At 63.8% G+C, this 57,671-nt stretch carries 44 protein-coding genes and 3 pseudogenes (1 of these 47 cut by a window edge); 23 read left to right on the top strand and 24 right to left on the bottom strand.

What is annotated here, in order from left to right; translation table 11 throughout:
- The first annotated feature begins 594 nt into the window (after positions 1-594).
- A complete protein-coding gene (locus tag ASF14_RS12320; protein ID WP_082442216.1) occupies positions 595-3,468 on the top strand; it encodes a M16 family metallopeptidase in 2,874 nt (957 codons plus the stop codon).
- A gap of 96 nt (positions 3,469-3,564) precedes the next feature.
- Here the strand turns inward: ASF14_RS12320 and ASF14_RS12325 are convergent, their stop codons facing one another.
- The 4 genes from ASF14_RS12325 to ASF14_RS20855 are packed head-to-tail and all read right to left on the bottom strand — an operon-like array spanning position 3,565 to position 6,876.
- A complete protein-coding gene (locus ASF14_RS12325; protein ID WP_082442217.1) occupies positions 3,565-4,200 on the bottom strand; it encodes an SAM-dependent methyltransferase in 636 nt (211 codons plus the stop codon).
- Positions 4,197-4,850, bottom strand: coding sequence for a PIG-L deacetylase family protein (locus ASF14_RS12330; protein ID WP_056435121.1), 654 nt, complete (start codon positions 4,848-4,850; stop codon positions 4,197-4,199). The genes ASF14_RS12325 and ASF14_RS12330 overlap by 4 nt, the downstream gene beginning before the upstream one ends.
- Complete coding sequence (locus ASF14_RS12335; protein ID WP_056435459.1) at positions 4,847-5,845, bottom strand: hypothetical protein; 999 nt, start codon at positions 5,843-5,845, stop codon at positions 4,847-4,849. Before ASF14_RS12335 ends, ASF14_RS12330 begins: the two co-directional genes overlap by 4 nt.
- The gene (locus ASF14_RS20855) at positions 5,842-6,876 is read right to left on the bottom strand and encodes a glycosyltransferase (RefSeq protein ID WP_082442218.1); all 1,035 of its coding nucleotides are present in this window, start codon (positions 6,874-6,876) and stop codon (positions 5,842-5,844) included. Before ASF14_RS20855 ends, ASF14_RS12335 begins: the two co-directional genes overlap by 4 nt.
- A 166-nt stretch (positions 6,877-7,042) precedes the next feature.
- Here ASF14_RS20855 and ASF14_RS12345 point away from each other — a divergent pair, with 166 nt between their 5' ends.
- A complete protein-coding gene (locus tag ASF14_RS12345) occupies positions 7,043-9,217 on the top strand; it encodes a catalase (RefSeq protein ID WP_056435123.1) in 2,175 nt (724 codons plus the stop codon).
- Between the two features lie 209 nt (positions 9,218-9,426).
- On the opposite strand, the gene ASF14_RS22285 is transcribed toward ASF14_RS12345, so the two are convergent.
- Complete coding sequence (locus ASF14_RS22285) at positions 9,427-9,705, bottom strand: transposase (protein ID WP_082442219.1); 279 nt, start codon at positions 9,703-9,705, stop codon at positions 9,427-9,429.
- Here ASF14_RS22285 and ASF14_RS20860 point away from each other — a divergent pair.
- The 4 genes and pseudogenes from ASF14_RS20860 to ASF14_RS12365 all read left to right on the top strand — a co-directional run.
- A pseudogene (locus ASF14_RS20860) lies at positions 9,664-9,867 on the top strand (IS3 family transposase); the annotation flags it as partial. The gene ASF14_RS22285 and the pseudogene ASF14_RS20860 overlap by 42 nt on opposite strands.
- Before the next feature lie 258 nt (positions 9,868-10,125).
- Entirely contained in the window at positions 10,126-10,611 is a 486-nt protein-coding gene (locus tag ASF14_RS12355; RefSeq protein ID WP_056435125.1) for a hypothetical protein, read from the top strand.
- Complete coding sequence (locus tag ASF14_RS12360; RefSeq protein WP_056435127.1) at positions 10,608-11,555, top strand: SMP-30/gluconolactonase/LRE family protein; 948 nt, start codon at positions 10,608-10,610, stop codon at positions 11,553-11,555. Before ASF14_RS12355 ends, ASF14_RS12360 begins: the two co-directional genes overlap by 4 nt.
- A gap of 196 nt (positions 11,556-11,751) precedes the next feature.
- Complete coding sequence (locus tag ASF14_RS12365) at positions 11,752-11,937, top strand: helix-hairpin-helix domain-containing protein (RefSeq protein WP_056435132.1); 186 nt, start codon at positions 11,752-11,754, stop codon at positions 11,935-11,937.
- A 140-nt stretch (positions 11,938-12,077) separates the two neighbouring features.
- On the opposite strand, the gene ASF14_RS22550 is transcribed toward ASF14_RS12365, so the two are convergent.
- Together ASF14_RS22550 and ASF14_RS12370 are read right to left on the bottom strand one after the other, a co-directional pair.
- Positions 12,078-12,548, bottom strand: coding sequence for a DnaJ domain-containing protein (locus ASF14_RS22550; protein ID WP_082442220.1), 471 nt, complete (start codon positions 12,546-12,548; stop codon positions 12,078-12,080).
- 397 nt (positions 12,549-12,945) lie between these two features.
- Positions 12,946-13,671, bottom strand: a complete 726-nt coding sequence (locus tag ASF14_RS12370; protein ID WP_056435136.1) for an SDR family oxidoreductase — start codon at positions 13,669-13,671, stop codon at positions 12,946-12,948.
- Between the two features lie 148 nt (positions 13,672-13,819).
- Here ASF14_RS12370 and ASF14_RS12375 point away from each other — a divergent pair, with 148 nt between their 5' ends.
- Positions 13,820-14,716 carry an AraC family transcriptional regulator gene (locus ASF14_RS12375; protein WP_056435138.1) on the top strand — a complete coding sequence of 299 codons (897 nt, stop codon included), beginning with the start codon at positions 13,820-13,822 and terminating at the stop codon, positions 14,714-14,716.
- A gap of 223 nt (positions 14,717-14,939) precedes the next feature.
- Positions 14,940-17,825: a PAS domain S-box protein gene (locus ASF14_RS22045; RefSeq protein WP_082442221.1), complete on the top strand. Its 2,886-nt coding sequence runs from the start codon at positions 14,940-14,942 to the stop codon at positions 17,823-17,825.
- Between the two features lie 74 nt (positions 17,826-17,899).
- Here ASF14_RS22045 and ASF14_RS12385 read toward each other — a convergent pair whose 3' ends face one another.
- Both ASF14_RS12385 and glf read right to left on the bottom strand, forming a co-directional pair.
- Positions 17,900-18,262, bottom strand: a complete 363-nt coding sequence (locus ASF14_RS12385) for a hypothetical protein (protein ID WP_056435143.1) — start codon at positions 18,260-18,262, stop codon at positions 17,900-17,902.
- Complete coding sequence (gene glf / locus ASF14_RS12390; RefSeq protein WP_236697046.1) at positions 18,259-20,622, bottom strand: UDP-galactopyranose mutase; 2,364 nt, start codon at positions 20,620-20,622, stop codon at positions 18,259-18,261. Before glf ends, ASF14_RS12385 begins: the two co-directional genes overlap by 4 nt.
- A 145-nt stretch (positions 20,623-20,767) precedes the next feature.
- On the opposite strand from glf, the gene ASF14_RS12395 reads away from it, so the two are divergent.
- The 8 genes from ASF14_RS12395 to ASF14_RS12425 all read left to right on the top strand — a co-directional run bounded on the left by ASF14_RS12395 (position 20,768) and on the right by ASF14_RS12425 (position 31,483).
- On the top strand, positions 20,768-22,663 hold the full coding sequence (locus ASF14_RS12395; protein WP_082442222.1) for a family 1 glycosylhydrolase: 1,896 nt from the start codon (positions 20,768-20,770) through the stop codon (positions 22,661-22,663).
- A gap of 307 nt (positions 22,664-22,970) precedes the next feature.
- Positions 22,971-23,795: a chromate resistance protein ChrB domain-containing protein gene (locus ASF14_RS12400; RefSeq protein ID WP_056435149.1), complete on the top strand. Its 825-nt coding sequence runs from the start codon at positions 22,971-22,973 to the stop codon at positions 23,793-23,795.
- On the top strand, positions 23,792-25,189 hold the full coding sequence (gene chrA, locus ASF14_RS12405; protein WP_056435152.1) for a chromate efflux transporter: 1,398 nt from the start codon (positions 23,792-23,794) through the stop codon (positions 25,187-25,189). Before ASF14_RS12400 ends, chrA begins: the two co-directional genes overlap by 4 nt.
- A 598-nt stretch (positions 25,190-25,787) precedes the next feature.
- Positions 25,788-26,528, top strand: coding sequence for a phosphatase PAP2 family protein (locus tag ASF14_RS20880; protein WP_082442223.1), 741 nt, complete (start codon positions 25,788-25,790; stop codon positions 26,526-26,528).
- A gap of 93 nt (positions 26,529-26,621) precedes the next feature.
- Positions 26,622-27,149, top strand: a complete 528-nt coding sequence (locus ASF14_RS12410) for a hypothetical protein (RefSeq protein ID WP_056435155.1) — start codon at positions 26,622-26,624, stop codon at positions 27,147-27,149.
- Complete coding sequence (locus tag ASF14_RS12415; RefSeq protein WP_056435158.1) at positions 27,149-27,631, top strand: DUF421 domain-containing protein; 483 nt, start codon at positions 27,149-27,151, stop codon at positions 27,629-27,631. The genes ASF14_RS12410 and ASF14_RS12415 overlap by 1 nt, the downstream gene beginning before the upstream one ends.
- 898 nt (positions 27,632-28,529) lie before the next feature.
- Complete coding sequence (locus tag ASF14_RS12420) at positions 28,530-29,918, top strand: DUF4139 domain-containing protein (RefSeq protein ID WP_056435161.1); 1,389 nt, start codon at positions 28,530-28,532, stop codon at positions 29,916-29,918.
- Complete coding sequence (locus ASF14_RS12425) at positions 29,918-31,483, top strand: DUF4139 domain-containing protein (protein WP_236697047.1); 1,566 nt, start codon at positions 29,918-29,920, stop codon at positions 31,481-31,483. The genes ASF14_RS12420 and ASF14_RS12425 overlap by 1 nt, the downstream gene beginning before the upstream one ends.
- A 225-nt stretch (positions 31,484-31,708) precedes the next feature.
- Here ASF14_RS12425 and ASF14_RS12430 read toward each other — a convergent pair whose 3' ends face one another.
- From ASF14_RS12430 to ASF14_RS12470, 9 genes and pseudogenes are all read right to left on the bottom strand, one after another.
- Entirely contained in the window at positions 31,709-32,794 is a 1,086-nt protein-coding gene (locus ASF14_RS12430) for a YdcF family protein (RefSeq protein WP_236697048.1), read from the bottom strand.
- A gap of 5 nt (positions 32,795-32,799) precedes the next feature.
- Positions 32,800-35,316: a TonB-dependent receptor gene (locus ASF14_RS12435; RefSeq protein ID WP_056435164.1), complete on the bottom strand. Its 2,517-nt coding sequence runs from the start codon at positions 35,314-35,316 to the stop codon at positions 32,800-32,802.
- A gap of 89 nt (positions 35,317-35,405) precedes the next feature.
- On the bottom strand, positions 35,406-37,430 hold the full coding sequence (locus ASF14_RS12440) for a glycoside hydrolase domain-containing protein (RefSeq protein WP_156361163.1): 2,025 nt from the start codon (positions 37,428-37,430) through the stop codon (positions 35,406-35,408).
- A 190-nt stretch (positions 37,431-37,620) separates the two neighbouring features.
- Positions 37,621-39,285 (bottom strand): carboxylesterase/lipase family protein, encoded by a 1,665-nt coding sequence (locus ASF14_RS12445; protein WP_056435169.1) that lies wholly within the window; start codon positions 39,283-39,285, stop codon positions 37,621-37,623.
- A 187-nt stretch (positions 39,286-39,472) separates the two neighbouring features.
- Positions 39,473-39,998 (bottom strand): annotated as a pseudogene (locus ASF14_RS12450) (IS3 family transposase); the annotation flags it as partial.
- Position 39,999: 1 nt separating this feature from the next.
- A pseudogene (locus ASF14_RS20890) lies at positions 40,000-40,599 on the bottom strand (transposase); the annotation flags it as partial.
- A 94-nt stretch (positions 40,600-40,693) separates the two neighbouring features.
- Complete coding sequence (locus ASF14_RS12460) at positions 40,694-41,875, bottom strand: ROK family transcriptional regulator (protein WP_056435175.1); 1,182 nt, start codon at positions 41,873-41,875, stop codon at positions 40,694-40,696.
- A complete protein-coding gene (locus ASF14_RS12465) occupies positions 41,872-43,038 on the bottom strand; it encodes a hypothetical protein (RefSeq protein ID WP_056435178.1) in 1,167 nt (388 codons plus the stop codon). Before ASF14_RS12465 ends, ASF14_RS12460 begins: the two co-directional genes overlap by 4 nt.
- Entirely contained in the window at positions 43,035-43,916 is an 882-nt protein-coding gene (locus ASF14_RS12470) for a DUF6528 family protein (RefSeq protein WP_056435181.1), read from the bottom strand. Before ASF14_RS12470 ends, ASF14_RS12465 begins: the two co-directional genes overlap by 4 nt.
- A gap of 110 nt (positions 43,917-44,026) precedes the next feature.
- On the opposite strand from ASF14_RS12470, the gene ASF14_RS12475 reads away from it, so the two are divergent.
- Together ASF14_RS12475 and ASF14_RS12480 are read left to right on the top strand one after the other, a co-directional pair.
- Positions 44,027-46,708: a TonB-dependent receptor gene (locus ASF14_RS12475; RefSeq protein WP_056435184.1), complete on the top strand. Its 2,682-nt coding sequence runs from the start codon at positions 44,027-44,029 to the stop codon at positions 46,706-46,708.
- A gap of 214 nt (positions 46,709-46,922) precedes the next feature.
- A complete protein-coding gene (locus ASF14_RS12480) occupies positions 46,923-48,050 on the top strand; it encodes a glycerophosphodiester phosphodiesterase family protein (protein ID WP_056435187.1) in 1,128 nt (375 codons plus the stop codon).
- 60 nt (positions 48,051-48,110) lie between these two features.
- Here the strand turns inward: ASF14_RS12480 and ASF14_RS12485 are convergent, their stop codons facing one another.
- A complete protein-coding gene (locus tag ASF14_RS12485) occupies positions 48,111-48,626 on the bottom strand; it encodes a hypothetical protein (protein WP_156361164.1) in 516 nt (171 codons plus the stop codon).
- A gap of 111 nt (positions 48,627-48,737) precedes the next feature.
- Here ASF14_RS12485 and ASF14_RS12490 point away from each other — a divergent pair, with 111 nt between their 5' ends.
- Positions 48,738-49,613: a peptidylprolyl isomerase gene (locus ASF14_RS12490; RefSeq protein ID WP_082442226.1), complete on the top strand. Its 876-nt coding sequence runs from the start codon at positions 48,738-48,740 to the stop codon at positions 49,611-49,613.
- 135 nt (positions 49,614-49,748) lie between these two features.
- Here ASF14_RS12490 and ASF14_RS12495 read toward each other — a convergent pair whose 3' ends face one another.
- The 5 genes from ASF14_RS12495 to ASF14_RS22055 form a co-directional block, all read right to left on the bottom strand.
- The gene (locus ASF14_RS12495; protein WP_201780584.1) at positions 49,749-49,922 is read right to left on the bottom strand and encodes a hypothetical protein; all 174 of its coding nucleotides are present in this window, start codon (positions 49,920-49,922) and stop codon (positions 49,749-49,751) included.
- Positions 49,923-49,941: 19 nt separating this feature from the next.
- Positions 49,942-50,699 (bottom strand): IS5 family transposase gene (locus tag ASF14_RS20895; protein WP_156361165.1). Its coding sequence is split into 2 segments (ribosomal slippage): positions 49,942-50,366 and positions 50,366-50,699, totalling 759 coding nucleotides; the frame shifts between segments, so codons are not numbered across the junction.
- 44 nt (positions 50,700-50,743) lie between these two features.
- Entirely contained in the window at positions 50,744-50,974 is a 231-nt protein-coding gene (locus ASF14_RS21535) for a hypothetical protein (RefSeq protein ID WP_156361166.1), read from the bottom strand.
- A 45-nt stretch (positions 50,975-51,019) separates the two neighbouring features.
- Positions 51,020-51,799: a tyrosine-type recombinase/integrase gene (locus ASF14_RS22050; protein WP_201780585.1), complete on the bottom strand. Its 780-nt coding sequence runs from the start codon at positions 51,797-51,799 to the stop codon at positions 51,020-51,022.
- On the bottom strand, positions 51,765-52,220 hold the full coding sequence (locus ASF14_RS22055) for an Arm DNA-binding domain-containing protein (protein WP_201780586.1): 456 nt from the start codon (positions 52,218-52,220) through the stop codon (positions 51,765-51,767). Before ASF14_RS22055 ends, ASF14_RS22050 begins: the two co-directional genes overlap by 35 nt.
- A gap of 350 nt (positions 52,221-52,570) precedes the next feature.
- Here ASF14_RS22055 and ASF14_RS12515 point away from each other — a divergent pair, with 350 nt between their 5' ends.
- The 4 genes from ASF14_RS12515 to ASF14_RS12530 form a co-directional block, all read left to right on the top strand.
- Positions 52,571-53,005, top strand: coding sequence for a pyridoxamine 5'-phosphate oxidase family protein (locus tag ASF14_RS12515; RefSeq protein WP_056435202.1), 435 nt, complete (start codon positions 52,571-52,573; stop codon positions 53,003-53,005).
- A gap of 31 nt (positions 53,006-53,036) precedes the next feature.
- Positions 53,037-54,029, top strand: a complete 993-nt coding sequence (locus ASF14_RS12520) for an SDR family oxidoreductase (protein WP_056435480.1) — start codon at positions 53,037-53,039, stop codon at positions 54,027-54,029.
- A 95-nt stretch (positions 54,030-54,124) separates the two neighbouring features.
- Positions 54,125-56,170 carry a M13 family metallopeptidase gene (locus tag ASF14_RS12525; protein ID WP_156361167.1) on the top strand — a complete coding sequence of 682 codons (2,046 nt, stop codon included), beginning with the start codon at positions 54,125-54,127 and terminating at the stop codon, positions 56,168-56,170.
- A 227-nt stretch (positions 56,171-56,397) separates the two neighbouring features.
- Positions 56,398-57,671 carry the 5' portion of a TonB-dependent receptor plug domain-containing protein gene (locus ASF14_RS12530; protein ID WP_082442227.1) on the top strand. The gene runs 1,162 nt beyond the window's last position, so 1,274 of the gene's 2,436 nt are visible here — the first part of the coding sequence; its start codon is at positions 56,398-56,400; its stop codon lies off the right edge, out of view.

Below are 57,671 nucleotides of genomic sequence, written 5' to 3' on the forward strand. Positions count from 1 at the left end.
CATTGGCAGAAATTCGAGCCAGATAGCGATCGCGGTTACAATGGGCGCGCCTGGGAGGAAGTCGGCGGCGAGGCGGACGTAGCGGGTGGCGAACCGCATGGCCGGTTGGAACCGCCGCCTATGTCGGGAGGCAACGCATTCGACCAGCCCCCTCGACAGTCTCAGGACAGGCTTGCTCGCCCGCCCATCATGCGAGCGCCCCGTGGATCAGGCGGCCCATTTTCCGGCTAAGCGCCAAGCGTTGCGCTTTTATAAGCTTGATCGCGGTATTTTAAGTGGCCACGCCAGCCTTCGCCGGCACGTCGAGCAATTTGAGCCAGAAGCTACGGCACTACGAGCGAATTCTTTAACCGCCGCCCATGCCTCATTACAACCTGGAATGACGCCGCGCCTCACTCCTTCCAATTACTTGCTATAAATACAAAATTTCGTATTTCAACACACATATCAAACTTCCATCGTGTAATCTCACTACTCATGACACCATATTTAATAATCATATTTACAAATAGTTCTTGAGTTCCATCCAAAACGGCATCAACCATTTGAATAAGGATTTTAGGCGCAACAAATTCCAAGTCAGGCCACTAAGTCATGATGATTATTACGCGCGGCATGTACCTCACCCTATCGCTTATGGCCTCGACATCCGCTCTGGCCCAGGCGCCTGCCACGAAGCCGATCATCAGCCAGAGCCTGCCGACGTCGTGGCAGAACGCCGGGAGCGAAATTCCGCTGGATCCGGCGTGGCGTACCGGCACCCTTCCCAATGGCCTCCGCTTCGCCGTACGCCGCGGAACGCAGCCCCCCGGCACTATCTCGGTACGGATCAGGGTCGCTGACGGCGCGCTGATGGAAACCGACGAGCAGCAGGGCTGGACCCATATGCTCGAGCATATGGTATTCCGTGGCACCGACCATTTCGCGGATGGCGAAGGCATCAAGATATGGCAGCGTCTCGGCGCCAGCTTCGGTAGCGACACCAATGCCTTTACCACGCTGACCGCCACGACCTTCGTCCTCGACCTGCCGAAGAATGATGGCACGTCCTATGATCAGGCGATGGCCGTGCTGGCCAAGATGATGAGCCGTGCGACGATCGATCCGGTCGCGCTGGCGACCGAGCGCAAGGTCGTGCTGGCGGAACGCGCGTTGCGGATGCCGCCAATGGCCGAGAAGGTGAAGCAGATCGCCAATCCGCTGCTTTTGGCCGGGACCAAGGCTGCAGACCGCGACGTCATCGGGTCGGAGGCGACGCTGGATGCCGCCAGTGCCGAACGACTAAAGGCCTATTACAAACGCTGGTACCGGCCGTCGCGCACCGTGGTCGTCGTGGCCGGCGATGCCGATCCCGCCATGCTGGAGGCCGGTGTGCGCCGCGCCTTCGGCGACTGGTCTGCCTCGGGAAGCGAACCGAGCGAACCTGATTACGGCGCTCCTGTCCGCCCGGCAAAGCCTGCAGCGGTCGTCACCGATCCCTTGATCCCCAACAGCTTCCAGCTGGCCTATGTCACGCCGCATGACGATCGTCCCTGGACGGTGTCGCGTCAGCAGCGGCAATATCTCGACTGGATCGCGGTCGGCATTCTGAACGCCCGTCTGGGGACGGAGGCGCAAAAGGGCGAGGCGGTCGTCAATGCCGGGGTGGCCCTCAATGCCAGCCGTCATGTCCAGGATCAACTGACCGTAGGTGTCGTTCCCAAACCCGGCGCATGGAAGGCGGCGCTGAACACGGCCTATGGCGTGTTGAACGGTGCGATCGCGTCTCCCCCGACCCAGGCGGAGATCGACCAGCAGGTGACCTTCGTCACCAAGATGCTCGACCGCCGGATCGCGGAGCAGGATACCCGCACGTCAGCCGATTTGGCGAACAGCTTCATCGGCGACGTCGACCAGGGAGACGTGTCCGGGCCAAGCACATTCTACCGCGACCTCTTCGTCGCGCAGCAAAAGGCATTCACGCCGACGACCGTGCAAGCCGCCATCCGACGCCTTCTGTCCCCCGACCCCCGACTCATCGTGTACAGCTCGACGCCGGTTGCGGGCGGGGACGCGGCGGTACAGACGGCTCTTGCCGGTGCCAGACAGGTGGCCGCCAGTCGCGAGGCGGCCGTTCGCACCGTGTCGTTCGATGACCTGAAGCTATCCGGTCATCCGGCCACCGTCGCCTCGACATCGATCGTGCCGGGTTTGGACGTGGAGCGCGTCCTGTTCTCCAACGGCGTCGAACTGGACCTCAAGCCGACGGCTTTCGAAAAGGACAAGATCCGCGTCAGTGTGCTGATCGGGCATGGCGTGCTGGGCGAACGTCCCAACGATCCGGGCCTCATATGGACGAACGGCGCCTTGCTGGCGAGCGGCTATGGTGGCCTTTCCCCCGACGAACTGACCCGCCTTCTGTCGGGGCGAGCGGTCGGGTTCGGGATCGGGACCGCCCTGAACGGGGTGTTGCTGCGTGGCGATAGCGACCGAAACGATGTCGCCGACATGTTCCGGCTGATGACGGTCGCCATGACACAGATGAACTATCGACCCGCCCCGCTGGCGCGGCTGAAGGACGCGACGAACGCCGCCTATCAGGCTATCTACAATCAACCTGGGGCGGTGTTCTCCGCATTCGCCACTCCCTATCTGTTTGGCGGCGATACACGTTTCCGGGCGACACCGCCGATCACTGAGGTCGACGCGGTGACGCTGCCCGCATTCCAGTCCTATTGGCAGCAGCGGCTGAGCCAGGGACCGGTAAAGGTTGGCGTTGTCGGCGACTTTGATCGGGACGCGATCATCGCGGCGGTCGCCAAGAGCTTCGGCACCCTGCCCTCCCGTGAGAATGTGCCATTGGATGCGGCGCAGCGCGCGGTGTCCGCGTCCTTGCCTGCCGCCGATCCTGTCGTGTTTCAGCATCGCGGCGACCCCACACAGGCGATGGTGGCACGCATATGGCCGACGCAGGGATTGTTCGATGACGTCACGACCGGACGGGCGCTCGAACTTGCGGCAAGCCTGATCCAGACCCGCCTGACCGAAGATTTCCGCGAAACCCAGGGCGGCAGCTATGCACCGTTCGTGAGCTATAATTACGGCGGCGGCGACATTCCGCATTATGGCGCCCTCGTCGCCGGTGCCCAGCTTCGAACCGACCGGATGGCCGACTTTGAGGCAGCGCTGACGGCCGTCATCACGGATATAGCCGCGCACGGCCCGGATGCCGATGCCTTTGCCCGCGCCAAGGCAACGACGGTGGGCGCCATCGAGCGCGCGACAAAGGGCAACGACTTTTGGGCTGGCCTCATCATGGCGAACTTGGACAATCCGGCGGAAGTCGCCGCAATCCGGGACGGCGTGACCAGCAGGCAGGCAGTGACGCCCGACCAGGTCCGAGCCGCAGTCCGTCGCTTTGCCGCCCCATCCGCCCCGTCGTTTGAAATCAAGGTCCTGCCGGAGTTGAAAACTCAGCTAAAACGCTAGCGGCAAGCCCCAAATATGGGCATTTGATGCTGACAGTAGAGCTTCCCGGATCATAGCGCCTTTTCTTGAGAGCTATCGAACACTTCCCTTGAACTACTATCGCTGGAATGCGGAAGTATGAAGGTCGAAAGTGGCCTGGCCGCCGGGGCGGGCCTCGCAAATCGGGCGTGCGACGATGACATGCCATCGTCTTTGACGACGCACCGTATCCGTCCGCCAGGACGTGCCGGTCAGGTCGAGAAAGCGTTGCTGTATCCCGGCGGCGTGCTGCGCGAAGTCGTAATAGTCGATGCGGTGATGCGCGAGCACCAGTCGTCCGCCGGGGCGTAGCGCCTGGGCGACGCACTTGGCGACATGCCTCATCGATTGCGGGGGAAGATAATAGAGGAGTTCCGCGATCACGATCGCATCATAGTTCCTCTGCGGGAAGCGTGCAGGTAAGGCCAAGCGGATGGCGCGCGCGCGAGGGCGATCCGCGATGGCGCGGGCGGTCAGAGCCGTACCCTCGACGGTCCCCTCTGTCGCATGAAGACGCAAGGCGCGAGCGGCCATGGCCCGACTGTTCGATCCGTTGCCGCTTCCCAACTCCAGCACGCGGCCAAGGGGGCCTGGCCCCAGGGCATGCAGGATCGCCGCGCGCTTCACGGCTTCGTCGCGGTCGGAATATGTTCGCCACGGGTCGTCATGGGCTGCGAATTTCTCGGCGAAACCCGTAAGATCGATAGGCCTCATCGCCTGTCCTCGACGAACTGTTCGACCGGGTGCGCGAAAACCGCGAGTTCATGGCATGCGATGGCAAAGCCATGAGGATCGTCGGTGATCGCCCCCAATTGGGTGCGATGCATCCGGATCAGCGATCGCTTCGCCGCCGCCCCGCCCGCGAGCGTAACGGTCCGGCCTCGGGCGAACCTCGCGCGTTGCGGCGGCCAGACCTGATAGGTCATGCGTCGTCCGGCGAACCGCGTATCCCAAAGCGCCGCCGCCACGGCCCGGTGATCGGGATGCGCGTCGGTCATGGCGGGGCCGACGAGCATGTCCAAATCCCGGCAATGACATATTGCCCGGCTCAGCAGCTGACGACACAGCACCGGTCGCGTGGAAAGCCCGCCATCGGGCAGCCCCAAAAAGGTCACATGATCACGCGTCACCCCCAGACGGCGAAGCGCCAGCAGGCTTTCCCGGCGCCGCGCGTCAATCAGCCGTGCGGGGGGCCACGCGGCACTGTCGGGATGCGAGGCAGCGGCATTGCTGACCACGATAACCCGAATCATGCTGCGCTGCCGCCGCAAGGCCTGTATCAAGCCAGCAGCCCCGATGATCTCGTCATCGGGATGGGGCGCGACAACCACCGCGCGGCGAACGGCTTTGAGATCCAGCTTCAAAAGGTTGGCACCAACAGACCCTGTCGAACCGCGCGACCGATGCGGAGCCTTTGGGCGTCGGGGGCGGGTTGGCGAAGATAGACCGCCAGATCGCTGAGCATGGCCGACAGAGGATGGCCATGGAATTGGCCAGCCAGCCCCACCGCCTCGCGCGCGACGACCATCGCCCGCTCGGCCGCATCGGTCACCGCCAGTCGGGCCGCCGCCACACGCGCCAGGCGCGGTTCATCGCCCCGGTCCACATCCTCGAACCACAGCCGCGCCGTCCGCCGCACGGTGGCGGCCGCACCCTCGGCCAGTGCGAACAGCTCGGCCATCCGGGCGGCCTGGAAGGGGTCGTCGGAGCGCCCCGTCTTCACCAGATGATCGCGGCTAAGGTCGCAGATGCCCGCCACCCCGCCCGCATGAACCGCCACGAAACGCAGCGCGCCGCCGCTGAAAAAGGGCTCGCGCGCATAGCTGTCAGGCTGGCCGATCCGATCCGCATCGGTGATCGGCGCATGATGCCAGCGCACCTGATGGGTCTCGGATCGTTGCATGCCGATCACCCGCCACCAATCGGTATCGATCGCCGGAGGTACGTGCGAAAGGTTGAGGAGGAGCAGTTGCACGCCCGCGGACGTGTCCGCCGTGACCAGCGCATGGCTCAGCACACCCGCCCCCGAGGCATAGCTCTTGCCGCCGCTCAGCCGCCCGTCGTCCAGCCGCAACGCCTCGCCAGGCAGCCCGGCATTCCACATCCCCAGCGTCGCGCCGCGCACTAAGGCACGGCGCAGCATGTCGACCTGAGCGGCCGTGCCGTAGCGCCGGACGATCTGCACGGCATCGACATGCCCCTCGACCAGGCGGGCAAGCGGAAGGTCGCTGCGGCCGATTTCGTATAGCCTCGCCAGCAGCGCGATCAGCTCGTCCGCCGTTTGCGGATCGCCGGGCGGATCATCGGCCCAGCCCAGGCCAGCGATCGCAGCTTTCAGTTGATCGGCCATCATCGTCATGCCGCGACCTCGCACCACCGGCTTTCCAGTTCGCCCAGAATGTCTTCGGCCGCGGTCAGCGACACCATGGCGTCATGGACCGCGGGCGCCGGAACGATACGCATCGCGAATGCCTCGCCATTGGGACAGTCGCGCGCCACGCCCAAAACATGATCCGCCGTCAGGCCCAAAATCTGCCCCAGCGCTACGCGGACATCCATCTGGTTGATCGTCGCGAAACTCCGTCGCGCCGCCGCCTGTGCGTGCCATTGCCATGCCGATCCGCGTGGGTCGGCCATGGATGGCACTTCACCGTGGTCCAGCGCTCGCAACATGTCCGCAAGGCCCCCGGCGACCCGTCCATCGCGGCGGGAAGACGTGTCGACCGCCATGGCCCCGTCGCGGCGGACACGGAAACCGGCCCTCGCCGCATCATCGAGAAACCGGGCATCTTCGCCGGATGGCAGGGGCCGAAACCCGCCGATCGCGCGATAGGCGGACGCGCGGACCGCTATATTGGCGCCCCCGCCGAAATGATGGCTATCCCGCGCCTCCCATGGCACCGGGTCGACCAGGCGTCGATATTGGTGGAGCCGATCATAATAGCGTTCGATGCGGCACTGCCGGGGATCGCGCGTCGCGTCGAAGCGAAGGATACGCCCCGCCACCACGTCCGCCTCCTGAAGGGCCCGGCGCCCCGCCGCGATCCAGTCGCGATGCGGCATGCTGTCGGCATCGGTCGTGAACAACAGCCCCTCTGCGCCCGCCAGCCGTTCGAGGCCCATCGCCAGCGCCGCGTGGCGGGCCATGCCTGCATTGGGCTCCGTATCCCGAGGCCCCAGCTTAATGGTCGCCCCGAACGGCAAGACCGGCTGCATACGATCCAGCATATCCCGGCTGCCGTCCCGGCAATCGTCGAGATACAGGCAGAGGTGCACGCCATTCCCGCCCACCGACTGTCCGGCGATCGCCGACAGCAATTGGGGCAGCAGGACCGCCTCGTTGCGCGCCGGAACACAGATGACCAGGGGGAGGTCCTCGTTCAGAATCATTCTCCCATGCCCGGCAGACTGCGGCGACCCATCCAGATCAATGACGCATGTGTACGACAGGTGCCTCCGATAAGCCTTGATTAATATCAATCATTTAGTGAGAGGGCGATTGTTCGATCCGCGCGTTGGGAAGGCAGGCATTCCTCAACGACGCAAAGGCAGCATCATGGCGAACAAAACGAAGTCCCGCGCAGGCGCGACAAAGGGCGAGACGTCCACCACGCCCCCTGCCCTTCCTGCCGGATCGGATACGCCCACGCATTATGCCGAGCCACAGGGCCATGGGGGGGAGACGCACCAGAGCACCGACGACACGGCTCGGACGCTGACCACCCAACAGGGCGTTCCCGTCTCGGACAATCAGAACAGCCTGCGCGCGGGCGAGCGGGGACCGACATTGCTCGAAGACTTCATCCTGCGCGAAAAGATCTTCCACTTCGACCATGAGCGCATCCCCGAGCGCGTGGTCCATGCACGCGGCTATGGCGCACACGGCGTGTTCGAACTGACCGACAGCCTGGCCGATTACACCCAAGCCGATGTGCTGAGCACGGTCGGCCAGCAGACCGAGGTATTCGTCCGCTTCTCGACGGTCGCGGGCAACAAGGGGTCGATGGACCTCGCGCGCGACGTGCGCGGCTTCGCGGTCAAATTCTATACCAAACAAGGCAATTGGGACATTGTCGGCAACAACATCCCCGTCTTCTTCATCCAGGACCCGATCAAATTCCCCGATCTGGTCCACGCCGTGAAGCAGGAGCCCGACCGTGCTTTTCCCCAGGCCCAGTCGGCGCACGACAATTACTGGGACTTTGCGTCTTTAAGCCCCGAAGCGTGGCATATGGTCATGTGGCAGATGTCCGACCGGACGATCCCACGCTCCTTCCGCACCATGGAGGGTTTCGGCGTCCACAGCTTCCGGCTGGTCAATGCCGAGGGCAAGTCGACCTTCGTCAAATTCCATTGGAAACCACGCCAGGCCCTGCAATCGGTGCTGTGGAACGAGGCGGTCAAGATCAACGGAGCCGATCCCGATTTCCACCGCCGCGACCTGTGGACCGCGATCGAAGGCGGCGACTTTCCGCAATGGGATCTGGGTGTTCAGTTGTTCGATCAGGAAACGGCCGACCGCCTGCCCTTCGACCATCTCGATTCGACCAAGCTGATCCCCGAGGAGGAGGTGCCTGTCCGCATCATCGGCACGCTGACCCTGAACCGCAATGTCGACAATTTCTTCGCCAACACCGAACAAGTCGCCTTCTGCACCCAGAATGTCGTGCCGGGCATCGACTTCTCCGACGATCCGCTGCTGCACGGGCGCAACTTCTCCTATCTGGATACGCAGCTGAAGCGGCTGGGCGGGCCGAACTTCACCCATATCCCGGTCAACGCGCCGCGCTGCCCGGTGATGAACTTCCAGCAGGACGGCCATATGGCGATGCGCAACCCCAAGGGGCGCGCCAATTACGAACCCAATAGCTGGGGCCCCGATGGCGGGCCGCGTGAGAACCCGACCATCGGCTATCGCAGCTTCCCCGCCGAGGTACAGGGCACCAAGCAGCGTATCCGCGCTGAGACCTTTGCCGACCATTACAGCCAGGCGCGGCAGTTTTTTGTCAGCCAGCAGCCCATCGAGCAGAAGCATATCGGCGACGCGCTGGTGTTCGAACTGTCGAAGGTCGAGCGGGTCGATATCCGCGCGCGCGCCGTCTCGCATCTGCGCCTGATCGACGAAGGACTGGCTGCAACGGTCGCGGATGGATTGGGGCTCGATCTGCCCGAACCGGCAAAGGCCGCAAAACCGACGCTCGACCTACCGCCCTCGACCAAGCTGAGCATCCTGTCCAACGGTCCCAAGGACTTCAAGGGGCGCAAGATGGGCATCCTACTAACGGACGGCAGCAGCGCCGATCTGTTCGCCGCATTGACCAAGGCGCTGGAGGCTGAAGGCGGTTTGTGGGAGGTCGTCGCGCCCAAAATCGGCGGCGTGACGCTCGACGACGGCAAGAAGGTCGCCGCCAAGCAGAAGATCGATGGCGGCCCCTCGGTGCTGTACGATGCGGTGGCCGTCCTGCCATCCGAGACGGGCGTGGCCATGCTCGCCAAGGATGCGACAGCAAAGGACTTCGTCGCCGATGCCTTCGCCCATTGCAAATTCATCGGTCACAACGACGCCGCCAACGCCCTGTTCGACGCCGCCGGGGTGACGGAACGAGACGAAGGCTTTGTCGGCCTTGCCAAGGCCAAGGACGCCAAGACCTTCGTCGGCCAGTGCCGCGCACTGCGCCTCTGGTCGCGGGAGTTGAATGTGGATCTCGATGCGGCGTCGCTGCACTCGTAACTACAGCATCTAAGGGAGCGGGAAGGTTTACAGGACCTTCCCGTTCGCTACAGCATTCAAATAGGCGATTGTGCTCGATATTTATATCTTCGACAAATGAACTTTCCTTGAATCTGCGACGCTAATTGGTTCGCAGGTACAACTATTCATATACCTTTAATTTATTCGGAAGATGATGTATCCACCATCTTTTCAGGACCGAGACCCAATCAGAGGCGGAAGGCCAACGCGGTGGCGAGGGTTACGCCCGAGAGAAAGTTGGCGGCGAGCTTGTCATAGCGAGCGGCGACGCGACGGAATTCCTTGAGGCGGCAGAAGGCGTTCTGGATGAGGTGCCGACCGCGGTATCGATCTTTATCATAGCGGATGATGCGCTTACGGTTGCGCCGGCCGGGGATGACCGGAACGGCACCTGCATCGCGCGGCGAGCCGCGCAGTTGGTCGGCATCGCCGCATACCGCAAGCTGCACGACGACCTGCTGGATCACGGCGAAACCCGCTGCCCGGACCGGGTTGCCAGATTAACCAGATCGGCGGGCATCAAGGCGCAGATCGGCTATGAGCGCCGGCCCGGCAGCCATGGCGGCAAGCCGTCTCTGGCGGTCATGATCGACCTGTATTCCCGCCGCGTGGTGGGCGGAGCAGCCCAAGGTTCCGACGGGCCGAAGGACCGTTGGAAAGGCTGCGGAGGGTGCCATCCTCGAGCGGCGGCGGAAAGACATCGGGCACGACGCGATATTCGGCAGCGACGACGACGAATCCCGCCTGGGCGATCGCGCCAAATCGTGAAACCGCGCCGCCGGTTACGAAGCCCGCGACGTTCCGGATCGCACGAAACCTCCGCGCGCCCACGCCGTTAGGCCATCGCTGCGCGATCCTGCCGGGTCGTCAGGGTGGAGGAAACGAGGATGACCGATCTGCCGACCGGGGTGACGCTGGACAATGACGGCACCGATGCCGAGCAGCCGCCGGTGCTACCCTTCCTCCATATGTGGACCGGCGCGGATGGCGGCAGCCGGATCGACCTGTCGCACATGACCGGCTTTGGTCAGAAAAGTGTGGGCGGCGGAGCGGACCCGCAATGGATGCGGCCGTTCCCCGGCGAAGTGAGCGCGATCAACTTCGCGATTTTGCCGGTGGGCTGGGTCGGGGACTGGCACGAAAGTCCCAAGGCGCAATGGGTGATTCCATTGCGCGGTCGCTGGTTCATCGAGACGATGGACGGAAATCGCGTGGAAATGGGGCCGGGCGACATCCATTTCGGCCAGGACCAAGGCACGACCGATGGCAAGGGGCACCGATCGGGCCAGATCGGCGACGAGCCCTGTTTCCAGATCATGATCCAGTTCGCTACGTCACCCGCCGCGCAGACACGCGATCCGTTCGGGGCATGACGGACGCACAGGCGACGCCGCTCGCCCCGCTGCTGATCCCTGCCCGGTTGCGTCAGCCCGGACCGCCCGAGCCGACCGAGGTGGCACCCCCTGTGATCCACCATGCCGACGCGAACGCGGTGCTCGGTGACGCCCGGCTCGTCACGCTGTACGACCGGGCGAGCTGGAGCGAGGGGCCGACCTGGTGGCCGCGCGAACGAACGCTGGTATGGAGCGACATTGTCGGCCGCCGTGTGTTGGGCTGGCGCGAGAACGGTGCAGTCGACGTGTTGCTCGACGCGACGCCATTCATCAACGGCAATGCCGTGCTGCCGGATGGCGCACTGGTGCACTGCGAACATGGTCGTCGCGCGATCAGCCGGTCCGACGGTAAAGGCGTTGCAACGCCGATCGCATGGGCGGCAGAGGGCAGCCGTCTTAACGCGCCCAACGACCTGATCGTCGCCCCGGATGGGGCGATCTGGTTCAGCGACCCGACCTTCGGACTGGAAAATCCCAAACAAGGCGTGCCCGGCGGTTCGGAAAGCGGGCGCACCGCGATCTGCCGGATCGGCAATGACGGCGCGGTGCAGCGGATGGCCGACATGGCGCAGCCCAACGGCCTCGCCTTCTCGCCCGATCAGCGGACATTTTACGCCTCGCAGACACCCGAGCATGGCGAGGGCGAGGTCGCGATCTATGCCTTCGACTGGGACGGGGTCACGCTGTCGAACCGACGCCAGTTCGCGACGGTGGCCGAAGGAATACCCGATGGCTTCACCGTCGACCGACGCGGCTGGCTATGGAGCAGTTCGGCAAAGGGGGTCGAGCTGTTCGACGCCGCCGGCACGCATCTCGCGACCGTACCGACCCCTGACACATGCAGCAATTGCGCGTTCGACATCCGCGAAGAGCGCCTATTTGTGACTGGCGGCGTACACCTTTGGATGCTGAATCTGGCATAGCCACCGTCGGTTGCACCGATTGTCCGGCAGGGCGGCATTCCGAAGGGATACGCGGCCCGAGATTGTAATACCCGGATAGGGATAACATCACGTCGGCATAGCCTCGGACCCCCGATCCGACAAATAAACGCCCATCTGGCAATCGATGGCACACCATCCAGCACCGTTCGTTCATATCGATTAATAGGAGACGTTGATGATCGACCTGAACAGCGCGATCGCTGCGGAACTGGACGCGGTGCCCCAGTTGAGAGGGCATGGTTTCGAGATCGTGAGATATCGGGATGAGCGTGGCAGCTTTAGCAAGGTGCGCCAACTCGAGGAGGTGCCGGGCCTCGCGGGCAAGTGGAACGGGGCCGAGGCAGCCGTCTCGGTTGAATGACATTGTTCAATGCGATGAGGACTCAGGATCAAACATTCGTGATCCTTTTTCCGCTGCTCAACTTCGGCCACTTTTCAAGAGCCAGGCTGCCGACGTTCGCGCCCAGTGCCCGACAACGTGTAGACGGCTTTGGCGGCAAGCTAAGGAACGCGGTGAACGGTCACGCCATGTCGGACGGTAGAGGTTGATCCGGACTCCTCGTAACACAGAACCAGGATCGTCCCCAACGGTGCGGCGGTAAGGATCAGCAGTAGCAGGCCGATCAGCCAGTCGTTGGTATCTAGCGGCTGCGAGAAGCTACCGCTGGGCTGCATTGACGGGTTAGGTCGCATAGGCCGCCTGCCCGCTTTCCTTGGGTGAAGCGGGCGATCCGCAGTAGCCTGATGGGCGGACGGCCTGGACTGCAAACGATCATAGGCCGCGCGGGCTTCCTTCTTGCCTAAAACGGCATACGCCTCATTGATTTCCTTGGCGCGAGCAGAAACGTCCACACCATGATTGGCATCGGGGTGATATTGACGAAGCAGTGCCTTCCACGCGGAGTGGATAGCGTCGCGACTGGCCGTCGAGGGCACCCCGAGAACGGCGTAATAATCGGGTGATAGAGCCATATGGTTGTCACCTGTCGCTATAACGCAAAAAACGAACGTCCATTTGGCGGGCGATCGCAATCGAGCCCTCTCGGCGATGCGAAGTGCGGTTTTTGGCACCAACCGTCAGATGGCTACTACCTTCATACGCAACTTTGGTGTTTCGACAAAACGACAATCGCCTCAGCGACCTGGAACACACGCCGATATGCCCGTCGCGTACCGGAATGGGTGATCGGCATCGGCCTGCCCCCACAGAATTACGCAACGCATTCTCTTCGACGAACGAAGGGAGGTCGCATCGACCCAATCCGGGTTGTTGCCGATCCGCTCCTAGCTGTCCGATACTTGCCGCTGGTCCATGGGGACGAACCCGTCGGTTGGGCGTGCCAGTTACGGCACCGGCACGCCCAAGCACTTACATATCCGCTGCGGTCGGGCGTACGATCACCTCATTGATGTCGACACCCTCCGGCTGCTCAATGGCATAACGAACGGCTCGCGCGATCGCGTCCGGCGTCAGCGACTTCTTTCGCCATCCGGTCAGTGCCGCCGCAATCTCAGGATCGGTGATGTCATGGCCAAGTTCGGTGGCGACCACGCCCGGCGAGATCAACGTCGAGCGGACCTCGTCATGCTCCTGCCGCAGCCCCTCGGTAATCGCACGTACGGCATGTTTGGTGGCGCAATAAACCGCAGCGGTCGGCATCACCATGTGCGCGGCGACCGAGGCGACGTTGACGATATGGCCGCTCTTCTGCGCCACGAACCGGGGCAACACGGCGGCGATGCCGTTGAGGACTCCGTGGATGTTGACGTCGACCATCCGCTTCCACTCGTCGCGCTTGAGCGCAGCGAGCGGCGAAAGCGGCATCACACCCGCATTGTTGACCAGCACGTCGACATGTCCGAAGCGCGCTTCAGCGGCCTCCACGAACGCGTCGAAGTCGGCGCCGTCGGTGACGTCGAGTTCCCGCCAGGCGACGGTCTCGCCCAGTTCCCCCGCCAGTGCCTTCAAACGCTCTCCGCGACGCGCGCCGATGAACAGCCGGGCGCCGGTCGCAGCCAGTTCGCGCGCAGTTGCCTCACCGATCCCGCTCGACGCGCCGGTGATGAGGACGACCTTGTCGATATTTCCTGCCATGATGCTGCCTTTCCGTTGTGGTGACGGAACACAGATGGGCCATCGGCCATGTCGGGCGGTAGAGCGATCGCCCGAATGGCTTGCACGATCCTCCAGATTTCGCGCCGGACGCTTGCCCGTGACGCGCGAGTGGGGAAGGATCGTCGGCATGAACCGGATCGCCGAACTCTCCACCCTCATCGATCGACACGTCGTGGGTACAGGCATTTGCAGCACGGCGATGCCGCATGTGTCGCTGATCCGGGCCGACGCACCGAGCACCCCCACGCCTGCCGTCTACGAGGCCTCCCTTTGCATAATAGCCCAGGGGTCGAAACGGGTGTCGATCGGCGAGCACAGCGTGATCTATGATGCGGCTCATTACCTTTTGGTCTCGGTCGATTTGCCGCTGGTCGGTCATGTGCTCGATGCGAGTCCTGAGCGACCCTATCTCTGCTGCAAGATCGATCTCGATGCCGCGATGCTGGCCGATCTCATGGCGAGCGAGGGCAGCGGGGTGGCCCGTACGGCTCTGCCGGTGCTCGGCGTCTACCCCGGCGATCCCGACCTGATCGACGCGGCATGCCGGCTGGTCGGACTGCTCGACCGACCCGACACGATCCGCGCGCTGGCACCGCTGATCGAGCGCGAAATCCTCTATCGCCTGCTCACCGGACCGCACGGCCCGATGCTTCGTCACGTCGCAACCGCTGGCAGCCATCTCAATCAGGTGAGCCGCGCGATCGCCGCCATCCGCCGGCGTTTCGATGCGCCAATCCGCATCGACGACGTCGCAGCCGAGGCCGGGATGAGCGCCTCCTCGCTCCACGCACACTTCAAGGCGATCACCCGCATGACGCCGCTGGAATATCAGAAGCAGCTGCGGTTGCAGGAAGCCAGACGCCTGATGCTGACGGAGGGTGCCACGGCGAGCACGGCAGGCTTTGCCGTCGGCTATGATAACCCATCACAATTCAGCCGAGAATATAGGCGACTATTCGGTGCGCCTCCACGTGCCGACATCGAACGGCTCCACGCTGCGCCAGCAGCGGCCGTGGCGCTGTGACGATGGCGTGGGCCGCAACCGCCGCTGCGAACTATTGAGGTCGGTTCGATTAGATGGGAGACATCAGAGCCTGGCGGCTTGCGGCGGCACGGAGAGGCAGGCCGATAAGAGCCCCCCGGCCGGCCTAGCATAGTTCAGTCCATTGCAGAGAAATGCCCTTTTCCTCACTTAGGTTCTTGATCTTTGGAGCAGCCAAGGTTCGACGGTGCTCTATGAGACTAGAATGACGAGCACTGCCAATCCCGGCCCCGTCCCAAAGGTCGATGACGTCCTGATCACGGCCGAACTGGCGAACCGGCCCTCCCGGCCGCCAGACTACGAACGCGAGAACGGAGCGCTGGGGCTCTTGGCCCAGGAGATGGCGGCTCACCCACGCGGGGTGCTGCAGAAGTGTGCCGAGCTCGTCATGGAGCTGTGCCATGCCGACTCGGCGGGCATCAGCATATTAGAGCCTGATGGAGCAGGCGGAGTCCTCCGCTGGTGCGCCGCCGCGGGCGCGTTCGCGCCGAATCTTCATGGGACGATGCCCGCCGAGGCGAGCCCCTGCGGAACGGTGATGGAACGCAACTGCGTACTGCTGTTCGACAAGGCCGAGCGGTTCTTTCCGACCCTCCGGGGTGTCGAGCCACGTATCTATGAGAATCTTCTCACGCCCTGGCACGCAGAGGGCAAGGCAGTCGGCACCCTCTGGGCCATCAAGCATACCCCAGACGGACGGTTCGATGCAGAAGATGCGCGCATCTTGCAGAGCCTCGCGCGGTTCGCCGCGGCCGCGTTCCAAATCACCTCCGCCCTCGACGAAGCCGCAGTCGAACGATCGGCACTGCGCGAAAGCGAGCAGAAGTTTCGGACACTGTTCGAGGAAATGGACGAAGGGTTTGCCGTTTGCGAACTTGTACGGGACGATGCCGGCCATCCGGTGGACTTTCGCTACATCGATCTGAACCCCTCGATCGTGCACCACACCGGCATGGCTCCGGAGACGCTCCGCGGCCGGCGTGCCACAGAGGCGTTTCCCGGGCGTGATCCCTGGTATGTGGAAACTTACGCTCAGGTGGTCGACAGTGGCCAGTCGGTACTCGAGGAACATTATTTCGAGCATGTCGATCGGTGGCTGCGCATAAACGTATTCCCGCGCGGCGGCGATCGCTTTGCGGTGCTCTATAGTGACATCACGGACCGCAAGCGTGTCGAGATAGTCCTGCGGCAGAGCGAACAGCGCCAGGCTTTCTTGCTGCGTTTCACCGACGCGATACGGTCGCAGTCGGACGAACAGGCACTCATCAAGCGCGCTGTTCAACTGCTTGCCGAGGAGCTGCTCGTCGACAGGTGCTATGCGACCAGGCACAATCCGACGGCCGACTTGACCAATGTCCTCTATGAGGTCCGCGCGCCCGACATGGCGCCGCTACCGGCCACGCTTCGCTTTACCGACTTTCCTGAAGCAGGCCGCCAGACTTTCGAGAAAACTCTAGTTTACGACGATACCGCCAACGACCCGACCCTATCCGAAGCGGATAAGGTTGCCCTGAAATCGATGGATGTCGCCGCGCTTCTGTCGCGTCCCTTGCGCCGTGACGGTGCTCCGATCTTTGCGCTGGGCGTCACGAGCAAGGTTCCACGCCGCTGGACGTCCGCCGAGATCGCCTTGGTTGAGGAAGCCGCCGAACGCGCCTGGGAGGCCGCCGAGCGCGTGCGCGGTGAAGGGGCTCTTCGCAACAGCGAGGAGCGGTTCCGACAATTCGCCGACGCTTCTGCAGCCGGTCTCTGGATTCGAGAAGCGAACAGCCTGGACATGGAATTCGCCAGCCCTGCCATCGCCGCGATCTATGGCGTCCAACCCGATGCACTGCTGGGGGATGTGAAGCGCTGGGCAGTCATGGTGGTCCCCGATGATCGCGATGAAGCTGTTGCCTGTTTGGAGGCGGCGCGCACGGGGCAGACAGTCGTCCACGAATTCCGCATCAAGCGGTCCTCCGACGGCGCCTTTCGATGGATCAGGAACACCGATTTTCCACTGGAGGACGCCACGGGCCAGTTCCAGCGGATCGGCGGGATTGCCGAGGACGTTACCGAGGCCAAACTCGCCGTGGATCATCAGGGCGTGCTTCTGCTCGAGCTTCAGCACAGGGTGCGGAACATCATGGCGATGATCCGCTCCATGACGCGACGGTCAGCCGACGGCGCGGCGGACGTGAACGAGTATGGAAACCTGCTCGAAGGACGACTCCTCGCACTCGCCCGCGTGCAGGCGCTGCTCACCCGGCAGGTAAACACCGGCGGCTCTTTGCGGGATATCGTCGAAAGCGAAGTCAGCGCCCAGGCGAGCGGCGGCGGCCAGTATGAACTGGTCGGACCGGATGTGCAGCTGTCGCCCAAGGCGGTCGAGGTGCTGACGCTCGCGCTCCACGAGCTGTCGACTAATGCCCTGAAATATGGTGCTCTTTCCGTCCCGGAAGGCCTCTTGCGGGTGGAATGGGCGCCGTTCGAGAAGCGCGGCCGCACGTGGCTGGCGATCGACTGGGCCGAGGCTGGTGCTCCCGCTCGCGGGCCAGTGACCAGGCGCGGGTTCGGCAGCGACCTGATCGAAGGCAGAATACCTTACGAACTGGGCGGGACGGGCCGACTTGGCATCGAGCCGGGCGGTGCATGCTGCCGCCTGGAATTTCCGCTGAAAGAAGGTGAAAGCATCCTGGAGACGGACGCTCCGACACCAACGGCTGTATTTGGAGGAACGCTGGATATGACCGGAGCGCCGGATCTGACGGGCTGCAATGTGCTCGTCGTCGAGGACGACTATTACATCGCGGGAGACACCGCTGCTGTGTTGCGCGGCGCTGGCGCCACGGTGCTTGGTCCCTGCCCGAACGAAGAAGCGACGCTCGATCTGCTGAAGACGGCAACGCCGACCCATGCCGTTCTGGACCTCAACCTCGGCGGCGGCGGACCACGCTTTGAGATCGCGCATGCGCTTAAGGAACGCGGCGTACCGTTCATCTTCCTGACGGGATACGACCCAGATGCGGTCCCGGCTGACCTTGCCGAGGTCGTCCGACTGCAAAAGCCTGTTCCCCTCAGCAATATCGTGAAAGCCGTTGCCCTACTCTAGCCGGACCGTTCACGCTCCGTCGTCCGTCAAATCCTTCGGGATATTCGCAACAACCATCGACCTTGTCGTGCCGATCACGCCAGCGCCGCGATCCAGTCCGCCACCTGAAAGGCGCCAAATGGTGGGAACAGCGCAGCGCCATCTTCGTCCTGTTGGGGCTGTACGTCGCTCCTGACCGTCAGATAGGGCAGCGCTTGGCGCGCCAGAATCTCGGCCAGCCGCTCGCGATCCTCCGCTCGAAAGGCTCCCATGATGACCGCGCCCCGGAGATCCTCCGTCAACAGGACCCGGATCCCCTGCGACAGCTCGTCCAAGGGGCCGATCACCGGAATATGTCGTTCCTTCAGCACGCTCGCGACATAATCGACGGCGAAGTTGATCTGGGCCGCCAGCAGGAGGACCGGCCTGGCCGCCCCGCCCCCTTCCCTGTGGGTCATGCGGCGCTGCGTCCTCCCGCCAGGGCGGCCAAACCCGTTATCTCCATTCCCCGAAGCATCGGCTTCAACCGGCGATAGGTTGCCAGCGCCTGCCCGACGACTTGGTCCATGTTGTAGTAACGATAGGTCGCCAGCCGCCCGACGAAACTGACATGCGGCTCGGCCAGGGCCAGCGCCTCATAGCGTTTGTACAACGCCTGGTTCTCGTCGCGCGGGATCGGGTAATAGGGATCGCCCGTCGCGCTGGGATATTCATAGGTCACGCTGGTCTGCGGCGCGATCTGGCCGGTCAGATGCTTGTATTCGGTAATCCGCGTATAGGGAACGGCCTCGTCGGGATAGTTGACGACGGCAACGGGCTGATGCCGTTCCTCGTTCAGCGTCCGATGTTCGAACCGAAGCGAGCGATAAGGCAAGCGGCCGTAACGATAGCCGAAATATTCGTCGATCGGCCCGGTGAAGACCAGATGGTCGTGGGGATAGGCATCACGAACATCGGCATAGTCGACCCCCAGCAGCAGGTCGATATTGGGATGGCTGAGCATCGCCTGGAACATGCGGGTGAAGCCTTGCGCGGGCATCGCCTGATGACGGTCGCCGAAATAGCGGTCGTCGGTACAGGTCCGGGTCGGCACCCGCGCGGTGACCGACTTGTCGAGTTCCGACGGGTCCATGCCCCATTGCTTGCGGGTATAGCCCTGAAAGAAGGTCTCGTAGAGTTCGCGTCCAACCTTCGACACCACGACATCTGCCGATGTGCGGATCGGATCAATGGGCTCGGCGCGGGACGCCAGAAACGCCTCGACCTCCGCATCGCTCGAAAGGTCCAGACCATATAGCGTGTTCAGCGTCGTGCGATTGATCGGCATGGGCACCAGCGTGCCGTCGATATCGGCCAGCACGCGATGCTCATAGGGTCGCCAATCGGTGAAGCGCGACAGATAGTCGAACACGTCGTCCGAATTGGTGTGGAAAATGTGCGGACCATAGCGATGGACCAGGATGCCCGCGGCATCGTGATGGTCATAGGCATTGCCCGCGATATGTGACCGCCGGTCGACCACCAGCACGCGCTTGCCTGCATCGGACGCCAGTCGTTCCGCCATTACCGCCCCGGCGAACCCCGCGCCGACGACCATCACGTCATAGCGGTCCTGCAGCGGCGGCCAGGTGACGGGCGACACGACGGGTTCGTGCCGGTTGCGGCCCGTGATCTCCGCCTCGATCAGCGCGGTCATCTCCAGCGCCGTGCTGCTCCAAGATCCGCGTGAAAGCTGCGCGTCCGCCGCGTCGCGCCACTCATTTCCAGCGGCCCGCAAGGTCATCGCCGCTTCGCACGCGGCCACGAAGGCAGCGGGCGTATCGGCGATGGCCACGCCCGCCAGAGCACCATAATGGCGAACGACATCGGTGATCGGGGTCGAGACGACCGGGCACCCCGCCGCCAGATATTCCGGCGTCTTGGTCGGGCTGATGAAGCGCGTCGCCTCGTTGATCGCGAAGGGCATCAGGGCGACGTCCCACCCCGCCATATAGTCCGGCAGCGCCGAATAAGGCCGCCCGCCGAGATAATGGATATTGGTGCGGCGTGGCAGATCGGCTTCATCGATTTTCACGACGGGGCCAATGATGACCAGCGACCATTCGGGATGGGCGTCGGCCAACGCCGCCAGCAGTACCAGGTCCATCCGCTCGTCGACGACCCCGGCAAAACCGAGCCGGGGATGCGGCATCGACGCCTGGTCGGCCGGCCCCTCGCCCCCCGAGCGCGCCCGGCCGAAATGCGCGACATCGATGCTCGAGGGAAAGGCGTGGACGTTCGAATGGCGGCTACGCTTCGCCTCGTACAGGCTGGTCCCGCCGGTGAAGACCAGATCGGCCCGCGCGATCAGTTGCTGTTCCCGCTCCAGCAGCTGTGGCGGCGCGCCCTTGAAGGCGGACAGCTCGTCCATGCAATCATAGACGATGCACGCCGCCGGAACATGGTCCGAAAAGGGCAGCATCATCGGTGTGTAATACCAGCGAATAACCGGGCCGGTCACACTCACCAGCTCGGTGTCGAGCAAGGCCGCCAGCACTTCGTCCTCCCGACCTCGCAAGGCCTCGTCCAGCTGCGGGGTCAGCACCACTACTCCGCTTTCCGGGCATGTCCGCCGGTGTAGTTCGGATAGGCCAGGCCGATATTCGGGCTCCTCCCAGAACAACACATCCTGCGTCGCGGCAAAGCGGGTCATCAGATGCTGTGGCCGTTGAAACACGAAAGCCCAGCGAAGATGACTAAAGCAGATCAGCGTCGATCGCGGACGACGGTGGTAAAGGCTATTGGAGCCATGGGCGGCGCTCGACAGCTGGGCGGTCACGAAAGCTCCTTCTAGGTCTCTGTTACAAAACAGAAACATCCCGCCGCTCCGCCATGTTCCAGCTAACCCACTGTATATAAATGCAAATCAGTCAGTTTCCCGGAACGCCGCCAACGCCGATCCGTTGGGCCGAAGGGAGACTGGGATGGACAGCCTGGAACTTTGGGGTGGCGTGGAATGCACCGTCAATCGCACTGCCACAGGCTATCGCGATCAGGTCCGCCTGAGCGGCCATCAGGACCGTATTACCGATCTCGACCTATTCGCCGGGCTGGGTCTGCGCGCGATCCGCTACCCCGTCTTGTGGGAACGCGTGATGGCGGACGGACGGACGCCCGATTGGTCATGGAGCGACGAACGGCTGGGGCGACTGCGCAAGCTGGGTATTCGGCCCATTGCCGGACTGGTCCATCATGGCAGCGGCCCGCCCCATACCCATCTGCTCGACGATGGGTTCGCCGCCGGGCTGGGCGACTATGCGCGACAGGTCGCCGAGCGTTATCCCTGGATCGGCGACTGGACCCCGGTCAACGAACCGCTGACCACGGCGCGGTTCTCCGCGCTCTATGGCCATTGGTATCCCCATGCACGGGACGAAGGCGCCTTCTGGCTGGCGCTGCTCAATCAGATCGACGGCACCAGGGCCGCGATGCGGGCCATCCGTCGGATCAATCCGGCAGCGAGGCTGATCCAGACCGATGACTTGGGGCGCACCTATGCGACCCTCGTCCTGAGCGAACAGGCGGCGTTCGATAACTTACGCCGCTGGGCCGGGTGGGACCTGTTGTTCGGGCGTGTCACGCCCCATCACCCGCTATGGGCGCGGATCGCGAGCTTCGGGTTTTCCGACCGGCTGCGGCGCATCGCCGATGATCCCAGCCCGCCCGACATCGTCGGCGTAAACCATTATCTGACCAGCGACCGTTTTCTCGACCATCGGTTGCAACGCTATCCGCCGCACACCCATGGCGGCAATGCGCGCCGCGCCTATGCCGATGTCGAGGCGATACGCGTGCTCGATCCCCCGCCCCCCGGACTGGCCGGAGCCCTTCGCGAAGCCTGGGACCGTTACGGCACGCCCATCGCATTAACGGAAGTGCACAATGGCTGCACCCGCGAGGAGCAGCTGCGCTGGGCAGCGGAGGCGTGGGACGGATGCGTGACGCTTCGCCAGCAAGGCGTCGACATCAGGGCGGTCACCGCGTGGTCGCTGCTGGGCTCGCAGGGATGGGATACCTTGCTGACCCGTCCCGGTACCTATGAAGCGGGGGTATTCGACATATCCGATGGTGTGCCCCGTCCGACCGCCCTGGCGTCCTTATGGAAAGGGTTGCCGACGGCCGCCGAACGCCATCCGGTCGCTCATGCCCTTGGCTGGTGGCGGCGTCCGGATCGGCTTGTCTATCCCGCTATCCCTTATCCGATCAAAACACCGCCATTGAGCGAAGCGCAGTCGGTTCCGGTTCTGCTGATCTGGAGTCGGGATAACGCGCTGGCCCAGGCGTGGTCGGAACAGTGCCGGAAACGAGGCATCGCTCATTATGTGGCCCCATGCGAAACGCACGACGAGGAGCACCAGTCCGATATGGCCACGATGCTGGATAATGCCCGGCCATGGGCCTTGGCTCATCTCGACGCCCGGAATATGGCCGATGCGATCAGGGTTGCGCGCGTCTGTCAAAATAGAAGGGTCGCGAGCCTCCACCTCATCGACGGGCAAGCCTGTCTCGGCCCGAATAACGTCTCCCCGCCCTTACAGGATGACGCTCGATCGCCGATCTCCCCCGGGGCCTTGCTTATTCCTTGGGAATGGGAAGGCGGATTTGCGGACTGCCGCTCCAATCTTGCCCTGTTGAACCGGGCGCTGGACCTGCTGATCGATGGCCGGGATGGGTTACATGATCCCGTCCCATCGCCGGTAGGGAGCAGCCACACCGAAATGTGCTCCGGAACGACTACCCCCAAGATTGCCGATTCCATGTTTGCGCACGGGCGACGGGCCGCCGTTACGGCGGCCTTTGGCGATGCTGTTCGAACCTGAGGGAATGTCCGCCCCCAGACGCGGAGCGTGCCGTCCGGCGGCGGGTCTAAGAACGCGCGAAAGACGGGCCGTGGCTGCGCGTCGATTGGCGAGAAAGCGGCGTGACCATGCCACCTTGTAGCCAGGTGCCGACCGGACCCGGCCATTGATAAAGAGAGGCAGTGTACCGCCCCCGGTTTGTCGGACGCTCCATCGTCGGTTGACAACATCTCATTCGCATGGCTGATTGAGTGCATGGGGATTGCGATCTCCCCACGAGGCGTCAGCTAGAGCATCGCGTCCAGCACGACCACGCAAGGGACGCATCATGCCTGCTCCAAACGCCATCACACCGGAAAAGCTCGCCCGCCTCGTCGCATCGGTCGGCGCCCCCCATATCATCGACCTGCGCGATACTCCGGAAAAAGCTATTCCGGGATCGCTGTTCCCTGATCACTCCGATCCGATCCGATGGGGTTATGGTGCCAGATCGGCCGCCGTCATCATCGACGCAGATGGTGGTGGTGCGGCAGCTTCCGCAGCAGCGATCCTGCGCAGCGAAGGGGTGGCAGCCGAAGTGCTGGAAGGCGGGTTCGCCGCATGGACCGCAAGCGCCCTACCGACCGTTTCGCTCGACCATCTGCCGCCACGGCATGAGGATGGCCGGACCTGGTGGGTTACACGCGCGCGGCCCAAGGTCGATCGTATCGCCTGTCCTTGGCTGATCCGGCGCTTCGTCGATCCGGAGGCTCGCTTCCTGTTCGTCGCGCCCGGCGAGGTGCTGACCGTCGCGACCCAGCAGCGGGCCGAACCGTTCGACGTCGCGGACGAAGGCGTGTTCTGGAGCCATCGCGACGAGCGCTGCACCTTCGACGTGATGGTCGAGGCCTTCGGGCTGGAAACGCACAAACCGCTGGTTCGGTTGGCCGCCATCGTGCGGGGTGCCGATACCGATCGGCTCGATCTAGCACCTGAGGCTGCCGGACTGCTCGCCATCTCGCTTGGCCTGTCGCGCATCTACAATGACGATCACGCCCAGCTTGAAGCCGGCATGGCGGTGTACGACGCGCTCTATCGCTGGTGCCGCGACGCGCAGGGCGAGAAGCACAACTGGTCCTCGCATCAGCCGGCGCGCGGCAAGGTGCCGGCATGACGGCGGTGATGGCGGAGGCCGCAATCCCGGCACGCCCGGAGCCGGTCACACTCGTCCAAGCCTTCTGGGTCTGGCTGCGCATCGCGATGCTCTCATTCGGCGGTCCGGCCGGACAGATCGCAGTGATGCACCGCATCCTCGTCGACGAGAAACGCTGGATCGGTGAGCAGCGGTTCTTGCACGCCCTCAACTACTGCATGTTGCTGCCCGGGCCAGAGGCGCAGCAGCTCGCGACCTATATCGGCTGGCTGATGCACCGCACGAAGGGCGGCATCGTCGCCGGCGTGCTGTTCGTTATTCCCGGCGCGGTCGCGATCATGGCGCTGAGCTGGGTCTATGTCCTCTATGGTCGTGTCGGCATCGTCTCGGCGCTGTTTTTCGGCCTCAAATGCGCCGTGCTGGCTATCGTCCTTCAGGCGGTGGTTCGGATCGGCGGACGCGCGCTCAAGTCCACCCCGGCAAGGGCGCTCGCCGCATCAGCTTTCGTACTGATCTTCTTCGTCAGCGCGCCGTTCCCGCTGATCGTGCTGGGCGCCGGCCTTATCGGATGGTGGTCCGCACGACAGGGTAGCACGGCCTTCAGGGGAGGAGGCCACGGCGCGTCCAGTGGCGCGGTCGTGGCCGATGCAGACACGCTGCTCGGCGAGGAGCTGCCGGTCCATGCGCGGCCGACCTGGGCAGAGACGATGCGTACGGCGCTGGTCTGGCTGGCGCTTTGGTTGCTGCCGGTCGCGGCGCTGCTGATCGTGCTCGGTCCCGATGATGTCTTCAGTCGCATCGCGACCTTCTTCTCGACGATGGCGATGGTGACGTTCGGGGGTGCCTATGCCGTCCTCGCCTATGTCGCGCAGCAGGCGGTCGAGAATTATGGCTGGCTTGGGCCGAAGGAGATGCTGGACGGCCTCGGCATGGCGGAGACGACGCCTGGGCCGCTCATCATAGTCCTGCAATTCGTCGGCTTCCTCGGCGCCTATCGCGATCCAGGCGGGCTGTCGCCGCTCGTGGCCGGTACGCTCGGCGGCCTCCTCGCGACCTGGGTGACGTTCGTGCCGTGCTTCCTGTGGATCTTCCTCGGCGCGCCCTTTATCGAGCGACTTCGTGGCAACGCGGCAGTCGCCGGCGCGCTCTCCGCCATCACCGCAGCGGTCGTGGGCGTCGTCCTCAACCTCGCGCTGTGGTTCGCACTGCACACGCTGTTTCGCGAAACCATGATGATCGCGGCAGGGCCGTTCCGCTTCGGCGCCCCGGTGCTGACCAGCATCGATCCGGCCGCTCTCGCCCTGTCGCTCGGGGCCGCCTATGCGATCTTCATGACACGGGCGGGGGTCATCACAACCTTGCTGGCGACGTCGGCTGCGGGGCTCACGCTTTATGGCGCCGGGGCAATCCGATGACGCCAAGAGAACCATCGATCGGCGCATGCAGTTGTGTCTCGGTATCGCGGCGGGTGCCGCCTTGCCGAGCGGGCCTGTCGTCGCGCGGAGCGTCGTCAGTCCGCCGCCCGCGTTCACGCCCCGGCCTCTGTCGTTCGATCCGGGCCGTTGATCGCGCCGAACGAATGGCTGCTTTCGGGAAGCCAGATTGCCCGCCGGAGCGTCCGGGTTCGGGCGGATGCGGCCGCCCTGCCCCTTCCGTCACGACTGACTCAGAATCCGACATTCGCAGACGATTGGCAGCGCCCCAACTTAAGACGCTTGTCCATTAGTAGATGCTGGCAGCGCGTCTCCGCTTGAACGGCGAAAACTGGGGAAAAACCGTCGCTCGGGCGACGCAACTTGAACGTCCGCTGCAGCAAGAACCCAACGCCCGCGAGCGAAAACCTCTTACCATCATGGAATAAGGAATTCCGGGCCGAGACGGAGTGACGATTGGCAGGGGGATAGGCATATTGAACAAGTTCATGGACAGCAGGCCGAATAGGCAGAAGGCATTCAATAGAACAGTATATTCCTACATCGCCTGACGGAGCCAAAGGATTGATCCATCTGTTGAATGGCCATGGATGGAGAACGCAAACCTACCGCTGTCGAACAGGCCGACCATAAAATCACCTCACAGGTGAATGATGAGCGCGATAGCTGGCCAGTGCGCCTAATCGGTGCCGCCAGTGAGATCGGTGATCAGCCACAGATGCGGATGATTTGCGCCGCCACGATCGCGGTTGGTATCGCCCAACGAGATGCGCACCTTGCGAGGGCCGGCTTCAAGATGCTGGCGGCACACACGCTTGCCACCTGGGCCAAAAGCAGGATCAAAGCCGTGATCAACCGCAGGCGCCCGAAAGACGGTGACGATCCTCGGGTGCGTCAGGGTGATAGCGACCGCCACGAGGAGAATTCGTTCCCATCTGGGCACAGCGCTGGTGCCGTCGCAGTCGGCGAGGCGATCGCACGAGCATATCCAGACCATGCGGTCCTTGCCCGTGGTGCGGCACTGTCCGTGTCCGTCGTACAGGTGCCGCGCGGAACGCATTATGCTGGCGATGTCCTGGCTGGGATCGCCATTGGCCTGATCGCTGAACGCGTGAGCAATGCAGCGATCGATTCAGCGGTTCAATGGGCCGAGCGTGACTTCGCAAAACGGCAGCGTGGCATCAGCGATGACGACGCGACGCCAGTCATCCGTCGTGCAGTGGCGCTGTCGTCGCCTCGCATCCAGCAAAATGGCCAGGACGTGGGATCGTCCCAACCGGCACCTTATTCACCTGAGTTTATTGCATTGGCTCACCCATGAGGCCCTTATGCTTCATGATGGGATGGCCCCGAGGACTGAGCCAAATAATGTCGTGTCTACGCGTCTGCCAGACAAATTGGCTCGGTGACGCAGATGGGTGACACCGACCTGCCCGACGGCATTGAGGAGCGCCATGTGGCATCCGTGCGAGGGCTGCGGGCACACGCCAGCCCGCTCGCGTTCATCGTGCTAGGCACGGCTATGGCAGTTGCGGCGACTGGACTGCTCGGCGGTGCACCTGCGCCCGTGACGTCCGTCTCTGCTCCCGCCGCTTCATTGGAGCTGAAGATTGCCCGTCCGCTGCGCAGCGGCCTGTTTTTCGAGACCCGCATCCGGGTCACCGCCCGACAAGCCATTGCCAAGCCGGTGATCGGGGTCGATGCACCCCTATGGCGCGATCTGACCATCAACAGCCAGGTGCCGGCCCCCGCCAACGAGAGCTTCAAGGACGGGCAGTATCGCTTTAAGTACGGCCCCTTGAAGGCGGGGGAGACGTTGGAGGTCAAAATCGACGGCCAGACAAATCCGCCACTAATTGGGCGCGTAACAGGAAACGTCACGCTTCTGGATGACGACACCCCCCTGACCCAGGCCCATGTCACCATCCCGGTCCTGCCATAATGGACATCGTCCTGCGGGCTTCCGTCACATTCGCGGCGCTCTACCTGTTGCTGCGGCTGCTGGGGAAACGCGAGATCGGCCAGCTGACGCCATTCGAATTGGTGGTCATCGTGGTGATGGGCGACTTGGTCCAGCAAGGCGTCACGCATAACGACTTCAGCCTCACCGGTTCGATCCTGGCGATCGCCACGTTCGCCTTCTGGGCGCTGGTGATGAGCTGGGCGACCTATCTTTCGCCTAAGCTGGAAACACTGCTGGACGGTCGGCCGCAGGTCATCATTCGGGATGGTGAACTGATCGAGGCGAATCTCCGCCGCGACCGCATCACGCGCGCAGAGGTCGAAGCCGAGATGCGCCTAGCGGGCATCGCCCACATGAATCAGGTCGCCTGGGCTATCCTGGAGACACAGGGCAAGATCAGCTTCATCCGCAAAGACGGCGGTGAGGTGAAGCCCGACGACGATGACGCTGGTACTGCGTAACGCGATGCACGCCGTCACGACGGCGGCAACCCGAAGTCGGGTAATTCGTTCGGCCGAGGTGTAGGAGAAGACCGATCGCCCATGCCAGCAACGTCGTCTATTGCGACGGACCAAACAGCCCCCACGCTTTCGACATCATCCCGCTTCAGCCGCGAAACGGGACCCTGGATGCAAAATGCCCGATCTGTCGGGGATACGGGCAATGGAACACCGAGATCGATCTGATCAGCTTCCGGTGCAAACGGGCAATCTGCGATTATTGCCACGGGGCGGGATGGATCGAGACCGGCAACGATCCGGTTGGGCATGCCGACATCACCATGTCGCCGGATGGCTACCCTCAATGGGTGATCGCATATGAGCCGCACCAAGATCCGGATCGGCCTGTATCTGATCCGGCAGCCCCGCTGTCGCCCAACCAGATCGATCGCTAGGCTGTCGAAGGGGGATCCCGAGGCGGACGACGAGACGTATCGACGCTTAGACATCTTCAGATAAGGATCGGTCATAAGCCTAGAGCCGTATCGCCTAGATGGTGCCACGACCGTACCCAAGTTCCGGCGAAAGCAGAACTGCAGAAGTTAAACTCAAGCGGCCACGATTCCCTTTCGTCACACCCACTTTCGGCCATCTGCAACGTGTTTTCTTCTTCCAGACTTCGGCCTTTCGTTCATAATGTCAGCGTTTACTTGAGAATGCTTCTTTACGCGACGTGTTGTGAGACCGCGCGGTCTCCGTCCCTCCTCAAACGGGCAGCGTCAGCCTGCGACGAGGCGAGCTTGTCCCGATAGGCGCCCTGACAATGCCGCGTTGCCTCTCCGACCCGACCGCGCCATTGTCATGCCAATCAGAGGAGGGTGATGTGGGTAAGCACTTTTGGCGAGCCGGCTGTCTGGCAATGCTACTGGGATCGACGGCGGCCGCCGCTCAGCAGCTTCCCCCGCCCGCCGACGCCCCCACCGCGGGCAGTGCGCAAGGCGACGTGTCGGTGACCATCTACAACAACGACGTGGCACTGGTGCAGGACGTGCGCCAGCTGCCGCTGGGGAAAGGTCAGGCGCGCCAGAACTTCCCCGACGTCAGTGCCGCGATCCGGCCGGAAACCGTGTCGCTGGTCGTGCCCGACGCCGCCATCGTCGAGCAGAACTTCGACTACGACCTACTCAGCCCGTCGAGCTTGATGGAAAAGGCGGTGGGCGAGACAATCACGCTGGTCCGCACCAACCCCGCCACAGGCGCCGAGACCCGCGACCGGGCCAAGGTGCTGGCCGTGAACGGCGGCGTGGTCATCGAGGTGAACGGCCATGTCGAGGTGCTACGCGACGACGGGCTGCCTGTTCGCGTGGTCTTCGACAAGGTGCCGGATGCGCTTAGGGCGCGCCCGACGCTGTCGGTGACGCTCGCCAGCAGCCGCGTGGGCACGCGACCGGCGACGCTTTCCTACCTCAGCAGGGGACTCGGCTGGAGCGCGGATTATGTCGCGCTGTTCGACGACAAAAATGGAACGGTGGACATGCAGGGCTGGGTGACGCTCAAAAATACCAGCGGCACGACCTTCTCGAACGCCAAAACGCTGTTGGTCGCGGGCGAGGTCGGCAGCACCGATGACGACAATGGCGACTACAGGCCTCGGCAGCGGCGGGTGACGCGGATCGCGCCGGGCACCGAGAGCGCCGCGCGAGAGCAGCTGGGCGACTTCTACCTCTATCCGCTGACCGAACGCACCACGATCGCCGACAAGCAAACCAAGCAGGTCAGCTTTTTGGACGCCAAGGGCGTGGCGGCAAGCTCAGGCTACCGATTCGAGAATGCGTGGCTCGGTAGCTCGGACGAGCCGCGCAGCGCTCAGTCGGTGCTGCGCTTCCGCAACTCCGGCGCGGCGGGCATGGGCGGCGCACTGCCTGCTGGCGTGGTAAGGGTTTACGCCCGTGATGCGCGCGGCCAGCCGCAGTTCATCGGCGAGAATCGCATCGAGCATACGCCCCAGGGCTCGACGATTGCGCTACCCACGGGCGACGCGTTCGACGTCAAGATTCAGCCGACCACGGTCTCGCGCGTGAAGCAGGGCGACCGTTGGCGGACGGCGGTGCGCTACAAGCTGACCAACGCGCGGTCGCGACCGGCAACGGTCGAGCTGATACAGGGCGGTCTCGATTGGGGCGACGTGCGCGTTGTTGAGGACAGCGCCAAGGGCGAACGCCGCAACGCCGGAACCTACGCCTGGCAGGTGCCGGTGCCGGCCAACGGCAGTGCCGTGGTGACCGCAACCTTCGACACGCGCTACTGATGCTGCGCCGGCTGCTTGCGGCGGCCGTCCTGGCCATGGCGGTCGTCGCGACGCCGCTGCACGCCAAGCCGGTCACGGTCACCTCCGCCACGCCCGACCGGGTCTCGCTCACCGTCTATCGCGCGCCCTACGGCAGGGGCACGATGAACCTGCGCTTCCTGCAAGGGTTCGCGCTTGTGACGGAGACCCGGCGCATCCGGCTGCCGCGTGGGGCCGTGACAGTGCGGTTCGAGGGCGTGGCAGAGGGAATTGTGCCGGTTAGCGCGATAATCGACGGGTTGCCCGGAGGCACGATTGAGAAGAACCGTGACGCGCGCCTGCTTTCGCCGGCGTCGCTAGTTGACGGCACGCTTGGCCGAAGGATCACGCTGACCCACACCGACAAGGCAACCGGCCGGGCGGTCAGTGAGGAGGCGACGATCGTCGCCGGCCCACGTCCCGGAGTGATCGTGCAGACGGCCGCGGGCATTGAGGCGCTGCGCTGCTCGGGCCTGCCCGAGAAACTGGGGTATGCGGGCGTGCCGGCCGGGCTGTCCAGCAAGCCGGTGCTGAGCGTTACCACTGCCAGCCCGGCAGCGGCGACCGTCACGGTTCGGCTGACCTATCTCGCCTCCGGGTTCGACTGGCGGGCGAGCTATGTGGCCACACTCGCCCCCAATGGCCGCGCGCTCGACCTGTTTGCCTGGATGACGCTGGCCAACGGCAATGACCAGGGGTTTCCCCAAGCTGAGGTGCAGGCGGTCGCCGGTCGGCTTAACCGGGTTGCCGTGTCGGCGATCCCGCAGGAGGCAAGCGCACTGCGGCTGGTCTGCTACCCGCTCGGAACGACCACATCCGACTTGCGCGCGAGCAAGTTCGAGCCGGCCGATCCAATCGAGCCTGCCAATCAGATCGTGGTGACGGCAGTGCGCATGATGGCACCTGCTCCGCCTCCGCCACCACCACCTCCCCCACCTCCGCCGCCGCCGCCGCCGGAGAACCTTGGCGACCTGAAGCTCTACCGGATCCCGATGCCGACCACTGTCGCGGCACGCGCGCAGAAGCAGGTGGCGCTGCTGGCCCAAGGATCGGTGCCCTTCGAGCGGCGGTATCGCCGACCGGTTTATCCAGGACAGCAGATCGACGCCGCATCGACCGCGATTATACTGATGCTGAAGAACGAAAAGACGGAGGGCTTAGGCGTGCCGCTGCCCGCGGGCAGTACCGCGCTTTACGCTCAGCGGGCGGGCGAGCGACTCTTGCTCGGACTGGGGGCGATCACGGATCGCACCGTCGGTGAGATTTTCCGCCTCGCGGCCGGTGTGAGCAGCCAGGTGACGGTGACGCAAGCGAAGGTAGCTCCGCACGACCCGTTGCGGGTGCCCCGCGCCGCTCTAGGTTCCCGGGAGGCGATGCTGACGGTGAATAACGCTAACCCGTTTGCGGTAACGCTCGACGTGCCGATCGGGGTTGCGGGGCAGCAGATCGAAGCGGAAGCCCAGGATGTTGACCGTATTGAGGGAGTCGTCACTTGGTCGCCAACGCTTCCGCCGGGCGGCCAAGCTGAGCTGCGCTACCGCTATTAGGTCGTCATACAGGACACGAGTTTGTCGCTGGTTCACCTCCGGTGCTGCTGCTGGGTAGACGTTACAAAAGACCCACAAGCAGTCATTCAGAGCCACTTTCTCCACCCAACTCCGGACATCCGTTCATAAGTTTTGCCCGGACCGGATGGACCTTCTTTGCGAATTTACGTTGCCGATGAGAAAAAGGTGCACAATCCGTTTGACCGTAGCTGGCGCCGCCCCCGTTCAGGGATCCAGGGGGTCTGCGGGATCGACGCGCAACGATTCGCGCAACGGCTTCATTGCGATAGCGGTGGGGGCGATCCGGCCATCAGCAATGGCGGGCTGATAGCCGAGTTCGCGGCGGTTGCGTTCGACAAAGGCCGGGCTGGCGACCGCGTCGATATGTGACGCATTGCTGACCACGAGCATATCCCGGTCAAACGGGGCCCCCATCGCAACCAACCGGCGCGTGGCGTCGCGAAGGTTCGTTGTCGTATGCCGGGCATAGGGCTCTACCACGATCGCATCGGCCGGAATGCCAAAGCGCTCGATCAGAGCGCGGCGCATCTCCAATGCCTCGACATGCGGTGTGTCGCGCGGATGCACCGCGCTGCCACTGACGATCAGGAAGGGCGCGATGCCTGCGGCAAATTGCTCGGCTGCGACACGAACGTTGACCTTCCCCTTGGCGCTAAGCGGCGTCTCCAGATCATCCGGCCCGATGCCCAGTACCAAGATCGCGCTATAGCGGTACCGTCCCCAATTCGTCGTTCGCGCGCGTTTGAACGCCGCGGCATTGTATCGCCGATCGAGCGGTTCGAATGCGACCGCCGCATTCTTGTCATTGACGTCGAGCAGTGCGAGGGCGAGCGACAGGCTGATATCGCCACCTAGCGCCGGATCGCTGCGCTGCGCCGTGGACATGACCACCGCGTCGGCAACCTTGGCGGCAAAGGCATCGCTACCGAAGGGCGAGTCGGACCCGTCGATCAGCGGATAGCGCGGCAATTTGCCGACCCCATACACCCGCAGAATCTCGTTCAGCCCGTCGACCTGCCGTCGCACATCGTCACCCCCGTCGGGCGAGCGGGCGGCCAAGGCCTCCCGCTCGTCGTCGCGCAGGATCGCCGCCTCCACGACGCACGCGGGCGCCCCGGCGCAAGCCGCGACGCGACGGTCACGCGCCTGCCCTGCCAGCGGCCCATGCAGCGCCGGAAACAGGCGTTGCGCCATCGCGGACAGCTGGCCGTCGCGTATGACTGGCTGGGAATAGGCGGGCGACCACATGGCAATCGCGATCGCCAGCGTCGTCGCCGCCATCCGTCGCATCGGTCTTACCAAGCCTTGCTGACGACGAACCGCACGCTGCGGCCAAAGATCGGGCGGCCATAGATCGCATCGCGCGACGTCTGTCCGTCAAGCTGGTCGGTCCGCGGATTACCCTCGGTCAGGCCCTTGTTGTTGAAGATGTTGTCGCCGACGACCTGGAACTGGAACCCGCCATGGGTCAGCGTCGCACCCAGACCGAAGGTGTTGTAGGCGGGCAGACCGGTATTGTTGAACAGGTCGACATAGCGACGCCCGACGAACTCGTAGCGGCCATAGACCTCAACCTGGTCCCCACCGGCATCGAAGGCGAAGGTCGGGCGGATATTCCCGAAGACCTTGGGTTCGCGGATGATCTGCTTGCCGTTGACCGCCGAGGGATCGGCACCCGAGCTGTTCTGGAGGTTCCGGTACTTCGGCTCCTGATAGGTGAACGAGCCCGATACGAAGAACCATGGCACCGGTGCCAGCGTGCCGTCGACCTCGACGCCCTTCACCTCGGCCTGCCCGATGAAAGGCACCGCCTGGTCGTTGCGACCGGTCGTCGGATTGAATGCCACGAACGACGCGTTGAATGGGTCGAATTTCGTATAGAAGCCGGTCATGTACAAGTAGTTGCGGCCGAACGACGCCTTCAGCCCGGCTTCGTACTGATCGGCCTGGGTCTTCACCAGAACGGGATTGATATTGTAATAGCTCGAAGACTGGGGCGGCACCTCCAGATGCGATGCGCGGAGATAGCCGCCGAAATGGGTGCTGACGTCATAGTTGACGCCGACCGTCCAGTTGGTCGCGACCGGACTGTCCTTACGGGTCTGGCGGCCGCCGTCGAAGCTGCGGACGCTGTTGTCGGCGAGCGTCGTCGCATCGCCCAGGTTGACCGAGGTGGATGTCAGGCCATAGCCGTTGATATTGTACCACTCATGGCGAATGCCGCCGTCGATCCGCAGGCCGGATGCCACCTCCCACGTATCGTTCGCATAGACTGCGTACACCGTGGAATCGACGTCACCCTGGTTCAGTGTGGTGCCGTACCGCAGCACGCCCTTGTCCGTGACGGAGCCCAGCACCGCCCCGGTCGCCGAATAGGCGACGAGGTCGAGCGTGCGGGGCTGGCCGCGGACCTCCATCAGATAGTCCTGATAGATCGCTTTGTTGGTCAGCCCATAGGCGGAGGCATAGCCGCCCAGACGTAAATCATGGCTGCCGAACCCGGTCTCGAACTTGCGCGTAACGCTGACATCGCCCTGCCCCGAATAGAATCGGGAATCTACGCCGCGATATTGGCCCTGCACGACCAATCCCGATGCCGCATAGGGATCATAGGCCGTCGCGCCGTTGGTGCCCGACAGCGCATAACCCAGCCGGGCGACGGCGCCGAAGGCGGCCGTGGCGGCCGTCCGGAAGCTATTGGCGAAGCTGTTGGCGTCGACCGGGTTCGACGTCGAATACAGCGCATCGAACCGCAGCTTGCCCTGGGTGTACCCGGCCTTGGCCGAGAACTGCCAGCCACCGAACTCGGCGTCATATTGCAGCCCGAGATTGCCATATTCCATGTGGCGCCCATCGGCCAGATCGCGGGTCTCGCTGCGCACCACACCGGCGGAGTCACGGTACTTCAACGTCACCCCACGAAAGGCAGGCGAATTCAGCGTGCCGTGGAAGAAGTCGATATACGGATTGAGCGACACCGAAGGGTCACGTGGATCGGCGACCGGGATCGGCAGATAGAAGGTGTTGTGATCGTTCAGATAATTGACGCTGATCTTCAGCGTGCCATTGTCCAGATCGCGCTTGATGTTGGCGCGGAGCTGACCCCCGCGATCATTGGGGAAGCCATTGTCCCGCTGGCCCCCATCCTGTCGCAAATAGCCGCCGACCGCGTAATAGGTCCGCTCGCCGAGCGGCCCCGCCTGCATCGCGTCCAGGCGATAGAGGTCGGTGGTGCCCAGCGTCACCTGCACCTTGCCGCGCGTCGTGGCGGTGCCGGTCGCGGTGATCGAGTTGACGATCGCCGCCGCCTGGCTGGCGAAGATCGGCGCGGGACCGCCGCGAACCACCTCGACCCGCTCCGTCATCAGGTCATAGCGGTTGAGACTGTCCCCCCGGAAGAAGTTGCCGTTGATGTCGTGGAACAGCGGCAGGCCGTCCTGCTGGAACACGGCGTAGCCGTCATCGGTGGGGATACCGCGCACGCGCGTGACATTCTGCACCTCGCCACCGGTCGCCTCGACCTGAATGCCGGGCAGTTTGCCGAGCAGATCAGCGAAATTCAGCGGGGCCAGCCGCTTCACATCGTCCTGTCCCAACGAGTTCACCGCGTAGGACACGTCGAAACGACGCTGCCGTCGGGCGGACCCGGTAACGATGACATCCTCGCCGGTAACCTCCGACGGTGCCACATCCGCCTGCACGGCGTCGCCCGCCGCCTCGTTGGCCGTCTGTGCGCTGGCCATTTGCGGGGCGGCAACGAGTGCCGCACCCAGCGCGGTCGCACGCAGCAGCGCGGATTTGGCAAAGATCATGATTTCCCCCGTTCGGATTAATTGGCGGCTCCCATGCCGCTCGTTCACGACAGATTTGTGAAATCCGATATTTTACGCACCAACCTGGATCAGTGCGGCTGCGTGGTGACGGTCAAAACGCCCCCTTTGGCAAGCGCATCATGGCCGACCCGCCAGTCGGTCAGCACGTGACCATTCCAGTCGACTTGAACGATCTTGCCGTCACGCGGCCCTGCCCGTCGCACCGTCACACGCCGTCCCTGCCCCAAATCCATCGTCGTGCGTGAAAATGCTGGGACCGTCACTTGATACCAGGGCTCACCCGGTACGAGCGGATAAAGCCCGAGCGAGGCAAAGACATACCAGGCGGTCATCGCCCCGGCATCGTCGTCCATCCCGTCGGCGAACCCTTGCGGCGCCAATGCGAAGCTGTACCCGACAAAGGGCCGCGCCAGTTTGCCTTCGTTGGTATAGGGATGCTCCATCGGCTGCGTCAGAATCTTGCGGATCAGATCGGCGGTCGCCTGCGCCTCTCCCGCCGCGGCAAATAGCCACGGAACATGGATGTCCGGCTCGTTCGTCATGTTGAACAGCCCATCATTGAAAAAACGATGCAACTGCGCCCGCCAGTCACCATTTCCGACCGTGGCCATCATCCACTCGAGGTCGAAGACCGGTGCCCAGCGATATTGCCACAGGGTTCCCTGGTACAGACCGCGCGCCTTGACAATGTCGCCATCTTCGCCCGGCTTTTCAAAGACCGAGCGCCACATCGGGCGATAGCCAATGGCCTGCGCCGTAAAGCGTCGTGCTGTCGCCTCATCCCCCAGATCGCGCGCTAGTTGCGCAGTCGCCCAGTCGTCATAGGCCGCCTCAATCTGCTGGTCGGGCGTATCGCGTTGCAAGGTGGCGCTGTCGGCCACCATGGCCTTCAGCGCGCCGGGGGCGTCGAAGCCGGTAATTCCCTTGCGCCGCATGTCGAGCAGCGCAATCCCGGCATGTTCCGTACGGACGGTCAGGAATGGCTCGTTCATCGTCGCCCATTGGGCTTTGCCGCGTATGTAGAGATCGGCGAGCGAGCGGGCGATATCCTGGCTGCGTTCGGGTTGCAGCAGGGCCAGCAACGGCAATTGTGTGCGATAAATGTCCCATAGCGACCAACTGGCGTAGCGAGTCTGTCCTTTGGAAGACCGCGCGATCGACCCGTCATTCTCCCGGTGGCGACCATCCGGATCGTCGATCGCGACGGGCGTTTGAAAGACCCGGAACAGCGAAGTGTAGAATAGCGCCCGCTCCGCCCTCCCCCCTTCCGGCCGTACCCGTTCGAGGACGCGGTTCCAATCGGCGCGCGTGGCAGCCGCGACCGCCTTGAAAGGTCGACTCCCCAATTCCGTTTCGCGAACGCGTGCGGCGCCATCGACGTCGACGCTCGACAAACCGGTCGCCAACTGGACGACGTCGCCGCGCTTAAGATCCAGGTCTAGGGTCGCCACGCCATCCTTCGCGACCATGTTACGGTGAAGTGGACGGTCGTTCACCGTCACACGGCTGGAGGAAAAAAGACGATATAGACCTTTGTCGCACACCGTCCCGGCCACCATTACGGCACGAAGGTCATCGCTGTTTACGGTTCGCCACGTTGCCGAGGCGCGCTTGGCATAACTGTGCCATGCATCGATCCGAAGCTGGACCCGTCCGGCCCGCTTTGTCGAGAAACGTAGCAGCCCTGCTCCCCTGGTCGCCGTAGCCTCCGCCGTCACCGCGCCGTCATATACAATCCTGTAAAAGCCTGCGGCAGAACGCTCGCGGCGCTTGTCCATAAGCGCTGGGCCGCTGGCTCCGGCGAAGCGCATCGACACGAGCAGGTCGCCACCCCCACCCCCACAACCGACGCCAACGCCCCGTGTAAAGGAAAAGCCGTTCAGCCGATCTGCCGCAAAATCATAGCCGGCATGATTAGCAGGATTGGTATCGGGGCCAAGTTGCACCATACCAAAGGGTGCTACGGCGGCGGGCGTCAGCTGCCCAAAATCGGCGAGCGTCCCAGCCAACGGGTCGACCAGATCAACCGCGGCATCGCGCCCAAGTGCAGGCGTCGCGATCATGACCAACCCGGCCGTAATGATAAATCTCATTCACTTGATTCCTCGTTGGTCGTCCAGCCAAGCAAAAGGATGACTCCATATTGGCATTTCTTGACGGTGCCATGACCTACTGATCAACCGTGAACCAAAGTCGGGGGCATCCTGCTGGGTATCAAAAACACCCGCTGCTGCTGCCACGGCTGGCAACCCCGATATCGGGCAATCCTCTCTGTTTGAGGCTTTACCTTTTGAACGGTACGCTCGCGAGATCGCGGTCGATCGCCGCCAGCAATGCGTCGGTGAACTGAGCGGGCAGGTAGGCCTGTAACCCGTACAGCGTCGTGCCGCGCGCCATGTCGAGCTGGGGGTTCTTGAGGAAAGCCGGGACATGCCGTGCCAGCACTGTGCGGGTGGCCGGATTGTCGAGCAGCTCACCAATTGGCGTAGTCAGCGTGGTGTAGCGGCCTGATGCATTCGCCGCCGCCAAGGCCTGCGAAAGGCGGTCGATTTCCGAGCCCCAAGGATCACGCTGCACCACGACCTTGCCGCTAGTGGCGAAGTCGGCGAGCGTGTCGTTGGCGCGGGTGTAGCGCGGCCATTGCGCCATCGTGCCGCCGTTCGGATCGCCGTGCTTCACGAAGTTGGCCAGGTAGGTACTCATCGCGGCTCCGACAGCCTCATCCTTCGCCGTCGTCTGCGCGCCATACTTGACGCTAACATTGTCGAAGAAAAAGGGGATGTCGGTTGCGTGCTGGGCGCCGCTCTTCCCAACGGAGCCGGCGACATAGGAGAAGCGATACTCCCAGACCGGCACGCCCTTGTCGGCGATCATAGCCGACGCCTCGCGCCCGCCCGCGATCATGAAGCCGCTCTTACCGCCGATATCCGCGCTGGTTGCTCCGATCATCATCGGCATCCGGGCAAAACGATCCTGTTCGTACGCCTTGCGAATGTCGACCACGACCTTGCCGTCGACGAAGGGCCCCGAATTGGTTGGCGGAGCGCCGGGGCGTCCCGTCATTTGTGCCATGTTGAGTCCGTCGAGCACGTCGTCCGCCGATAGCGCGCGCAGGCGTTGCAGCGCATCGGGGGCGGCGGGATCAATCCCCTTGGTCCGGGCGAAGTTGCCGCCGATCGTCTCGACATCCGCCAAGGTATTGCCGGTGAACGCCTTCGCATCGCCGCCCGACATCACGACGGCCTTGTTGAAAAGCCCTTTCGCCTCGGGCGAGGTCACGAGCGCATGGACTGAGATACCGCCCGCGCTTTCACCAGAAATGGTTATATTAGCCGGATCGCCGCCGAATGCCGCGATGTTGCGCTTGACCCATCGCAGCGCCGCAATCTGATCCATGATTCCGTAATTGCCCAGGCGTCCTCCATCGGCATTCTGTGCGGTCAGCTGCGGGAGGGCGAAGGTGCCGAAGCGGCCGAGGCGGTAGTTGAAGCTGACGAACACGATGCCCTTCTTGGCCATGTTCGCCCCTGCATAGGTCGGCGGCGAGGCCCCGCCATTCACGAAGCCGCCACCATAGATCCAAACCAGTACCGGCAGCTTGCTCTTGGCTCCCGTTGGCCGCCAGACATTGGCGTACAGGCAATCCTCCGCCGGGGTGGTGTCGAGCGGAGCGGCATCGCTGGGGAACGGCTTCTGCATGCAATCCGGGCTAAATTGGGTTGCGTCGCAGACCCCCGTCCATTTCGCGGCTGGCTGCGGTGCGCGCCAGCGCAGTGGGCCAACCGGCGGGGCGGCGAAGGGAATTCCTTTCCAGCTTTCGACGCCCCCAGCGACCTGTCCTCTGACGGTACCGTTATCGGTACGGATCGTCGGACCGGCAGGCCGCGCTGCGACCGGTATGGCGATCAGCGCGATGGCGAGGGCGAAGGCTTTGGCAGGATAGTTCATCGGTTTGATCCCTTACGCAAGCCAGGCCGAGCAGCGGAGCAACGCCAAGCGCCGTTCAACGTAGCGGCAGACACGGTCAGATTAAAAGCGGCCGCTGCTTGAGGGGCCGGTGTCGTCGGGTTGCCAGGATCAGACGATTACCACCCGTTTTCCTCTTTCCAATTGACGTTGACGGTCTCCCGGTTTCTCATCCGGGCATGATGCGAGTTTCCGGTTTGCATCCGTCGGGGTCAACCCCGGCGGATGCAGCATATTCGGCTGGCGTCAGCCAGCCAAGCGCCGTGTGAGGACGGCTCTCGTTATAGTCCCGGCGCCAGGCCTCGATCTTGGCACGAGCGTCCACCAGCGACAGGAACCAGTGGCTGTTCAGGCACGCGTCGCGAAGCCGGCCGTTGAAGCTCTCGACGAAGGCATTGTCGGTCGGTTTGCCCGGCCGCGAGAAATCGAGCGTGACGCCGTTCTCATACGCCCATCGGTCTAGCGCCTTCGAGATGAACTCCGGGCCATTGTCCACCCGAATGGTCTTCGGCGCACCACGTACTGACGCGATCCGCGTCACCGCCGCGACAACCTGCTCGCCCTTGATGCCCTGATCGACGTCGATCGCCAGCGCGACGCTAAGTGAACGCATCGACCACCGTCAGTGCCCGCAGCCGCCGGCCATCGAACAAGGCATCCGAGACAAAGTCCATCGACCACATCTCGTTGGGCGCNATGGTGCTGACGCTGGCCGAGCCGCGACGTCGATCGCCAGCGCGACGCTAAGTGAACGCATCGACCACCGTCAGTGCCCGCAGCCGCCGGCCATCGAACAAGGCATCCGAGACAAAGTCCATCGACCACATCTCGTTGGGCGCCGAGGCCGCAGGCTGGCGTTCACGGTTCGCCGCGCTGACGCCCTCGACGGGGGCGCTTGAGCCGAAGGCTCAACCCGTCCTCCCGGTAGAGCCAATAGACCCGCTTGTGGTTCACCAGCCAGCCCTCCCTGCGTAGCAGGATGTAGATCCGGAAATAGCCATAGCGCACCCGTGCTGCCGCCAGATCGTGGATGCGCAGCCGCAGCGGCGCCTGGTCCGGCTTGTGCGACACGTAGCGCACCGATGAGCGGTCGACCCCGAGCGCGAGGCAACTGCGCCGCTCGCCGACGCCCAGCCCGCCATACACCTTCTTCCAGCGATAGAAGGTCTGCTCCGATACGCCCATAGGGCGGATGACCTCCGCCACCGGCGTGCCCGTCTCCGCCTGCTTCAGAGCAAAGGCGATCTGCTCTTCCGTGTACCTCGACTTCTTCGTGTCCCAGCTCCTTGCCCGCAGGCTTCACAGGGCCGGAAAACTCTCATTCAGCGTGGATGAAAAAACAGGGAGGACGTCAGGCCGTCTCGTTTGGGATCGAGTAGTGGGAATGCCCTCAGTCTTCCATGAACACATGTCCCGCATTGGAATCGAAGAATGCGGCGCGCAGTGGCAGGGTCGCAGCGCCGATAGCCGTCGCATCTCCGTCGATCATCGAAGGAATGATTCGGGCTGACGGCCGGTGGAAGCCGCGCCGTGCAGGATTGGTGAAGCTTATACGCTGCACAATCCGTGACGCGAGCGAGGTCGGCAGGCGGCCGCCGAGCACGATCGCGCCCGGATCGATAGTCGCAAAAATTGCCGAAGCGATGAGATTGAGCGACGGCATACAACGGTCCAGCCAGGTATCGACAGCGGGATGACCAGCGTCGAAGTCCGTCAGCATCGCGTGCAGGTCGGGGAACGACGTACCATGCTCCCCAAAGGTTAGGCGCAGCGCCTCGAGATTGGGTTGCGGCCAGTCGGCGGGCAGGATCGACGCGAACTCACCCGCATTGCCGTGACGCCCGCGCAACGGCCGCCCTTGCGCGATGATGCCCCCGCCAAAACCGGCAGAGAAATAGAGATAGGCGAAGTCGCGCGACACACGTCCAAGGCCCAGCATCGCCTCGCCGATTGCCGCGACGTTGCCGTCATTGTCGATCCAGACCTTTTCGCCCAGCGCTTCGGACAGGATCGTATCGAGCGGCACCAGCGCCCACGGGTCGAGCAACCGTGGCGGGTTCAGCCTCGCCCCGTCGCCGATAAAATAGCCGGTAACGCCGATCCCGATCCCGACCAGCCGCGTTCCATCGCGCCCCGCGTCGGCGATTGCGGCGTCGATCATGCCGCGGATCTGGCGGCAGGCAGGCTGGATCTCGATGTCGGCCAGCCGTTCGCTGCGCGCGCCGTGAACCTGCCCGGCCAGGTCGAGCAGCACGAGCGATACCGCATCGGTCATAACCGACAGGCCGACCGCAAAGGCGGCGGAGCCCTCCAGCGCCAGTTTCGCGGCGGGCTTGCCGCGCCCCGCCGCGACAGGCAGCGCTTCCCGCAACAGGCCGCGCACGATCAGCGGCTCGACCAGACGGGTGATCGAATGGGGTGCCAAGCCGGTCAGCCGGGCCAAATCGGCGCGGCTCGACGGCCCTTGCCGCGACAGGAGATCCATCAGCACCCGCTCATTGGCGGTTGCGGTGCGGCGGCCGTCTTCGCGAAGGAAATGGGCGGGGTAGTCGCCTGCGGTGATCGCGTTCATGCCTTCGGCAAGCCTGCCTGAGGCGTCGGTGTCAACCCGGGTAGCAGCAGCAAGGCTGCGACGCCGCAGGCCGCACCTACCGCGAACACGAAGGTGACATAGCTCGCGGGCAGGAAGGTCGGCACGCTGCCCACCCCCCCGGCAAGAGCCAAGCCGGCGGCGCCCAGCGCCAGCTTGGACGCCATGGTGTACAACCCGTAGCCGCGCGGCCCGGCTCCCAGCACCGGCAGGATCGCCCATCCGATCAGATTGGTCGTTCCCAGGGCAAGACCCAGCAGGACTAGCATCGGCGCAGCTGCGCTCCATGAGAACCCGATCGCAATGGCCGCCGCGACGGCATAGGATGCGGCCAGCAGCGCTATGCCGCAGTGCATGTCGCGAAGCCGGATTGGGAGGAGCGCCGCAGTCGTGCGCCCCATGATCAGCAGGGTCAGGATCGAGGTACCGTCTTGGCTGCGATGCCAACCCGCCGGCAGATGCAGCACCGCCTTGGCTAGCGCCCCCAGCGCGACGATGCCGATGACGCTGGCTGCCAGGAACGGTAAGGGCAGCGCACGCGTCGTTGGGTGAACGACCTCGCGGGGTGATGACGAGGGGGCGAAAGCGAGCAGCAGCGGCAGCATCGCCGCGCCGATCAGGACGCCGCCCGCCGCGATGGCCCATAACAAAGGTGCGGCGCCGATGCTTGCGGTGTTGCTCGCGACGCCAGCGGCCAGCAGCGAGGCGAGCGCCGTCCCAACCGTCCGTCCGCGCGCCAGACTGACTGCGCGGGCCGGCGTGTCGCCCAGCCGGGTGAGCAGCGCATTGTGCGGCACGTCGGCCCCGGCATAGGCAATGCGGAATGCCAAAGTGGCCGCGAGCAATGCCGCCGAGCCATGGGGCGCGAGCAGCACAGTCGCCGGAAAGCTGATCCCAGCCAGCACAAGCATCGCCGCCGCGATCGGTGCCGCGTGACGGGGATGCCGCGCCAGATGGTTGCCGACGGTAAAATCCGCAAATGCATTAGCCGCCAGGCCGATCAGGAATAATGCCCCCGCCGTCATCGGGTCCAGGGCATAGACCGTGACCAGCAGATAGATGGTCAGCAGGTCGCTGGCCGTCCACAACAGGCTCTTGCCGAAATGGGCCACCTGATAGGTTGTCCAGGCCCGGCGCCACGTCATCGGCGCCAGCGAACCTTGTAGAGTTTCATTCCCGTCGTCTCGATCCGGCGCGGGTGGCCCGCATCGCGGTCGGCGACCGAGAAGCCATGCGCCCACCAGCTTTCCTCCGCCTGCACCCACGCTATCGCCCCTTTCGTCACGCTGACCGCCTTGACCCGCAGCTTGGGGTTCAGTGCTGGGATGGGCGTGAAGGCGCCGCGATCGGGATCGAAGCTCCATACGCCATCGTCGGTGGTGACGACATAGCCGCCTTCGGGCGTCGCGGACAGGTCATGGCCGTCGCGACGACCCGGCAGCGTCCAGCGCGCCGTTTCGGCCAAGCGCGGTTCGCCAGCCTTCGGATCGAACGAAAATAGCTGGATCAGATCGTGCGACAGCGCGAACAGCCCTTGCCGCCGTCTGTCCCAGACTGCGCCGTGGCCGGACGGCAGGGGGAGGCTGACCAACGGCTGTTCGCTCCGCGACAGCCGGTAGAGTTCCAGCCGGTCACCGGCCGGGTTGATCGACAGCGCTACGGCAGCATAGCCGCCGGGCAACAGGTCCGCTGAATGTGCCATCGGTGCGGTCGCGCGAAACCTCACCTTCCCACTGGCGCGATCGAGCAGCACGACGCCTCCGGTCGAGGCGGTGACGAGGATCGCCCTGTCTCCGTCAACCGGTTTGCAGTCGTCGATATGGGCGAGCAATTTCGTCCGATAAGCTGGCGGCAGGTCGCTGGCCTCGCCAGCGGTCCACCGCCAGGTTTCCGACGCGCCGGTTCTCGTCAGGACATATTCGCGAACCTGATCGTCGCCACAGGCATAGAGGCGATCCGCCGCCGCCGCGCCGGTGCTGCCGACCAAGCCGACCAACACGCTCAACAACCTCAATCCACGCATCGTTGCAGTCCTTGCTTGATGATGACCTCGCGGCACGTCGCGCCGTCATGTTTATGTCACCTATAGTGAATAATACGCGGCCAGCCTTTTCGGGGAAAGAGGGAACCACGATGAAAACGTCACTGGCCATCCGCCGTCTCCTGTTGTTGTCATCGGCTATCGCGGCGCCGATCCATGCCCAGACCACGGCACCGTCGGCGACGCCCGCTGCTGCGGTCGAGGCGGGCGAAGAGATCGTCGTAACCGGCGCGCACCTGCAGGCGGTGCGGGAGATCGCGGCCAAGCGCGACATTCCCGTCATTTCCGACAGCATCAGTTCGGACGAGATCGGCACGCTGCCGGATTTTGGGCTGGGCGAGGCGCTGACGCGCGTGCCGGGCATTTCGACGATCCAGAACAATGCGCGGGGGGAGGCGCAATTCCTGTCGATCCGTGGCCTGAATGCCGACTATAATCTCGTGGAGATCGACGGCGTCGCGTTGCCCGCCAATGAGGTCGGACGGCGCAACGTGTCGCTCGACGTGATCCCCTCGTCGCTGGCGTCGCGAGTGGAGGTCTACAAGTCGCTCAATGCGGCGATGAACGCCAACGCGATTGGCGGAATCGCCAACCTGCGCACCCGCAGCGCCTTCGACAAAGGCGGCAAGCCGTTCGTCGGCGGTCGCTTCGACATCGGCCGATGGGATTTCCAGCGGACGCGCGGCAAGGCGGGGCCGTCGGGCCAAGCCGAGCTGGTCGCCTCGACGACCTTCGGGCCGGATCACAAGTTCGGCGTGGTCGTGGCGGGCAGCTACTTCCGGCGCGATTCCGCCTCGCTCAACTCGGCCAGCGACAACTACCTGTACTTCAACCAGACGACCGGCACGCGGCTGACCTCGCCCGCCAGTGACGTATCCGGCGCCGTCGTCGCGCCCGATCGTCGACGCTGGCTGCATTACGACAACATCCGTCAGCGTTACGGGGTGTTCGGCAAGCTGGAATTTGACGATCACCGGATGTTCAAGGCGGCGGTGACGCTGGCCGACTTCCGCCATATCAATGACGAGGAACGTCAGTCGAACCTTATCACGGCCAATACGGCGGTGACGAGCGCCACCAACCGCTACACCTACTTCAGCGACGTTACCGCCACCGGCGGCAACGTCGCCAGCGCTGGCGGGCAGGTCGATCTGGTAAATTACTATCAGACCCGCCGGATGCGCTATGCCGATTTCCGGGGCGAACTGACGCCCGGCGATCGCATCCGTGCCGATCTGGGCGTCAATTACGCAGTGGCGACCTACAGCCAGGACGCCCGCCTCGCGACCTATCGTATCGCGAACACCAGCAACCTCGCCTACGCCTATACGATCACGCCCGGCCAATTCACGCAATTCGACTTCGCCAACCCCGCCTATGTCGCGAACGCGGCCAACTACCGACAGTTCGAATATGGCACGACCGGCGAGGACCAGCGCGAGAATGCGCTGACCGCCCGCGCCAATATCCGCTTCAATGCCGAACCGGACGATCGCGGCTTCGGCATGGCGACGGGGGTCTTCACCCGCTTCCTAGATCGCCGCTATGACTCCGTGCAGGACAATTACCGGACGAACGCCGCCTCCACTTATCTGTTGCCGGGCACGCTCGCGCCGGAAAGCTACAGGCCGTACAATGGCGGCGGGCAGACGATGTTGTTCGTCGATCCGTCGGCCGCACGCACCTTTTTCGAGGCCAATCGCGGCGGCTTCACCGCCAACTCCGCCAATGCGGGCAACAGCCTGCAATCGGACTACAACCTGACCGAGAATATCCTCGCGGGCTATTGGATGGCGCGGTACGCGCTCGACACTGCGCGGCTGACGGCAGGGGTCCGGTTCGAGGATACGACCCTGACCACCGGGTCCTATCGCCTACGTGGTGGCGCTTATAGCTGGGGCCAGCAAAGGCAGCACTATGGGGACTGGTTGCCCTCGGCGCAGTTCGACTGGGACCTGAGCGATCGTCTGCGCGTCCGCGCTGCCTATAGCCGCACGCTCGGCCGCCCCAATTACGACGACCTGGCCGCGCGCGAGGGCGTCAACGTCAACAGCTCGACCGGCGCGATCAGCATCACCTCGGGCAATCCCGACCTGAGACCCCGGCGATCCGACAATTACGACCTGAGTCTGGAATATTATGTGAACCGCGACGTGCTGTTCTCCGCCGGACTGTTCCGTAAGGACATCAAGGACGAGATCATCACCGTGCGCAACCAGGCGAGCGAGCTGTTCGACGGTACGCAGCAGCTCGTCACCCGCATCCGCCCGGTCAACGCCAGCAGCGCGAAGGTGCAGGGGGTCGAACTCAACGCAGTCGTGGCGCGGATGCCGTTCCTGCCCGGCCCGCTGGCGGGGCTGGGCGCGTCGGCCAACGTCACGCTGCTCGACCCGACCCCACCGGAGGTGACGCTATCCGACGGCGTTACACGCCGTCGTCTGTCCGGTTTGTTCGAAAGCGCGAACACGGTCGCCAACGTGAAGCTGTTCTATACCGCAGGCCCGGTCACCGTGCAGGGCGCGTGGAACCACCTGTCGCCGATCCTCTATTCGGTATCGACCAGCGATCCGATCGGCGACCGGCGCTATGCCGCCAGCGACCTGTTCGACGCGCAGCTGCGCGTAAAACTAAACCGTCACTGGACGATCGTCGCGCAGGGCAAGAACCTGACCAACTTCCGCCCGCAGCGGATGTTCGGCCCCGCCTTCGGCCTGTTGCGGGAAGAAATCGACAACGGCCGGGCCTTCTTTACCGGCGCGCTCGTGCGCTATTAATGCGGGTGGCCGCCGGAGCCGCGATACTGCTGCCAGCCCCCCTCGCCCGTTGCGACTGGGCGCCCGGCCCTCGGCGAGCGGCTGCCTTGCAATGTCGTTCTATCGTCACACGGGCGAAACGACGGCGAAACCAAGCCGACCTAGCCACGCCCGCGTCAGAACCAATCCGTATCAACCCGTTTTCAAGCGCCAACGCTCAATCTGGGAGAAACTGATGTTCGATTACCTTGGACATTTCCGCCATGCGGTTTGCACACTGACCGGTGCCGCGGCACTGTTCGGCGCGCATCAGGCCAGCGCCGCCACCTGCCAGACCGCCGCCTATCAGATGGACGAAATCATGAACACGCGGGCAACCAACGACACGCTGTTCCTGGCGCATCGCGGCAATTGGGGACAGTATAACCGCAACGACAACTCCATCCCGGAAAACTCCATCGCGGCCGGTGCGTCGGCAAACGCCGACTGCATGGACGGGATCGAATATGACGTGAAAGAGTCGAAGGACGGCGTCCTCTACCTGATGCACGACTTCAATCTGGGCCGCACCACGGACGTCTACCGTTTCGAGCCGGGCGGCAAATACGACCCGATCCGCGACCGGGGCGCCAACCCTGCGGTCAGCAGCATGACGGCGACCCAACTCGACCGGCTCACCTTGCTACTGCCCAATCGCTCGGGATTGTCGGACCAGCGCCTTCCCCGTGTCAGCAAGGTGCTGCAAACCTATACCGGCGATCGTTGGTCGACGCCGATCATCTTCGATACCAAGACGACTAGCGCGGTGCGGATGCTCGATGATCTGGTCAAGGGCCTGGTGCCGGACGGCGGCCGGGTGATGGGGGTGAAGGTCAACGCGACCCTCTATCCGACGCCCCAGTCCTTCTGGCGGCAGAGCAGAAACCTGAAGGTCATTCCGGTCTTTACCACCAACATGCTGGGCAAGATCAGCGTCGCCGACGCTTTCAACGCCTGGTCCAGCCGTGTGAAGACGATGGAGATCAACGTCAAGCAAAGTGGTGGCCTGCTGTCCTACCAGAAGGACGAGGCGCTGAGAAAAGGCATCCGCGTCGGCGTCTTCCAGGCGATCCCGGACGGGCCCAATCCGAACACCTTCTACAAGAACACCGGCGCGTGCTGCTACAAGCTGTCGGATCTCTACTACACCTATTACGTCAATCGCCAGGTGGCTGGCCGCGACACGGACGATCGTCGCGGGGAGATGCCGTTTCTGGTTCAGCAGCGTTTCGGCTTGATCACCACCGATGATCCCCACGGCACGGTCCGCTACCTGTCCCGCGCGGGCAAGCGTCAGAACCATTTCCAGGGCTATTGGGGCTGACACCATCCGACCTACGATGGCCGATGGGCGACCTTGCGCCGCCCATCGGCCCGCAACCGATCACTGCGCCTTTCGTTCGATTCGGAACAACAACCGATATTGGTTGGGGCCGAGTTCTTCGATCTGGATGGGTTCGGTTAGGCCGTACCCCGCCCGTGCGAGGCTCGCCGGCATGTCCTCCTGAACCAGCTGCGAGAAGGCCTGTTCGTCGAGAGGCGCACCGGCCGCGCTGGGCTCGGCCGAGACGCTGCAGCGATCGGCATCGCATTCGCTCCGTACCTCCCGCAGGACGGGGAGATATTGCGACACCATCCGGTCGACGTTCGTCGCATCCAACATGGCGGGAGATGGCATCATGGCCTGTGACGGCATTGCCGGGTCGGTTTCAGGGAGTTCGCGATGGGGCACGTCCTGCGAGCGAGCCGATATGACCACGATCCCGTCGTTCGACGACGTGCCACCCTCAGACTCGTGGTGGCGGATCAAGAAGACACCGGCGCTCATCATAACGGCCAGCCCTGCAATCGCGGCTAACGGTTTACGCGAGTTACGAACATCGGCAGGCAAATCGATCATATCTCCACCATTGCAAGTTGACTCTGTTACAGTATTGCATGGCAAAATGGAGAATTCAACAATTGATTCGTTGGTATCTTGCCGTGTTAAATTCAGCGGGATGAAATTTCGATGAAATATCGCCATAAATTTGCAGTAAAAACTGTACTAGCTGCTGTATTGATTCCACCAATTTCTGCAAAAGCGCAAACGGAGATGAATGTCATTGATCAGCACCAATCGTCCGTAGCTGCAATGTTACATTCGCGAACGGACTTTGCATGGCTTTTCGATCCCGTTCTGCTCGAAAACACCGAGATTACGGAATCAGAGAGACGTGATGCTCGACAGGTGATCGGCTTGGCGAATGTTGCAAGAGCCAAGGGAATGGCCGACCGGGCCGACGTGCGTGCCGCTCGGGCCGCAGCGGACGACCTGATCCTCGCCGAGGCGGCGCGGCGCAGTCTCGTGGACTCGGTCCGGCCGACCGATGCGGAGGTCGCGCAACGGATCGCGGCCCATCCGGAGCGGTACGACGAGTACCGCCTGCGCCACATCTTCGTCGCGGTCGGCCCGACCCGCGACGGCAAGAGCCGCAGCGAAGCCGACGCACTTGCACTCGCCCGACGTATCCACGCGCGGATCAAGGGCGGCGAACGCTTCGAAACGGTCGCGGAGGCGGCATCTGAGGATGCGTCCACGGCCATTGAGGGGGGCGCGCTTTCCGAACTGCTCGGCGCCACAATGAGCGATGCCTTCTTCCCCTATGTGCAGGCACTGCCCGTCGGCGGGATCACCGAACCGGTGCGCGGCCCGGAAGGTTTTCACATCCTGAAGCTTGAGGCGCGCCAGCCCGCCAGCCCCGCCTCGGCGCGGTATTGGGTGGAGCAGGATATCCTCAAGGAGCGCTTACCGGGACTGATCGCGCAGGCGATCGCCGCCGACAGGAAGGCCATTAGCTCCGTTCATGATCGCGGAGCCGGTGAAGGCAGTGCCAACGTTAGGTGAGAGTGACGCGGTTGGATTACCGTCGTTTCTTATCGCAATCGGCTCCAACCGGCTGTCAGGTCTGCACTCGTTTCCGGTCTGGGACGGGCAGCCGAGACAGCCGGGGCATCCCCTCGTGAGCGAGAAAGGCCGCCATTATTGAAACTGCTTGCGGAGGAAGAACCGCTTCTGCCCTATGGGATGACCGTCAAGCGTGCCGAACACTTCAAAGCCTTGATTCTCGTAGAAGCCACGAGCTTGAAACTCGTAGGTATTGAGCCAAAGTCCAATACAGCCATTAGCACGCGCAATACCTTCAGCCTGGCTCATTAGGGTCAGGACTCGTTGATCACAGCCAGAAGATGACGGTGGCCGCGAGAGCAACGGCGGGAAAGAAGGCCGTGGGGCAGCGATCGTAGCGTGTGGCAACGCGGCGCCAGTCTTTGAGGCGGCCGAACATGATCTCGATGCGGCTGCGACGCCGATAGCGGCGCTTGTCGTATCTGACCGGCTCGTTGCGCGATCGTCGGCCCGGGATGCATGGCTGGATGCCCTTGGCCTGGAGAGCGTCCCTGAACCAATCGGCGTCGTAGCCGCGGTCGCCGAGCAGCCACTGCGCCTTTGGCATGTCATCGAGTAGCGCTGCCGCGCCGGTGTAGTCGCTGACCTGGCCTGCTGTCATGAAGAAGCTCGGCGAACGTCCGTTCGCGTCGGCCACGGCATGGAGCTTGGCGTTCATGCCGCCCTTGGTGCGTCCGATCAGGCGGCCTAGATCCCCTTTTTAACCCGCAGGCTCGATGCCGTGCGGTGCGCCTTTAGGTAGGTCGCGTCTATCATGACGGTCTTCGGTTCGGCATCGCCCGCAGCCAGCCCCTCCATCATGCGCGTGAACACGCCACGCTCGCCCCAGCGCTTCCACCGGTTGTACAGCGTCTTGTGAGGACCATAGGCGCTGGGCGCATCTCGCCAGCGCAGCCCATTGCGGTTGACGAAGACGATGCCGCTCAGCACCCGCCGGTCATCCACCCGAGGCTTGCCGTGGCTCTTGGGGAAGAACGGCCGCAGCCGCTCCATCTGATCGTCCGTCAGCCAAAAAAGGTCGCTCATCACCAGTCTCCTCGTGGAGCCTAAATCAGATCGCGACGCTCACATCAATGGGTCCTGACTCTAGAAACCGGCACGAATTGCTCTTGGTTGACTTCAGCGGGGCGCAGTTCCCATGCTTCATTGGGTGTCGCACCCCGCGCTTTGAAAGTTACATTGGCTTCTGCCGTGATGAAACCATCGCGTAAGAGTTGCGCTATGTCCCGCTTCAAACTATCCGCGCCACGAATTTTTCGATATTTTTCAAGAACCTCGTAAGCGGCATAGTAGTCTGGCATTATTTATCTCCCGTTATCGGCTGTGCCTCGGGGTGATTTCGTGAATTATGCAGAATCGTGCAAGTAACTTGACCAGGCGGCCATCAAATGACGCCTTCGATCCACTGCAGTTCCGCGCCGGTACGCCCGTTCTGCTTTGTTTTGAATGGTATGCGCCAACGCTTGCTCGATGATTTCACGCGGGAAATCCGTGCGATCCCCTGCCCAGTCGCGGAATGTCGAGCGAAAGCCATGGGTGGTGATGTCGCCGTGGCCCATGCGCCGCAGCAACATTGCCATGGCCATGTTGCTGCGCGCGGCCCCTCCAACGCCAAAGACGGGGTCGGTGCGCTTTCGACTGCCAACCGGAAGCTGGTCAAGCACCGCCATGGCGGCGTCGCTTAGCGGTACGATATGCTCGGCGCCTGCCTTCATGCGGTCGCCGGGCACCACCCACAGCTTGTTTTCGATGTCGATCTCGCCCCAGGTTGCGCCCAGGGCCTCCCCGCTGCGTGCTGCAGTCAGGATGGTGAACTCCAGACACCGCGCCGCCAATGCCGTGCGGTTGCGCAGTTGCGCCATAAACGCCGGGGCATCGTGATAGGCGAGCGCCGCATGGTGATGACGAGCGGCCTTGGCCTGTGATGGCAGCAGCACCTGCAAATGCCCGCGCCAAGCGGCTGGGTTGATGGCATCTCGTGGACGTAGCTTGCGCGCCATGGCCGCCGCCAGGACCTTCTCGATGCGGCCTCGCACCCGTTTGGCGGTTTCCGCCTTGGTCAGCCAGGTGGGTTCGAGCACTGCCAGCACGTCATCGGTGGAGATGTCGGCTAGGGGCTTTGCCAATTAGCGAGCCTGCGTGATCGCGAAGGCTGCTGCGCCACTGCTGGCGGTGAATGGGGCTTTTCCAGCCATCCTCGACACTGGCGATATACTGATCGGCAAACTCGCCAAAGGTGAGAGGCGCAGGGGCAGGTTCTGCAGGTTGAGCGGGCAGGGCGTCTGCCAGTACGGAGCGGGGGTCTTTGCCCTCGGCCATGGCTTCACGCATCTGCTGCGCCAGTTGGCGAGCGGCGGCCAAGGGCCGGTCGATGACCCGGCCCAGGCCAATCTCGATGCGCTTGCCCCTTTGCGTCACCATAAACACCCAGGACTTCGATCCGGCATTGGTGATCCGGAAATACAGCCCGCCGCCGTCGGCGTATCGGCCGGGCTCCTTGATGGATGCGACCTGTCTTGCGGTCAGCTTATTCAGCGCGTGAGCCATGTCGTCCGTCGAACCTCTATGATGCCCAAAGTCGTGCCCACTTTGTGCCCATATTGGTGCCAATTTTCAACTTGGCTTACGGCGAAACTCGACGAATAACGACGAACATTTTAGCCATGAGTGACCATCTAATTTTCTGAATAAAAGCGATAAACCTGAACGAATTTGGGTATTGGCGAACATCAGAGGATGAAGCAGTTCTGCGGACACCTCTTCCGCCATCCGACGCTCGCGCTGGTGCGCTTTCAGACCCGATGAACCCTATCGGCTTTCGTCCGTTACGAACTTCGCGCAATTTCAGGGATTTGGCTTTCCGCCAACGCCTGCGACCTTGCCGGGAGAATGATCGCATGGCGACGATGACGCTGCCTGAACTGGCGAAGAAGATGGCCAAGCTCGATTTCGCGATGCTGGCGACGCAAAGCGCGTCCGGGGCGATGACGGCGCGGCCGATGAGCAACAATGGCGATGTCGATTATGACGGCGACAGCTATTTCTTCGCCTATGCCCAGTCGCGCAAGGTGGCCGAGATCCAGGCTCAGCCGCTGGTGACGCTCAGCTATACCGGAGCGGTCGGGATGCTGGGCGGGCCGCCGCTATTCGTCGCGATCGAGGGGCGCGCCGCGCTGATCCAGGATCGCGCGCAGTTCGAGGCGCATTGGACCAAGGATCTGGACCGTTATTTCCCCGAAGGCATCGACACGCCGGGCGTGGTCATGATCCGGGTCCATGCCGAGCGTATCCGTTACTGGGATGGCGAAGACGAGGGCGAAATCGCCGCCTGACACCTCCCCTGTCTTTGTGAAGGACATCGACATGAGCGATTTCGAAACCTCGCGGCGCGGCGTCCTGGGCGGGGCGGCGCTGGGGCTGGCGGCCACGGCGGCACCGAGCGCGGCGGCGGCGCAGGCGGGTGGCGATAGCGTGCCCAGCCTGCGCGATCCGCGCTCGGCCTATACCCGCACGCCCTTCCCCGAGCAGCGTCAGCCCTGGCCCGCGCTTGCCAGCAAGATGACGCCGCGTCCCGATCATGGCGAGACCAGCTATCGCGGAACGGGCAAGCTGACGGGCCGCAAGGCGTTGCTGACCGGCGGGGACAGCGGCATCGGCCGCGCCGCCGCCATCGCCTTTGCCCGCGAGGGAGCCGATGTCGCGATCAACTATCACCCCAGCGAGGAGCCGGACGCGCGCGAGGTTGCCGACCTGATCCGTCAGGCGGGGCGCAAGGCGGTGCTGCTGCCCGCCGATATCCGCACGCAAAAGGCCTGTGAGGAGGTGGTGCGCAAGGCGATCGCGCAGCTCGGCGGCCTCGACCTGCTGGTCAACAATGCCGCCTATCAACAGTCCAAGGCGGACATCATGGAGATCAGCGACGAGCAGTTCGTCCGCACCTATGAGACCAACGTCTATCACGTCTTCCGCTTTTCCAAGGCGGCGATCCCGTCGATGCCGCCGGGGTCGGTCATCATCAACACCATCTCGCAGAACAGCTATGATCCGGGCGAGGACCTGATCGACTATGCCTCGACCAAGGCGGCGATCCAGAACCTGACGCGGGGCATGGCCAAGCAGCTGGCCAAGAAGGGTATTCGGGTCAACGCCGTATCGCCCGGCCCGATCTGGACCCCGCTTCAGGTCGCGGGCGGGCAGTTGCCGGACAAGATGCACGAGTTCGGCCAGGACACCTCGCTCGGCCGCGCGGGGCAACCGGCCGAGCTGGCCTCGCTCTATGTCGCGCTGGCGAGCGGCGAGGCGACCTTCTCCACCGGCACCGCCGTCGGCGCGCATGGCGGCAAGGGCTTTCCGTAAGCGGCGATCATGACGTGAAGTTCATGTTATGATCCTTGACTTAAAGGCTGCGAAGGGTGCTCCATCGGGCTTGAACTCCCGATTTCAGGATCATCATGAAGCGCTTTGCCTTTGCGGTTGCCCTCCTCGCCTCTTCCGCCGCCATCGCCCAGACGGGCCTGTTGCCCGGCGTCGACAAGGCGCTGATCGACGACAGCGTCAAACCCGGCGACAATTTAAACGACTATGCCAACGGGACATGGATCAAGACCGCGCAGATTCCGGCGGATCGATCCTCGATCGGGGTCGGGCTGGACGTCTCGCTGCGGGCCGAGGGGCGCACCGCCGCGATCATCAAGGGCGCCGCATCGGCCAAGGGCGCGCCCGGTAGCGACGAACAGCGCATCGCCGATTATTATGCCGCCTATACCGATACCGCCGGGATCGAGGCGCGCGGGCTGACGCCGATCCAGGGCGATCTGGCCGCCATCGCCGCGATCAGGGACAAGCACGACCTGTCGCGCGCGATCGGCGCGGCGATGCGCTCGGACACCGATCCGTTCAACAACAACAATTACGCCAGCACCAACGACCTGTTCGGCCTGTTCATCAGCCAGGATTTGAACCGGCCGACCCGCAACGTGCCCTACCTGATGCAGGGCGGCTTGGGCCTGCCCGACCGCGACTATTATCTGTCGGACAAGCCGGAGATGGCGGAAATCCGCACCGCGTATCGCGCCTATCTGACTCAGTTGATGACGCTGGCCGGGCTGTCCGATCCGCAGGCCCGCGCCGACCGGGTCTTCGCGCTGGAGATGAAGATCGCCGCCGCGCAGACCGACATCATCGCCAGCCAGGACGCGCATAAGGGCGACAATCCCTGGACCCGTACCGATTTCGACACCAAGGCTCCCGGCATCGACTGGAATGCCTTCTGGACCGCGTCGGGCGTGCCCGCCGGTCAGCGCGACTTCATCGCGTGGCAGCCGGATGCGATCACCAAGCTGTCGGCCTTGGTCGCCAGCGAGCCGCTGCAAAGCTGGCAGGACTGGCTGGCCTTCCACACCATCAACCAGGTCACGGGTTCGCTGCCCAAGGCGATCGACGATGCCTCGTTCGGCTTTTACGGCCGCACGCTGAACGGCACGCCCGCGCAGCAGCCGCGCGAGAAGCGGGGTATTTCCGCGGTCAACGGCACACTGGGCGAAGCGGTCGGTAAAATCTATGCCGCGCGCTATTTCCCGGCGTCGTCCAAGACCGAAATCCAGACGATGGTGAAGAACATCGTCGCCGCCTTCGACCGCCGCATCGCGGCGCTCGACTGGATGGCACCCGCGACCAAGAAGGAAGCGCGCGCCAAGCTGGCGGTGCTGAAGGTCGGCGTCGGCTATCCCGACCATTGGTGGAACTATCCCAAGTTCGACGTTCGTGCCGACGATCCGGTCGGCAATGCCCAGCGCGCGAGGCTGTCGCTCTATCGCTATCATCTGGCGAAGCTGGGCAAGCCGGTCGATCGCGGCGAATGGTGGATGACGCCGCAGACGGTGAACGCGGTCAACCTGCCGCTCCAGAACGCGCTGAACTTCCCGGCCGCGATCCTGGAGAGCCCCTATTTCGATCCGAAGTTCGACGCGGCGGCCAATTACGGCGCGATCGGATCGGTGATCGGGCATGAGATCAGCCACAGCTTCGACAATCTCGGGTCCGATTTCGACTCCACCGGGCGGCTGCACAATTGGTGGACGCCCGCCGATCTGAAGCGGTTCGAGGGTGCCGGTCAGGCGCTGGTCGCGCAATATAGCGCCTATGAGGCGCTGCCCGGCCTTCACCTGAATGGCGAGCAGGAACTGGGCGAGAATATCGCCGACGTCGCAGGGCTGACCGCCTCCTATGAGGCGTACAAGGCCTCGCTGGGCGGCAAGCCCGCCCCGGTGATCGACGGCCTGACCGGCGACCAGCGCTTCTTCTTGGGCTTTGCGCAGAGCTGGCGCACCAAGATGCGCGAAAAGGCGCTGCGGGCGCGGATCGCGACCGATGTCCACGCGCCCGCGCCGTGGCGGGTGCTGACCGTACGCAACCTCGACGCCTGGTACGGCCCGTTCAAGGTGCAGCCCGGCCAGAAACTGTACCTGACGCCCGAACAGCGCGTCCACGTCTGGTAAGTTAGGAAAGACCGCCCGTCACGAATACCCAATTCCCTCGCCCCTCTCCCCTCTGTGAGGGGAGAGGGGCGAGGGTTATTGATCATCATTCTCCGCCATCCCCCCATCCGTCACCGCCAAGCCAACCTTATCGCCCCCCAAGCAAGCCTTGCGCCCCAATTCCCAGCAACGCTGTAGAGATAGGCAACAAAGCTCATCTCGTTGATAAGAATAGGGGGAATGACCCGATGCGCACCGCGCGATCCATGCTGCTTGGCGGCACCATGTTGCTGAGCCCGCTGCTGGCGGCACCCGCTCTGGCCCAGAGCGCGACCGAGCCGGCCGCCCAGACCGAGGCCGAACCCGCCGCCGCCCCGGCGCAGAACGATATCGTCGTCACCGGCACCCGCGCGCAGGGGCGCAGCCGCCTCGACTCCGTATCTCCGGTCGACGTGCTGAGCGGCAACGCCCTGCGCGCGCAAGGAACGACGGAGCTGGCTCAGGCGCTGTCGAGCGTCGCGCCCTCTATCGACTTTCCGCGTCAGGCGGCGGTGGACGGCACGGATGCGATCCGCCCGGCGACGCTGCGCGGCCTGTCTCCCGACCAGACGCTGGTGCTGATCAACGGCACGCGCGCGCATAGCTCCGCGCTGCTCAACATCAACGGTTCGATCGGACGCGGTGCGGCGGCGGTCGACCTCAACACCATCCCGACCGTCGCGCTCGACCGGGTGGAGGTGCTGCGCGACGGCGCGTCGGCGCAATATGGCTCGGACGCGATTGCGGGCGTGGTCAATCTGCGGCTGCGCGAGGCCCGTTCGGGTGGCGGCGCGAACGTGACCTTCGGCACCTTCGCCACCCAATATGACGCCGCGCGGACCTCGCGATCGGTACGCGACGGCGAGTCCGTGACGATCAGCGGCTGGAAGGGCTTCGGCTTGGGCAGCGACGGCTTCCTGACGCTTTCGGGCGAATATGTCGCGCGCCAGCCGACCAACCGCGCCGATATCGACCCGCGCGGCCCCGCACCGCAGCGTATCCGCGCCCGCTTCGGCGATCCGCAGATCGAGCAGGGCACCGTCTATCTCAACGCCGCATTGCCGCTCGGCGACAGCGGCTGGACCGCTTACGCCAATGGCGGTTTCCAGCAGCGCGACAGCGAAAGCGCAGCCTTCCCGCGGGTCGCGGGGGCGAACGCGGTCAATGTCGAGGCCGTTCGGGGCCTGTATCCGGACGGCTTCCTGCCGCTGATCGGCACGACCTCGCGCGATTATAATGCGACCGGCGGCGTGCGCGGCACGATCGGCGACTGGAATGCCGACCTGACCGTCAGCTATGGCCGCAACACGATCGACTTCGCGACGCTGAACTCGGCCAATTCGACCTATGGCAACGCCACGCTACGCGACTTCGACGATGGTCGCCTGACCTATGACCAGCTCGTCACCGGGCTGGACCTGTCGCGCGAATATTCGCTCGGCGCGGCGGTCTTCAACGTCGCAGCGGGTGCCGAATATCGCCG

This window comes from Sphingomonas sp. Leaf257, from assembly GCF_001422185.1.
In the GTDB taxonomy this organism is placed as follows: Bacteria; Pseudomonadota; Alphaproteobacteria; order Sphingomonadales; family Sphingomonadaceae; genus Sphingomonas; species Sphingomonas yabuuchiae.

Excerpts from the sequence above, each read along its gene's own strand:
- ASF14_RS12320 (WP_082442216.1), top strand. The coding sequence starts at position 595 with ATGATGATTATTACGCGCGGCATGTACCTCACCCTATCGCTTATGGCC.
- ASF14_RS12325 (WP_082442217.1), bottom strand. The coding sequence starts at position 4,200 with ATGAGGCCTATCGATCTTACGGGTTTCGCCGAGAAATTCGCAGCCCAT.
- ASF14_RS12335 (WP_056435459.1), bottom strand. The coding sequence starts at position 5,845 with ATGACGATGATGGCCGATCAACTGAAAGCTGCGATCGCTGGCCTGGGC.
- ASF14_RS20855 (WP_082442218.1), bottom strand. The coding sequence starts at position 6,876 with ATGATTCTGAACGAGGACCTCCCCCTGGTCATCTGTGTTCCGGCGCGC.
- ASF14_RS12345 (WP_056435123.1), top strand. The coding sequence starts at position 7,043 with ATGGCGAACAAAACGAAGTCCCGCGCAGGCGCGACAAAGGGCGAGACG.
- ASF14_RS12355 (WP_056435125.1), top strand. The coding sequence starts at position 10,126 with ATGACCGATCTGCCGACCGGGGTGACGCTGGACAATGACGGCACCGAT.
- ASF14_RS12360 (WP_056435127.1), top strand. The coding sequence starts at position 10,608 with ATGACGGACGCACAGGCGACGCCGCTCGCCCCGCTGCTGATCCCTGCC.
- ASF14_RS12365 (WP_056435132.1), top strand. The coding sequence starts at position 11,752 with ATGATCGACCTGAACAGCGCGATCGCTGCGGAACTGGACGCGGTGCCC.
- ASF14_RS22550 (WP_082442220.1), bottom strand. The coding sequence starts at position 12,548 with ATGGCTCTATCACCCGATTATTACGCCGTTCTCGGGGTGCCCTCGACG.
- ASF14_RS12370 (WP_056435136.1), bottom strand. The coding sequence starts at position 13,671 with ATGGCAGGAAATATCGACAAGGTCGTCCTCATCACCGGCGCGTCGAGC.
- ASF14_RS12375 (WP_056435138.1), top strand. The coding sequence starts at position 13,820 with ATGAACCGGATCGCCGAACTCTCCACCCTCATCGATCGACACGTCGTG.
- ASF14_RS22045 (WP_082442221.1), top strand. The coding sequence starts at position 14,940 with ATGACGAGCACTGCCAATCCCGGCCCCGTCCCAAAGGTCGATGACGTC.
- ASF14_RS12385 (WP_056435143.1), bottom strand. The coding sequence starts at position 18,262 with ATGACCCACAGGGAAGGGGGCGGGGCGGCCAGGCCGGTCCTCCTGCTG.
- ASF14_RS12395 (WP_082442222.1), top strand. The coding sequence starts at position 20,768 with ATGGACAGCCTGGAACTTTGGGGTGGCGTGGAATGCACCGTCAATCGC.
- ASF14_RS12400 (WP_056435149.1), top strand. The coding sequence starts at position 22,971 with ATGCCTGCTCCAAACGCCATCACACCGGAAAAGCTCGCCCGCCTCGTC.
- chrA (WP_056435152.1), top strand. The coding sequence starts at position 23,792 with ATGACGGCGGTGATGGCGGAGGCCGCAATCCCGGCACGCCCGGAGCCG.
- ASF14_RS20880 (WP_082442223.1), top strand. The coding sequence starts at position 25,788 with ATGGCCATGGATGGAGAACGCAAACCTACCGCTGTCGAACAGGCCGAC.
- ASF14_RS12410 (WP_056435155.1), top strand. The coding sequence starts at position 26,622 with ATGGGTGACACCGACCTGCCCGACGGCATTGAGGAGCGCCATGTGGCA.
- ASF14_RS12415 (WP_056435158.1), top strand. The coding sequence starts at position 27,149 with ATGGACATCGTCCTGCGGGCTTCCGTCACATTCGCGGCGCTCTACCTG.
- ASF14_RS12420 (WP_056435161.1), top strand. The coding sequence starts at position 28,530 with ATGCTACTGGGATCGACGGCGGCCGCCGCTCAGCAGCTTCCCCCGCCC.
- ASF14_RS12425 (WP_236697047.1), top strand. The coding sequence starts at position 29,918 with ATGCTGCGCCGGCTGCTTGCGGCGGCCGTCCTGGCCATGGCGGTCGTC.
- ASF14_RS12430 (WP_236697048.1), bottom strand. The coding sequence starts at position 32,794 with ATGCGACGGATGGCGGCGACGACGCTGGCGATCGCGATTGCCATGTGG.
- ASF14_RS12435 (WP_056435164.1), bottom strand. The coding sequence starts at position 35,316 with ATGATCTTTGCCAAATCCGCGCTGCTGCGTGCGACCGCGCTGGGTGCG.
- ASF14_RS12440 (WP_156361163.1), bottom strand. The coding sequence starts at position 37,430 with ATGAGATTTATCATTACGGCCGGGTTGGTCATGATCGCGACGCCTGCA.
- ASF14_RS12445 (WP_056435169.1), bottom strand. The coding sequence starts at position 39,285 with ATGAACTATCCTGCCAAAGCCTTCGCCCTCGCCATCGCGCTGATCGCC.
- ASF14_RS12460 (WP_056435175.1), bottom strand. The coding sequence starts at position 41,875 with ATGAACGCGATCACCGCAGGCGACTACCCCGCCCATTTCCTTCGCGAA.
- ASF14_RS12465 (WP_056435178.1), bottom strand. The coding sequence starts at position 43,038 with ATGACGTGGCGCCGGGCCTGGACAACCTATCAGGTGGCCCATTTCGGC.
- ASF14_RS12470 (WP_056435181.1), bottom strand. The coding sequence starts at position 43,916 with ATGCGTGGATTGAGGTTGTTGAGCGTGTTGGTCGGCTTGGTCGGCAGC.
- ASF14_RS12475 (WP_056435184.1), top strand. The coding sequence starts at position 44,027 with ATGAAAACGTCACTGGCCATCCGCCGTCTCCTGTTGTTGTCATCGGCT.
- ASF14_RS12480 (WP_056435187.1), top strand. The coding sequence starts at position 46,923 with ATGTTCGATTACCTTGGACATTTCCGCCATGCGGTTTGCACACTGACC.
- ASF14_RS12485 (WP_156361164.1), bottom strand. The coding sequence starts at position 48,626 with ATGATCGATTTGCCTGCCGATGTTCGTAACTCGCGTAAACCGTTAGCC.
- ASF14_RS12490 (WP_082442226.1), top strand. The coding sequence starts at position 48,738 with ATGAAATATCGCCATAAATTTGCAGTAAAAACTGTACTAGCTGCTGTA.
- ASF14_RS12495 (WP_201780584.1), bottom strand. The coding sequence starts at position 49,922 with ATGAGCCAGGCTGAAGGTATTGCGCGTGCTAATGGCTGTATTGGACTT.
- ASF14_RS21535 (WP_156361166.1), bottom strand. The coding sequence starts at position 50,974 with ATGCCAGACTACTATGCCGCTTACGAGGTTCTTGAAAAATATCGAAAA.
- ASF14_RS22055 (WP_201780586.1), bottom strand. The coding sequence starts at position 52,220 with ATGGCTCACGCGCTGAATAAGCTGACCGCAAGACAGGTCGCATCCATC.
- ASF14_RS12515 (WP_056435202.1), top strand. The coding sequence starts at position 52,571 with ATGGCGACGATGACGCTGCCTGAACTGGCGAAGAAGATGGCCAAGCTC.
- ASF14_RS12520 (WP_056435480.1), top strand. The coding sequence starts at position 53,037 with ATGAGCGATTTCGAAACCTCGCGGCGCGGCGTCCTGGGCGGGGCGGCG.
- ASF14_RS12525 (WP_156361167.1), top strand. The coding sequence starts at position 54,125 with ATGAAGCGCTTTGCCTTTGCGGTTGCCCTCCTCGCCTCTTCCGCCGCC.